At 41.6% G+C, this 55,527-nt stretch carries 72 protein-coding genes and 2 other annotated features; of the genes, 2 read left to right on the forward strand and 70 right to left on the reverse strand.

Features of this window, described 5'->3' with window-relative positions:
- Nucleotides 1-289 precede the first annotated feature (289 nt).
- Nucleotides 290-1,051 carry a polysaccharide deacetylase family sporulation protein PdaB gene (gene pdaB / locus BO219_RS13855; RefSeq protein ID WP_077429993.1) on the forward strand — a complete coding sequence of 254 codons (762 nt, stop codon included), beginning with the start codon at nucleotides 290-292 and terminating at the stop codon, nucleotides 1,049-1,051.
- A gap of 16 nt (nucleotides 1,052-1,067) precedes the next feature.
- On the opposite strand, the gene BO219_RS13860 is transcribed toward pdaB, so the two are convergent.
- Nucleotides 1,068-1,664, reverse strand: coding sequence for a KinB-signaling pathway activation protein (locus BO219_RS13860; RefSeq protein ID WP_004888716.1), 597 nt, complete (start codon nucleotides 1,662-1,664; stop codon nucleotides 1,068-1,070).
- A gap of 128 nt (nucleotides 1,665-1,792) precedes the next feature.
- Between BO219_RS13860 and gerD the strand changes: the two genes are divergently transcribed.
- Nucleotides 1,793-2,392, forward strand: a complete 600-nt coding sequence (gene gerD, locus BO219_RS13865) for a spore germination lipoprotein GerD (RefSeq protein WP_077429968.1) — start codon at nucleotides 1,793-1,795, stop codon at nucleotides 2,390-2,392.
- Nucleotides 2,393-2,408: 16 nt separating this feature from the next.
- On the opposite strand, the gene BO219_RS13870 is transcribed toward gerD, so the two are convergent.
- The 69 genes from BO219_RS13870 to BO219_RS14215 form a co-directional block, all read right to left on the reverse strand.
- Nucleotides 2,409-3,416 (reverse strand): Mrp/NBP35 family ATP-binding protein, encoded by a 1,008-nt coding sequence (locus BO219_RS13870; RefSeq protein WP_006322622.1) that lies wholly within the window; start codon nucleotides 3,414-3,416, stop codon nucleotides 2,409-2,411.
- A gap of 79 nt (nucleotides 3,417-3,495) precedes the next feature.
- A complete protein-coding gene (gene cwlD / locus BO219_RS13875; RefSeq protein WP_077429969.1) occupies nucleotides 3,496-4,194 on the reverse strand; it encodes an N-acetylmuramoyl-L-alanine amidase CwlD in 699 nt (232 codons plus the stop codon).
- A 55-nt stretch (nucleotides 4,195-4,249) separates the two neighbouring features.
- Entirely contained in the window at nucleotides 4,250-4,654 is a 405-nt protein-coding gene (locus BO219_RS13880; protein WP_006322625.1) for a DUF2521 family protein, read from the reverse strand.
- A gap of 87 nt (nucleotides 4,655-4,741) precedes the next feature.
- Nucleotides 4,742-5,134, reverse strand: coding sequence for a 30S ribosomal protein S9 (gene rpsI, locus BO219_RS13885; RefSeq protein ID WP_003397701.1), 393 nt, complete (start codon nucleotides 5,132-5,134; stop codon nucleotides 4,742-4,744).
- 22 nt (nucleotides 5,135-5,156) lie between these two features.
- Nucleotides 5,157-5,591, reverse strand: coding sequence for a 50S ribosomal protein L13 (rplM, locus tag BO219_RS13890; protein ID WP_012573869.1), 435 nt, complete (start codon nucleotides 5,589-5,591; stop codon nucleotides 5,157-5,159).
- Nucleotides 5,592-5,737: 146 nt separating this feature from the next.
- Nucleotides 5,738-6,478: a tRNA pseudouridine(38-40) synthase TruA gene (gene truA, locus BO219_RS13895; RefSeq protein ID WP_077429970.1), complete on the reverse strand. Its 741-nt coding sequence runs from the start codon at nucleotides 6,476-6,478 to the stop codon at nucleotides 5,738-5,740.
- A gap of 15 nt (nucleotides 6,479-6,493) precedes the next feature.
- Nucleotides 6,494-7,291 (reverse strand): energy-coupling factor transporter transmembrane component T family protein, encoded by a 798-nt coding sequence (locus tag BO219_RS13900; protein WP_077429971.1) that lies wholly within the window; start codon nucleotides 7,289-7,291, stop codon nucleotides 6,494-6,496.
- Nucleotides 7,288-8,157, reverse strand: a complete 870-nt coding sequence (locus BO219_RS13905) for an energy-coupling factor ABC transporter ATP-binding protein (protein WP_077429972.1) — start codon at nucleotides 8,155-8,157, stop codon at nucleotides 7,288-7,290. The genes BO219_RS13900 and BO219_RS13905 overlap by 4 nt, the downstream gene beginning before the upstream one ends.
- A complete protein-coding gene (locus tag BO219_RS13910; protein ID WP_077429973.1) occupies nucleotides 8,115-8,969 on the reverse strand; it encodes an energy-coupling factor ABC transporter ATP-binding protein in 855 nt (284 codons plus the stop codon). Before BO219_RS13910 ends, BO219_RS13905 begins: the two co-directional genes overlap by 43 nt.
- Before the next feature lie 113 nt (nucleotides 8,970-9,082).
- Nucleotides 9,083-9,445 (reverse strand): 50S ribosomal protein L17, encoded by a 363-nt coding sequence (gene rplQ / locus BO219_RS13915; protein ID WP_003397694.1) that lies wholly within the window; start codon nucleotides 9,443-9,445, stop codon nucleotides 9,083-9,085.
- Nucleotides 9,446-9,505: 60 nt separating this feature from the next.
- Nucleotides 9,506-10,450 carry a DNA-directed RNA polymerase subunit alpha gene (locus BO219_RS13920; RefSeq protein ID WP_012573864.1) on the reverse strand — a complete coding sequence of 315 codons (945 nt, stop codon included), beginning with the start codon at nucleotides 10,448-10,450 and terminating at the stop codon, nucleotides 9,506-9,508.
- Between the two features lie 168 nt (nucleotides 10,451-10,618).
- Nucleotides 10,619-11,008 carry a 30S ribosomal protein S11 gene (rpsK, locus tag BO219_RS13925; protein ID WP_003397692.1) on the reverse strand — a complete coding sequence of 130 codons (390 nt, stop codon included), beginning with the start codon at nucleotides 11,006-11,008 and terminating at the stop codon, nucleotides 10,619-10,621.
- 25 nt (nucleotides 11,009-11,033) lie between these two features.
- Nucleotides 11,034-11,399: a 30S ribosomal protein S13 gene (gene rpsM / locus BO219_RS13930; protein ID WP_003397691.1), complete on the reverse strand. Its 366-nt coding sequence runs from the start codon at nucleotides 11,397-11,399 to the stop codon at nucleotides 11,034-11,036.
- 22 nt (nucleotides 11,400-11,421) lie between these two features.
- Nucleotides 11,422-11,535, reverse strand: coding sequence for a 50S ribosomal protein L36 (gene rpmJ, locus BO219_RS13935; protein WP_000868344.1), 114 nt, complete (start codon nucleotides 11,533-11,535; stop codon nucleotides 11,422-11,424).
- A gap of 30 nt (nucleotides 11,536-11,565) precedes the next feature.
- Nucleotides 11,566-11,784 carry a translation initiation factor IF-1 gene (infA, locus tag BO219_RS13940; RefSeq protein ID WP_003247618.1) on the reverse strand — a complete coding sequence of 73 codons (219 nt, stop codon included), beginning with the start codon at nucleotides 11,782-11,784 and terminating at the stop codon, nucleotides 11,566-11,568.
- 98 nt (nucleotides 11,785-11,882) lie between these two features.
- A complete protein-coding gene (gene map, locus BO219_RS13945; protein WP_077429974.1) occupies nucleotides 11,883-12,629 on the reverse strand; it encodes a type I methionyl aminopeptidase in 747 nt (248 codons plus the stop codon).
- Nucleotides 12,629-13,279, reverse strand: coding sequence for an adenylate kinase (locus tag BO219_RS13950; RefSeq protein WP_077429975.1), 651 nt, complete (start codon nucleotides 13,277-13,279; stop codon nucleotides 12,629-12,631). Before BO219_RS13950 ends, map begins: the two co-directional genes overlap by 1 nt.
- Before the next feature lie 59 nt (nucleotides 13,280-13,338).
- Entirely contained in the window at nucleotides 13,339-14,631 is a 1,293-nt protein-coding gene (secY, locus tag BO219_RS13955; RefSeq protein WP_077429976.1) for a preprotein translocase subunit SecY, read from the reverse strand.
- Complete coding sequence (gene rplO / locus BO219_RS13960) at nucleotides 14,631-15,071, reverse strand: 50S ribosomal protein L15 (protein WP_032101416.1); 441 nt, start codon at nucleotides 15,069-15,071, stop codon at nucleotides 14,631-14,633. Before rplO ends, secY begins: the two co-directional genes overlap by 1 nt.
- Nucleotides 15,072-15,085: 14 nt before the next feature.
- Nucleotides 15,086-15,274 carry a 50S ribosomal protein L30 gene (gene rpmD / locus BO219_RS13965; protein WP_035020776.1) on the reverse strand — a complete coding sequence of 63 codons (189 nt, stop codon included), beginning with the start codon at nucleotides 15,272-15,274 and terminating at the stop codon, nucleotides 15,086-15,088.
- Nucleotides 15,275-15,288: 14 nt separating this feature from the next.
- Nucleotides 15,289-15,789, reverse strand: coding sequence for a 30S ribosomal protein S5 (rpsE, locus tag BO219_RS13970; RefSeq protein WP_004888691.1), 501 nt, complete (start codon nucleotides 15,787-15,789; stop codon nucleotides 15,289-15,291).
- A gap of 19 nt (nucleotides 15,790-15,808) precedes the next feature.
- The gene (gene rplR, locus BO219_RS13975) at nucleotides 15,809-16,171 is read right to left on the reverse strand and encodes a 50S ribosomal protein L18 (protein WP_009361496.1); all 363 of its coding nucleotides are present in this window, start codon (nucleotides 16,169-16,171) and stop codon (nucleotides 15,809-15,811) included.
- Nucleotides 16,172-16,203: 32 nt separating this feature from the next.
- Complete coding sequence (gene rplF, locus BO219_RS13980) at nucleotides 16,204-16,743, reverse strand: 50S ribosomal protein L6 (protein ID WP_006322642.1); 540 nt, start codon at nucleotides 16,741-16,743, stop codon at nucleotides 16,204-16,206.
- Between the two features lie 29 nt (nucleotides 16,744-16,772).
- Entirely contained in the window at nucleotides 16,773-17,171 is a 399-nt protein-coding gene (gene rpsH / locus BO219_RS13985) for a 30S ribosomal protein S8 (RefSeq protein ID WP_003397680.1), read from the reverse strand.
- A gap of 33 nt (nucleotides 17,172-17,204) precedes the next feature.
- Nucleotides 17,205-17,390, reverse strand: a complete 186-nt coding sequence (gene rpsN, locus BO219_RS13990; RefSeq protein ID WP_003397678.1) for a 30S ribosomal protein S14 — start codon at nucleotides 17,388-17,390, stop codon at nucleotides 17,205-17,207.
- A 34-nt stretch (nucleotides 17,391-17,424) separates the two neighbouring features.
- Nucleotides 17,425-17,964 (reverse strand): 50S ribosomal protein L5, encoded by a 540-nt coding sequence (gene rplE, locus BO219_RS13995; protein ID WP_077429977.1) that lies wholly within the window; start codon nucleotides 17,962-17,964, stop codon nucleotides 17,425-17,427.
- Between the two features lie 29 nt (nucleotides 17,965-17,993).
- Nucleotides 17,994-18,305, reverse strand: a complete 312-nt coding sequence (rplX, locus tag BO219_RS14000) for a 50S ribosomal protein L24 (protein WP_012573859.1) — start codon at nucleotides 18,303-18,305, stop codon at nucleotides 17,994-17,996.
- 36 nt (nucleotides 18,306-18,341) lie between these two features.
- Nucleotides 18,342-18,710 (reverse strand): 50S ribosomal protein L14, encoded by a 369-nt coding sequence (gene rplN, locus BO219_RS14005; RefSeq protein ID WP_003397675.1) that lies wholly within the window; start codon nucleotides 18,708-18,710, stop codon nucleotides 18,342-18,344.
- A gap of 48 nt (nucleotides 18,711-18,758) precedes the next feature.
- Nucleotides 18,759-19,022, reverse strand: coding sequence for a 30S ribosomal protein S17 (gene rpsQ / locus BO219_RS14010; RefSeq protein WP_003397674.1), 264 nt, complete (start codon nucleotides 19,020-19,022; stop codon nucleotides 18,759-18,761).
- Between the two features lie 25 nt (nucleotides 19,023-19,047).
- Nucleotides 19,048-19,248 (reverse strand): 50S ribosomal protein L29, encoded by a 201-nt coding sequence (gene rpmC, locus BO219_RS14015; protein ID WP_003397671.1) that lies wholly within the window; start codon nucleotides 19,246-19,248, stop codon nucleotides 19,048-19,050.
- Nucleotides 19,238-19,672: a 50S ribosomal protein L16 gene (gene rplP / locus BO219_RS14020; protein ID WP_003397670.1), complete on the reverse strand. Its 435-nt coding sequence runs from the start codon at nucleotides 19,670-19,672 to the stop codon at nucleotides 19,238-19,240. The genes rpmC and rplP overlap by 11 nt, the downstream gene beginning before the upstream one ends.
- 2 nt (nucleotides 19,673-19,674) lie before the next feature.
- Nucleotides 19,675-20,331: a 30S ribosomal protein S3 gene (gene rpsC, locus BO219_RS14025; RefSeq protein WP_003397666.1), complete on the reverse strand. Its 657-nt coding sequence runs from the start codon at nucleotides 20,329-20,331 to the stop codon at nucleotides 19,675-19,677.
- Between the two features lie 3 nt (nucleotides 20,332-20,334).
- Complete coding sequence (gene rplV / locus BO219_RS14030) at nucleotides 20,335-20,676, reverse strand: 50S ribosomal protein L22 (protein ID WP_006322652.1); 342 nt, start codon at nucleotides 20,674-20,676, stop codon at nucleotides 20,335-20,337.
- Nucleotides 20,677-20,696: 20 nt separating this feature from the next.
- Nucleotides 20,697-20,975, reverse strand: a complete 279-nt coding sequence (rpsS, locus tag BO219_RS14035; RefSeq protein ID WP_004888674.1) for a 30S ribosomal protein S19 — start codon at nucleotides 20,973-20,975, stop codon at nucleotides 20,697-20,699.
- A gap of 57 nt (nucleotides 20,976-21,032) precedes the next feature.
- Nucleotides 21,033-21,863, reverse strand: coding sequence for a 50S ribosomal protein L2 (gene rplB, locus BO219_RS14040; protein ID WP_003397662.1), 831 nt, complete (start codon nucleotides 21,861-21,863; stop codon nucleotides 21,033-21,035).
- 27 nt (nucleotides 21,864-21,890) lie between these two features.
- A complete protein-coding gene (gene rplW, locus BO219_RS14045) occupies nucleotides 21,891-22,178 on the reverse strand; it encodes a 50S ribosomal protein L23 (RefSeq protein ID WP_003397660.1) in 288 nt (95 codons plus the stop codon).
- Nucleotides 22,178-22,801 (reverse strand): 50S ribosomal protein L4, encoded by a 624-nt coding sequence (gene rplD, locus BO219_RS14050; RefSeq protein ID WP_006322654.1) that lies wholly within the window; start codon nucleotides 22,799-22,801, stop codon nucleotides 22,178-22,180. The genes rplW and rplD overlap by 1 nt, the downstream gene beginning before the upstream one ends.
- Before the next feature lie 27 nt (nucleotides 22,802-22,828).
- Entirely contained in the window at nucleotides 22,829-23,455 is a 627-nt protein-coding gene (gene rplC / locus BO219_RS14055; protein ID WP_077429978.1) for a 50S ribosomal protein L3, read from the reverse strand.
- A 23-nt stretch (nucleotides 23,456-23,478) separates the two neighbouring features.
- Entirely contained in the window at nucleotides 23,479-23,787 is a 309-nt protein-coding gene (rpsJ, locus tag BO219_RS14060) for a 30S ribosomal protein S10 (RefSeq protein WP_021095335.1), read from the reverse strand.
- Between the two features lie 274 nt (nucleotides 23,788-24,061).
- A complete protein-coding gene (gene tuf / locus BO219_RS14070; protein WP_004888661.1) occupies nucleotides 24,062-25,249 on the reverse strand; it encodes an elongation factor Tu in 1,188 nt (395 codons plus the stop codon).
- Nucleotides 25,250-25,370: 121 nt separating this feature from the next.
- Entirely contained in the window at nucleotides 25,371-27,449 is a 2,079-nt protein-coding gene (fusA, locus tag BO219_RS14075) for an elongation factor G (protein WP_077429980.1), read from the reverse strand.
- Between the two features lie 134 nt (nucleotides 27,450-27,583).
- Nucleotides 27,584-28,054, reverse strand: a complete 471-nt coding sequence (gene rpsG / locus BO219_RS14080; protein ID WP_004888658.1) for a 30S ribosomal protein S7 — start codon at nucleotides 28,052-28,054, stop codon at nucleotides 27,584-27,586.
- A gap of 44 nt (nucleotides 28,055-28,098) precedes the next feature.
- Nucleotides 28,099-28,521: a 30S ribosomal protein S12 gene (gene rpsL / locus BO219_RS14085; RefSeq protein ID WP_003397652.1), complete on the reverse strand. Its 423-nt coding sequence runs from the start codon at nucleotides 28,519-28,521 to the stop codon at nucleotides 28,099-28,101.
- Between the two features lie 101 nt (nucleotides 28,522-28,622).
- Nucleotides 28,623-28,871 (reverse strand): 50S ribosomal protein L7ae-like protein, encoded by a 249-nt coding sequence (locus BO219_RS14090; RefSeq protein WP_006322661.1) that lies wholly within the window; start codon nucleotides 28,869-28,871, stop codon nucleotides 28,623-28,625.
- 122 nt (nucleotides 28,872-28,993) lie between these two features.
- Complete coding sequence (gene rpoC / locus BO219_RS14095) at nucleotides 28,994-32,593, reverse strand: DNA-directed RNA polymerase subunit beta' (RefSeq protein ID WP_077429981.1); 3,600 nt, start codon at nucleotides 32,591-32,593, stop codon at nucleotides 28,994-28,996.
- Nucleotides 32,594-32,642: 49 nt separating this feature from the next.
- Nucleotides 32,643-36,203 (reverse strand): DNA-directed RNA polymerase subunit beta, encoded by a 3,561-nt coding sequence (gene rpoB / locus BO219_RS14100; RefSeq protein WP_009361485.1) that lies wholly within the window; start codon nucleotides 36,201-36,203, stop codon nucleotides 32,643-32,645.
- 205 nt (nucleotides 36,204-36,408) lie between these two features.
- Complete coding sequence (locus BO219_RS14105; protein ID WP_077429982.1) at nucleotides 36,409-37,008, reverse strand: class I SAM-dependent methyltransferase; 600 nt, start codon at nucleotides 37,006-37,008, stop codon at nucleotides 36,409-36,411.
- A gap of 87 nt (nucleotides 37,009-37,095) precedes the next feature.
- Entirely contained in the window at nucleotides 37,096-37,461 is a 366-nt protein-coding gene (gene rplL / locus BO219_RS14110; RefSeq protein ID WP_077429983.1) for a 50S ribosomal protein L7/L12, read from the reverse strand.
- A 45-nt stretch (nucleotides 37,462-37,506) separates the two neighbouring features.
- Entirely contained in the window at nucleotides 37,507-38,007 is a 501-nt protein-coding gene (gene rplJ, locus BO219_RS14115; RefSeq protein WP_004888648.1) for a 50S ribosomal protein L10, read from the reverse strand.
- A gap of 42 nt (nucleotides 38,008-38,049) precedes the next feature.
- Nucleotides 38,050-38,195: a sequence feature (ribosomal protein L10 leader region), on the reverse strand.
- 52 nt (nucleotides 38,196-38,247) lie between these two features.
- The gene (rplA, locus tag BO219_RS14120) at nucleotides 38,248-38,949 is read right to left on the reverse strand and encodes a 50S ribosomal protein L1 (protein ID WP_006322669.1); all 702 of its coding nucleotides are present in this window, start codon (nucleotides 38,947-38,949) and stop codon (nucleotides 38,248-38,250) included.
- 103 nt (nucleotides 38,950-39,052) lie between these two features.
- On the reverse strand, nucleotides 39,053-39,478 hold the full coding sequence (rplK, locus tag BO219_RS14125; RefSeq protein ID WP_003397643.1) for a 50S ribosomal protein L11: 426 nt from the start codon (nucleotides 39,476-39,478) through the stop codon (nucleotides 39,053-39,055).
- A gap of 151 nt (nucleotides 39,479-39,629) precedes the next feature.
- Nucleotides 39,630-40,163, reverse strand: a complete 534-nt coding sequence (nusG, locus tag BO219_RS14130) for a transcription termination/antitermination protein NusG (protein WP_004888641.1) — start codon at nucleotides 40,161-40,163, stop codon at nucleotides 39,630-39,632.
- A gap of 119 nt (nucleotides 40,164-40,282) precedes the next feature.
- A complete protein-coding gene (gene secE / locus BO219_RS14135) occupies nucleotides 40,283-40,465 on the reverse strand; it encodes a preprotein translocase subunit SecE (protein ID WP_006322671.1) in 183 nt (60 codons plus the stop codon).
- Nucleotides 40,466-40,497: 32 nt separating this feature from the next.
- Complete coding sequence (rpmG, locus tag BO219_RS14140; protein WP_077429984.1) at nucleotides 40,498-40,647, reverse strand: 50S ribosomal protein L33; 150 nt, start codon at nucleotides 40,645-40,647, stop codon at nucleotides 40,498-40,500.
- Between the two features lie 63 nt (nucleotides 40,648-40,710).
- The gene (gene sigH / locus BO219_RS14145; protein WP_004888635.1) at nucleotides 40,711-41,361 is read right to left on the reverse strand and encodes an RNA polymerase sporulation sigma factor SigH; all 651 of its coding nucleotides are present in this window, start codon (nucleotides 41,359-41,361) and stop codon (nucleotides 40,711-40,713) included.
- 67 nt (nucleotides 41,362-41,428) lie between these two features.
- Nucleotides 41,429-41,938, reverse strand: a complete 510-nt coding sequence (locus BO219_RS14150) for an NYN domain-containing protein (protein ID WP_004888634.1) — start codon at nucleotides 41,936-41,938, stop codon at nucleotides 41,429-41,431.
- A 1-nt stretch (nucleotide 41,939) separates the two neighbouring features.
- Nucleotides 41,940-42,677: a 23S rRNA (guanosine(2251)-2'-O)-methyltransferase RlmB gene (rlmB, locus tag BO219_RS14155; protein WP_006322676.1), complete on the reverse strand. Its 738-nt coding sequence runs from the start codon at nucleotides 42,675-42,677 to the stop codon at nucleotides 41,940-41,942.
- A 2-nt stretch (nucleotides 42,678-42,679) separates the two neighbouring features.
- Nucleotides 42,680-43,105 carry a Mini-ribonuclease 3 gene (locus tag BO219_RS14160; protein WP_077429985.1) on the reverse strand — a complete coding sequence of 142 codons (426 nt, stop codon included), beginning with the start codon at nucleotides 43,103-43,105 and terminating at the stop codon, nucleotides 42,680-42,682.
- A gap of 4 nt (nucleotides 43,106-43,109) precedes the next feature.
- A complete protein-coding gene (gene cysS / locus BO219_RS14165) occupies nucleotides 43,110-44,507 on the reverse strand; it encodes a cysteine--tRNA ligase (protein WP_077429986.1) in 1,398 nt (465 codons plus the stop codon).
- Nucleotides 44,488-45,153: a serine O-acetyltransferase gene (gene cysE / locus BO219_RS14170; RefSeq protein WP_077429987.1), complete on the reverse strand. Its 666-nt coding sequence runs from the start codon at nucleotides 45,151-45,153 to the stop codon at nucleotides 44,488-44,490. Before cysE ends, cysS begins: the two co-directional genes overlap by 20 nt.
- Before the next feature lie 53 nt (nucleotides 45,154-45,206).
- Nucleotides 45,207-45,426, reverse strand: a binding site (T-box leader).
- 42 nt (nucleotides 45,427-45,468) lie between these two features.
- On the reverse strand, nucleotides 45,469-46,929 hold the full coding sequence (gltX, locus tag BO219_RS14175) for a glutamate--tRNA ligase (RefSeq protein ID WP_077429988.1): 1,461 nt from the start codon (nucleotides 46,927-46,929) through the stop codon (nucleotides 45,469-45,471).
- A 70-nt stretch (nucleotides 46,930-46,999) separates the two neighbouring features.
- Nucleotides 47,000-47,476, reverse strand: a complete 477-nt coding sequence (ispF, locus tag BO219_RS14180; protein ID WP_077429990.1) for a 2-C-methyl-D-erythritol 2,4-cyclodiphosphate synthase — start codon at nucleotides 47,474-47,476, stop codon at nucleotides 47,000-47,002.
- Nucleotides 47,476-48,162 (reverse strand): 2-C-methyl-D-erythritol 4-phosphate cytidylyltransferase, encoded by a 687-nt coding sequence (gene ispD / locus BO219_RS14185; protein WP_077429991.1) that lies wholly within the window; start codon nucleotides 48,160-48,162, stop codon nucleotides 47,476-47,478. Before ispD ends, ispF begins: the two co-directional genes overlap by 1 nt.
- 19 nt (nucleotides 48,163-48,181) lie before the next feature.
- Nucleotides 48,182-49,270, reverse strand: a complete 1,089-nt coding sequence (locus BO219_RS14190; RefSeq protein ID WP_035020787.1) for a PIN/TRAM domain-containing protein — start codon at nucleotides 49,268-49,270, stop codon at nucleotides 48,182-48,184.
- An 89-nt stretch (nucleotides 49,271-49,359) separates the two neighbouring features.
- Entirely contained in the window at nucleotides 49,360-50,754 is a 1,395-nt protein-coding gene (radA, locus tag BO219_RS14195) for a DNA repair protein RadA (protein WP_004888620.1), read from the reverse strand.
- A gap of 58 nt (nucleotides 50,755-50,812) precedes the next feature.
- Nucleotides 50,813-53,245, reverse strand: coding sequence for an ATP-dependent protease ATP-binding subunit ClpC (gene clpC / locus BO219_RS14200; protein ID WP_041637576.1), 2,433 nt, complete (start codon nucleotides 53,243-53,245; stop codon nucleotides 50,813-50,815).
- Between the two features lie 20 nt (nucleotides 53,246-53,265).
- Nucleotides 53,266-54,330, reverse strand: coding sequence for a protein-arginine kinase McsB (locus tag BO219_RS14205; protein WP_077429992.1), 1,065 nt, complete (start codon nucleotides 54,328-54,330; stop codon nucleotides 53,266-53,268).
- Between the two features lie 4 nt (nucleotides 54,331-54,334).
- Nucleotides 54,335-54,877, reverse strand: a complete 543-nt coding sequence (locus BO219_RS14210; protein WP_035020791.1) for a protein-arginine kinase activator protein McsA — start codon at nucleotides 54,875-54,877, stop codon at nucleotides 54,335-54,337.
- Between the two features lie 14 nt (nucleotides 54,878-54,891).
- The gene (locus BO219_RS14215) at nucleotides 54,892-55,353 is read right to left on the reverse strand and encodes a CtsR family transcriptional regulator (protein WP_006322691.1); all 462 of its coding nucleotides are present in this window, start codon (nucleotides 55,351-55,353) and stop codon (nucleotides 54,892-54,894) included.
- Nucleotides 55,354-55,527: the final 174 nt, after the last annotated feature.

A 55,527-nucleotide genomic window follows, 5' to 3' on the forward strand; every position in this document is an offset into this window, starting at 1 on the left:
CAGGATCAAACTCTCCATAGAAAGTTCATATCTCTAGCTTCTTTACGCTTTTCGCTTCGTTCAGTTTTCAAGGAACATCTCTTTGTCAAACAACGACTTCAGCATTTTAACACTTTTTTCACTTATCGTCAACCACATTTTTCGTTGCTGACGACGTTTATTAATTTAACATACATTTTATTTTGTTGTCAACATTATTTTTAAAAAAAAATGTTCTCGTTTATTCGTTGATCATATCATGTTATTTCTTGCATAAGATGGTCATAAAAAGGACAAGGGGGGACAAATGTTGAAGTTTTTTTATATACTCGACGGAAAAGAAATAAAAAAATGGCTTCTCATCATATCAATTGCCTTCGTCACAGCTTCGATTTTTTACATTCAACAGCTTGCAAGTGAGTTTGTATTTTCCACTGACCCTGGGCCGAAAGCCATTTACAAAGTTGAAAATAAAAACAATGAGCTCGCATTGACATTTGATATTAGTTGGGGAGAAACAAATGCGATACCTGTTTTAAACGTGCTAAAAAAACATGGAGTGAAAGCTACATTTTTTCTATCTGCTTCTTGGGCTGAACGTCACCCACGCATCGTAAAAAAAATCGTAGATGATGGACACGAGATCGGGAGTATGGGTTATGAGTACAAAAACTATACTGAACTAGAGAGAGGGAAAATTATTCGTGACTTAGCTCAAGCTAAAAAAGTGTTTGATACGTTAGGCATTAAACATACCCCTTTCCTACGCGTGCCGACAGGAAATTTTAATAAAAACGTTTTGAAAGTTGTTCATTCTTTTGGTCATACTGTTGTTCATTGGAGTGTTGATTCAAAAGACTGGCTTAATCCTGGCGTAAATGTCATTGTTGAAAATGTGACAAAAAACGCAAAAGGCGGAGATATTGTGTTACTTCATGCATCAGACTCAGCGAAGCAAACCGCTCATGCATTAGAGCAAATTATCGTTTGGATGAAAAAAGAAGGATATAAAAGTGTGACCATATCCGATCTTGTCAATAACGCTCATATAAAAAGTAAAGAAATAAAATGAGGCAGCAAGCCTCATTTTATTTCCGCAAAAGTCGATGCAATGTAAGCAACTGATACGCATTACAAATCAATAACGGAAACAACATTAAATACAACCAATTTTCTTCGTTGATCCGCAATACCGGAAACCACTCAATCACCGTTACAACAACCATAAAAAATAACGCAGGAACAAACGCTTCTTTATTTGTCTCACGCATTTTTACATAGGCTACAACGAGTCCAAACAAAAAAATCAATAAAGCAACGAGTACATAGCTGACGATCGATTCGCCTTCTTTCGCAAACAGTTGGTAGCGAAAATAAACGAGATCAAATAAAACAAAAGCAATGAGAACAATTTGTACCGCATTCCATAGTCCGACAGATCGGAAAATTCCAAGTCCAAAACGATGAATCGTTAAGTATGCAAAAAAGCCCATTTGACTAATGACGCTAAAAATGAAACCTACACCAATAAGCCAAACGAGAACAGATAAAATTTCTTTTATCTCAAACGATGTGAAAAGATGTGCGTATTCATTCCATTTCACAACAAAGCCAACAATCCCCGTGCTTATTCCGCCGACAAACAACGTAGAAAAAAATAATTGAACCCACTTTCGACTGTTCACTTATGCAACCTCCACTTCTCAATATCCCTTTCAAAATTCTATCAACGAAATAAGAAAAATGCTAGCGAATATTTTTTCAAAGAACATTGAATATTAACAGTAAGGAAATTTGTTGAAAGGGGCCCTTGATGATGAATCGAACACTTTTGCTCCTCGTGTTTAGTTACGTATTAATGATGACAGGGTGTGCCCAGCAAGAAAAAACTCCTGCGCAACCCGATTACGACCAAACGAAAAAAATGGTCGTTGATATTTTAAAAACAGACGAAGGAAAAAAAGCAATTCAAGAAGTGATGAGTGATGAAAAAGTCAAACAACAGCTTGTTATGGATCAACAAATTGTAAAAAAAACTATCGAAGAAACATTAACCTCTGAAAAAGGAAAAGCGTTTTGGAAAAAAACTTTTGAAGACCCAAAGTTCGCGCAAAGTTTCGCGAAAAGCATGCAGGAAGAGCATGAAAAATTATTAAAAGCGTTAATGAAAGATCCTGAATATCAAGCTATGATTGTAGACATTATGCAAAACCCAGAAATGAAAAAATTAATACAAACAGAAATGAAAAACAAAGATTTTCGAGCTCACTTACAAAAAGTCATTACAGAAACATTCAACAGCCCGTTATTTAAAGCAAAAATTGAAGACATCCTCATCAAAGCAGCAGAAGAAATGCAAGGCGATAAGAAAAAATCGGATCAAGAAGGATCAAGTGAAGATCAAACAGCATGAGGGGCGACTAAGCCCCTCACCGTAATTTCGCAATAATTTTTTTAGCAATATCCATATATACTTTTCCAATTGGATGATCTTCACCATATATAGAAGGAGCAAAATCCTCGTCATTCCAATCCGGTTGCCCAAGCGGCAATTGCCCAAGTAAATCCGTCTGCAATTCTTCCGCTAATTTTTGGCCGCCCCCTTTTCCGAAAATATATTCTTTTTCACCGGTTGTTTTACTTTCAAAATAAGACATATTTTCGATAACACCAACAACTTCGTGATTCGTCCGAACGGCCATCGCCCCCGCTCTCGCTGCAACAAAAGCAGCCGTTGGGTGAGGAGTTGTTACGATGATTTCTTTCGATGTTGGGAGCATTGTATGCACATCTAACGCTACATCCCCTGTACCTGGTGGTAAATCTAATAATAAGTAGTCTAATTCTCCCCATTCCACTTCGTCAAAAAAGTTTTTTAACATTTTCCCAAGCATCGGTCCACGCCAAATAACCGGCGAGTTATCTTCTACAAAAAACCCCATCGAAATCACTTTTACACCGAAACGTTCAACGGGAATAATTTTTTCTCCACGAACAACCGGACGTTCTGTAATGCCCATCATATCCGGTACACTAAATCCATAAATATCTGCGTCAATTAACCCAACTTTTTTCCCAAGCCGAGCAAGCGAAACGGCTAAATTGACGGATACGGTTGATTTTCCTACCCCTCCTTTTCCGCTCGCAATCGCTAAATAAATCGGTTCATTTGTTGTACGTTCTTCTTCAAACGGCAATTGGGCAAAACGAAGCCCCACAGAAGACGCTCCTGCGTCTTTTAAACGTTGCACAACGGTTTGTTGCACTTGAAGTTGTTCTGCCGTTCCTGTTTTCGCTAAAGCAATTTTTACACTTACTAGCCCTTTTTCTTTATTTATTTTAACTTCTTGAATTGCACCTGTTTCTTTAAACGTTTTTTTCAAAAAAGGGTCGTAAATCGTTTCGAGTAGCTCCACAACTTGTTTTTCTGTCAACATTGCACCTCACCAATCCTTATGTATTCGATTTCACACTTTCAATATAACATAATTTTCTGGATAAAAAAATGAATCCTTCTCACTCAGAAGGATCACGTTCATTTGATACGTAACGTAAAATGCCTTTGTAAATCGAAGCCGCTAACTTTTCCTGATACGATGAAGACGCTAGTAGTTTTCGTTCTTCCTCGTTTGATAAAAAACCAATTTCAACTAAAGCCCCTGGCTTTTTAGCCATTTTTAATAAATATACCGTTTGAATGGGCTTCGCCAATCGATGTGTATTTTCCAAATTGACACGTAGCTCTTGTTGAATAAACTTAGCTAATCTTGCATTTTCCTCTAGTGAAGGATAGTAAAAAACTTGTGCGCCTCTCCACTTCGGCGAGGGGATGGCATTTAAGTGAATACTAATGAAAAAATCTGCCTCTGACTCATTAACAAACTGCACTCGCCGTTGTAAGTCTTCTATTTTTCTTCGGCTATATCCTCTTGTCTGTTCGCTAGCTAAATCATGATCTCCTTCTCTTGTCATTTGAACAAGCGCACCTTGTTGTTGCAAATAATCGCGTAATTTCAACGCCACATGTAGCGCGATTTCTTTCTCCAAAACGTCTCCTCCAACCGCTCCCCCATCAGGTCCTCCATGCCCCGGATCAAGAACAATAATTTTTCCTGATAACGGTAAGCTCCATGCTTTCCAAGAGCGATCATGAAGGACATAAAACTGTAAAAAAAGGACAAAAACAATGGAAAAAATAATAATACGTATTTTCATCCCTTCTCCTCCCCACTATTTATGTTATATGGGACAAGGGAGGAATTTAGAACAATTACTTTAAACGAAGACGTTTGCGACGCAATCCTTTTTCGACTCCTTCTTTCCACCATCCATCTATGTAACGGGCGCATACATCGTACAAGTCATCTCCGTATTGCTTCATATGCTCATACAATTCATAAATAAGTTGCGTATATTCATCAGTACAACGTCTTTTCACTGTTTCCGTTGATTCACCATAATATATAAAACGACTATAATGTACTCCGATCAAATATGCTTCAATCGCCACATCAATACATATTGTTTCAATACATTCAGAAATAACAATGTATCGCTTCCAATACGTGCGCGTACGTTCCCACAGTTCACGATAAGAAAGATCGCGCAATGCATTTCGTTCATCAATCAGTTGCTTTTCTACCTTTTTTACCGTAAACGACGTAAGTATTCCCAACTTTTTATCCCTCCTCACACATATTGTCCACGTAAGAAGGAGAGATATACAAAAAAATCTCGGCAAATAATTGCCGAGATTTTTGAATTAACGTTTTGAGAATTGTGGTGCACGACGAGCGCCTTTAAGACCGTATTTCTTACGCTCTTTCACACGAGAGTCGCGCGTTAATAATCCTGCACGCTTTAATGTTTGACGATATTCAGGGTCAACTTGCAACAACGCACGAGCGATACCGTGACGAATTGCGCCTGCTTGACCTGTAAATCCACCGCCGCTTACGTTTACTAACACATCATAGCTACCGAATGTTTCTGTTAAAACAAGCGGTTGTTTTACAACTTCAACTAACGATTCATATGGAACATAATCACGAATGTCACGACCATTTACGATAATACGTCCTTCACCTGGAACGAGACGCACACGCGCAACTGAACTTTTGCGACGGCCTGTGCCGTAGTATTGTACCTGTGCCAAAATAATGCCCTCCTTTAATCAATTATCCACGAAGTTCGTAAACTTCTGGTTTTTGTGCTTGATGCGGATGTTCACTTCCACGGTAAACGTGCAATTTTTTGAACATTTGACGACCAAGGCTACCTTTTGGAAGCATGCCACGAATTGCTCTTTCAAGCATTTGCTCTGGATAATTTGTGCGCATTTCAAGCGCTGTTCTTACTTTTAATCCGCCTGGATGTAAGCTGTGACGGTAGTATAATTTGTTTGTTAATTTTTTACCTGTTAATTCAACTTTCTCTGCGTTGATGATGATCACATGATCACCAGTGTCAACATGCGGTGTGTAAGTTGGTTTATGTTTACCGCGCAAAATTGCAGCAACTTCACTAGCAAGACGTCCTAACGTTTTGCCTTCTGCATCAACAACGTACCATTTACGTTCTACTTCATTTGGCTTCGCCATATACGTACGCATTTGTTTTCCCTCCTAAAATAAAAAATGAACAAGCGATATTTATTTCAACACGATTAATTTCCGGGGCTAATCGTGGGTTTAAAATACATACCATATGATATAATATCTCTTTCAACACCCAATGTCAAGAAAATGTTACACCTGGATTAGTTGTCATACGAAACGTGCCACAAATAAAGACCGTGACCTGGGGCTGTCTTTCCCGCAACGCTTCGATTTTTCTGTTCCAAAATTGTTTTGATCTCTTCTGCGCATCGTTCTCCGCGCCCGACTTCTAGCACTGTTCCAACGATAATGCGAACCATATTGTATAAAAAGCCATTGCCAACGAGACGGAAGATAAGCTCTTCTCCTTCCTGAACAACTTCCGCTTCATAAATTGTACGAACTTTATCGTCCACTTCTGTTTTTGCTGAACAAAAACTCGTGAAATCGTGCGTTCCGATTAAATAACGAAGGGCTTCATTCATCGCTGGGACACTAACATCATACGGATGGTGATAGACGTAATGGCGTAAAAATACGTTTTTCTCTCCTATCCAGACACGGTAACGATATTCTTTCTTTTTCACACTAAACCGCGCATGAAAAGAAGAAGGTACCTCGCTTGCTTCTTTCACAATGACGTCATCGGGAAGAAGAGCGTTTAATGCTTTTGGCCATCTTTCATCTGGGATCATAAGGGGTGTATCAAAATGAATGACTTGTCCATATGCATGGACCGTAGCGTCCGTCCGTCCTGACGCATATACGCGAACAAATTGCCCCTTATGAATGATCGAAAGCGCACGCTCAAGCTCTCCTTGTACCGTTCGCTTTTGTTGTTGAATTTGGTACCCCGCAAAATGCGTACCATCGTACGCAATAGTGCATTTGATTCTTCTCATGATGTTCGCTCCTTTTTATGAACGAAGTAACCATAGCAAAATAGCCAATAGGCCAAGCAAAAGCATAAAAGCTGTATCTATTCGTCTCCATGTTAACTCGCGCCATTTTGTTCGATTTCGGCCGCCCCGATATCCGCGTACTTCCATGGCAATAGCCAGCTCTTCTGCTCGTTTAAAGGAGCTAATGAATAGCGGAACGAGCAACGCCGTCATCGCCTTCATCCGTTCTGATAGCGGTCCGCTTGAAAAATCGACACCGCGGGCCGTTTGAGCTTTCATAATTTTTTCGGTTTCTTCCATCAATGTTGGGATAAAGCGAAGAGAAATCGACATCATTAACGCTAATTCATGCACAGGTATATTCCACTTTTTTAACGGTGAAAGCAACGACTCCATACCATCTGTCACTTCAATCGGCGTCGTCGTTAACGTCACTAGCGTTGTAACAACAATGAGAAGTAAAAAGCGCAACGAAATAAACGTCCCCTGTTGAATCGCTTTATCGTACACTTCGATCCCAAGCCATTGGAAAACGATCTCCCCTTCTTTTGTTAACAATACATGAAGAAGAAATGTGAATACGATAATCCATAAAACTGGCTTTAACCCTTTCACCATAAATGAAAATGGGATGCGTGATAAAAGCAACAACACACATGTGAAGAAGGTCAACAATCCGTATGTCCAGCCGTTGTTAGCAAGAAACACAATGAATACATATATAAACATGAACAACAATTTCGTGCGTGGATCAAGACGATGAATAAGAGAATCTCCGGGAACATATTTTCCAATAATCATACTGTTCATCATATGCGCTTCACCTTATTAAATAACGTTTGTAAGTTTGTAACGACATCTTCTATCGTCAAACATGGGGTGTGAAACTGCACACCGAATTTTTGTTCGATTGCCCGCTGAAACAAAACTGTTTCGGGGACATCTAACCCAAGGTTTATTAAATCATCGACGTGTTGGAAAATATGTTCAGGTGTTCCTCTTCGCACAATCGTTCCTTGATGCATCACGATAATGTCATCCGCATAACGTGCTGCCTCTTCCATGCTATGTGTAACAAGCACAATCGTCATTCCTTTTTGTCGTTGGAGTTGTGCAAACATATCCATCATTTCTTTTCGCCCACGAGGATCTAACCCTGCAGTAGGTTCATCTAACACGAGTACCTCTGGGCCCATTGCTAGCACACCCGCAATAGCCACCCGACGCATTTGCCCACCGCTCAAAGCAAATGGGGATTTATGTCGCACGTCTTCTGGCAATCCGACAAGCGCTAACCACTCACTAACGCGAGCTTTCGCCTCCTCTTCTGTCATTCCAAAGTTCATCGGTCCAAAACAAATATCTTTTTCTACTGTCTCTTCAAATAGTTGATGTTCAGGAAATTGAAACACAATGCCCACTTTTTTCCTTAAAGGCTTTAACTGTTTTTCTTTTTTTCCTGCTGTAATTGTACAATTACCAAGATGAACCGTCCCTTTTGTCGGTTGAAGTAAGCCATTTAAATGTTGTAAAAAGGTGGATTTTCCTGATCCGGTATGACCGATTACCGCAACATACGAGCCACTACGAATGTTAACATGAATATCGTACAGCGCCCGCTTCTCAAAAGGGGTATTTATTTGGTAGCGATGTTCGACATCGCGGAATACAATGTCCATAATTCACTCACCAACCCCTCTATTGTCAAATGATCGGTTGTAATCGGAATACGATCGTCCTTCAACCGTTGACTTAGTTGCATCGAAAACGGTAAGTCTAACCCCATTTCTTCTAACTTCGTCCCATGCGCAAAAATATGTTTAGGTGTTCCCTCTAGTGCGATCCTTCCTTTATTCATGACAATCACTCGGTCGGCTTTTGCCACTTCATTTAAGTCATGAGTAATTGAAATAACCGTCATATCGTGTTCACAACGAAGTGATTGGATCACTTGAAGCACTTCTTTTTTGCCATTCGGATCAAGCATCGATGTTGCCTCATCTAAAATAATGATATTTGGTTGAAGAGCAATGGCGCTTGCGATCGCCACACGTTGTTTTTGTCCACCTGATAGACGATGTGGTTCGTCATTCATGAAATTTTCCATACCTACTTTTTGTAACGCTTCTTTTATGCGCTTTTCCATTTCATGTTTTGGTACGCCGCGATTTTCAAGACCGAAGGCAACATCATCTTGAACAGTCGTTCCAACAAACTGGTTATCTGGATTTTGAAATACAATACCTAATCGCTCACGTACGTCCCATACCGTTTCGTCATTTAATGGAATCCCACATACGTGAATCGTGCCGCTTGTCGGTGGTAGCAATCCAATTAACAACTTTGCAAGCGTGGACTTCCCTGAGCCATTATGTCCGACAATCGTTACCCATTCGCCTTTGTGCACTTGAAACGACACGTTTTGCAGGGCATGTGTTTGTTCATTTGCATATTGAAAACTCACATGTTCTACACGTACTGCAACTTCCACGTCTCTCTCCTCATCTCTTCTGAATTTTCTTACTCTCTACTCTACTACAAAAAAGAAAACAAAAAAAGGGCATAGATCCAGTTCAAAAACTGTCTCGCCCTTGTAAAAACGTATTAAACTAGTTCAATAATAACCATTGGCGCACCGTCACCACGGCGTGGTCCAAGTTTCATAATGCGCGTATAACCACCTTGACGGTCTTGGTAACGAGGTGCGATGTCGCTAAACAATTTTTGAATCGCATCTTGACCTGTTTCTGTGTTTGCGACTTCTTTGCGTACGAATGCAGCCGCTTGACGACGTGCGTGCAAATCGCCGCGCTTTCCTAATGTAATCATTTTTTCTACAACAGACCGCAACTCTTTTGCACGAGCTTCTGTTGTTTCAATTCGCTCATTAATGATTAAGTCTGTCACTAAGTCACGAAGCAATGCTTTACGTTGAGAGCTTGTGCGTCCTAATTTTCTGTAAGACATGTGATGTCCCTCCTTTATTTCACTTTTAACATGAAAATGCCTAGTTAACCAAACGCTTAACTAGTCATCTTTACGTAAGCTTAATCCTAGCTCTTCTAACTTCGCCTTTACTTCTTCAAGCGACTTGCGGCCTAAGTTGCGCACTTTCATCATATCTTCCTCTGTTTTTTGCGCAAGCTCTTGTACTGTATTAATGCCAGCACGCTTTAAGCAGTTGTACGAACGAACAGAAAGATCAAGCTCTTCAATTGTCATCTCGAGCACTTTTTCTTTTTGATCTTCTTCTTTTTCGATCATGATTTCAGCGTGTTGCGCTTCATCTGTTAAGTTCACAAAAATGTTTAAGTGCTCTGTTAAAATTTTTGCCCCTAGTGAGATTGCTTCTTTCGGGCCGATGCTACCATCTGTCCACACGTCGATCGTTAACTTGTCGTAATTTGTCATTTGACCGACGCGCGTATTTTCGACTTGGTACGATACGCGCGATACCGGCGTATAAATGGAATCGATCGGGATAACACCTATCGGTTGATCCTCGCGCTTGTTAGCGTCAGCTGGTGTGTACCCACGTCCGCGTTTTGCTGTCATTCTCATCCGTAAACGACCGTCTTTTGCTAATGTAGCAATCTGAAGGTCTGGATTGAGAATTTCTACATCGCTATCGTGAGTAATGTCGGCAGCTGTAACGACTCCTTCACCCTGTACATCAATCTCAAGCGTCTTTTCTTCGTCCGAATAAATTTTTAGCGCTAGCTTTTTAATGTTTAAAATGATCGTTGTTACATCTTCCACGACGCCATCAATTGTTGAAAACTCGTGCAATACACCATCTATTTGAACAGATGTTACAGCGGCACCAGGGAGTGAGGATAACAGGATACGACGTAAGGAGTTACCCAAAGTTGTACCATATCCACGCTCAAGTGGTTCAACGACGAATTTGCCATATTTGGCATCCTCGCTGATTTCAACCGTTTCGATTTTCGGCTTTTCAATTTCCAGCATTCCTTTAACCCTCCTTCAAAACGTCGAAACCCCGATTAAACCGATGACAGCTCAATCGAAATTCCCCCATGAATAAGTTCCCGAATGTGCACAACAACTGTTTTTCATTTCCCTGTAAGAATGACTATATCCCATTATTGACACATACGCAAATTCTATACAGAGAAATTAAACACGACGACGTTTTGGCGGACGGCATCCGTTATGTGGAACCGGTGTAACATCTTTAATTGCTGTAATTTCTAATCCAGCCGCTTGAAGTGCACGAATCGCTGCTTCACGACCAGCACCTGGACCTTTTACGTTTACTTCAACAGTTTTCATGCCATGCTCCATTGATGCTTTTGCAGCAGCTTCTGCAGCCATTTGTGCAGCGAACGGAGTTGACTTACGAGAGCCTTTAAAGCCTAACGCACCTGCACTTGACCAAGAAATTGCATTTCCATGAACGTCTGTAATTGTGACGATTGTGTTGTTAAAAGTCGAACGGATATGAGCAATACCAGATTCAATGTTCTTTTTTACACGACGTTTACGCGTATTCGTTTTACGTGCCATTCGTTCATGAACCTCCTTTACTTAATTATTTTTTCTTGTTCGCTACTGTACGACGTGGACCTTTACGTGTACGAGCGTTGTTTTTCGTATTTTGGCCACGAACTGGCAATCCGCGACGATGACGAAGACCACGATAGCAACCGATCTCCATTAAACGTTTAATGTTTAAAGATACTTCGCGACGAAGATCTCCTTCTACTTTCAAACGATCTACGATTTCACGAATTTTCCCTAATTCTTCTTCTGTTAAGTCGCGAACGCGAGTGTCTTCAGATACGCCAGCCTCTGCTAAGATTTTTTGTGCAGTTGCTTTACCGATTCCGTAAATGTATGTTAATGAAATGACTACACGTTTGTCACGAGGAATATCTACACCTGCAATACGTGCCATGATTTGTACACCTCCTCAAGTTTTATCCTTGTTTTTGCTTATGCTTTGGATTTTCGCAAATAACCATAACTTTTCCGCGTCTGCGAATAACTTTGCATTTTTCGCAAATCGGTTTTACAGATGGTCTAACTTTCATGAGAACTTACCTCCTTGTTCGTGCGGAGTGTTATTTATATCGATACGTAATTCTTCCACGTGTTAAATCGTAAGGTGATAACTCAACTGTTACTTTATCACCCGGTAAAATGCGAATAAAATGCATGCGAATTTTACCTGAAACGTGAGCTAAAACGGTATGACCATTTTCAAGTTCCACTCGGAACATCGCATTCGGCAACGTTTCAACGACTGTACCTTCCACTTCAATTACATCGTCTTTCGCCATTGAACGGCTCTCCCTTCTTTTTTGAAATGAGTAACATGTTCAACTAACACGACCAGTTTACAGCTTACGATGCGCATCCGCAAAGAAGGTTAAAGCGTTCAAAGTGTTGTTAAAATTTCATATCCCGCCTCAGTAATCGCAATCGTATGTTCAAAATGAGCACAAAGCTTGCCATCTACTGTGACGACTGTCCAATTATCTTCTAACGTGCGAACATAACGGGTTCCTGCATTCACCATCGGCTCAATGCACAGAACCATGCCTGGCTTTAACCGCGGTCCCTTATTTGGCGGACCGTAATGTGGGATTTGCGGATCTTCATGTAAGTCTTGACCAATTCCATGTCCGACATACTCACGCACAACGGAAAAGTTATGCGCCTCAACGTATGTTTGGATCGCATGGGAAATGTTCGTTAACCGTGCGCCAGGTTTCGCTTCTTCCAATCCACGATACAATGACTGCTCTGTCACTTCTAAAAGCTTTTTCGCCTCTTCTGAAATGGCTCCGACTGGATATGTCCACGCCGAATCACCATGGTATCCATTGTACTTTGCGCCAATGTCGATGCTAATAATGTCTCCTTCGCGAAGCACACGGTCTCCCGGAACGCCATGAACGAGTTCTTCGTTTACGGACGTACAAATGCTCCCTTGGAATCCATTATATCCTTTAAACGAAGGAATTGCATCATGTTTACGAATGAACGTTTCAGCAATATGATCGAGCTCTCTTGTCGTTATGCCTGGCTCGATATATTTTTGTAATTCTTGATGAGTTAAGGCAACAATTCGGCCAGCTTCACGCATAATTTCAATTTCGCGTGGGGTTTTGCAAATGATCATTATTGTAAGCCCCCAAGTAATTCACAAATGTCAGCAAACACTTGATCGATATGTTGTTGTCCGTTAATGTTGCGCAAGTACCCTTTTGCTTCATAAAAATCGAGCAACGGCTGCGCTTGTTTCATATTAACTTCAAGACGATTTGCTACGGTCGCTTCATTATCATCTGCACGTTGATACAACTCTCCGCCACATTTATCGCAAACACCTGCTTGAGCTGGCGGATTGAATACGAGATGATATGTTGCGCCACATTCTTTACAAATGCGTCTGCCTGTTAAACGTTCCATCAAAATGCTTTTATCTACTTCAATGTTAATGACGTAATCAATCGAACGATTTAACTGTTGAAGAAGTGTTTCTAACGCTTCTGCTTGAGCGACCGTTCTTGGAAAACCGTCAAGCAAAAATCCGTTTTGGCAATCGTCCTTGCTTAATCGCTCACGAACAATGCCGATTGTCACTTCATCTGGAACAAGATCGCCACGATCCATGTACGACTTCGCCTGTAAACCGAGCTCTGTCCCTTCTTTGATCGCTGCTCGAAACATATCCCCAGTAGAAATGTGAGGAATTTTGTATTTCTCAACGATTTTTTCTGCCTGTGTCCCTTTTCCGGCACCCGGCAGTCCCATCAATACTAAATTCATCAATTTCTCCCCCTCAGCTCTGTATGAGGTAGAGGGAATAAAATTCCCAACACCTCTTTTTATTTAATAAAGCCTTTATAATGGCGCTTCACTAATTGGCTTTCTAGCTGCTTCATCGTCTCTAAAGCAACGCCGACGACGATTAGCAAGCTCGTTCCTCCAATTTGAGCAGAAGGCGGCAGTTTAGCGAACTCGATAAAGAAGACAGGAAGAACAGCGATTGCTGCTAAAAATAGAGCTCCGACGAAAGTTAATCGATACAAAACGCGTGTAATGAATTCTTGCGTGTTCTTTCCTGGACGAATGCCTGGAATATAACCACCTTGCTTTTTCAAATTGTCCGCCATTTGTTCTGGATTAACTTGAACAAACGCATAAAAATACGTAAAGGCAACAATTAAAGCGACGTATATGATCATCCCAACTGGTTGCGTGTAGTCAAAAACTTTTTTAATCCATAATGTTACATCATTCGAGCCGAAAAACGATGCAATCGTCGGTGGAGTAATAATAAACGACACCGCAAAAATAACCGGTATGACACCTGCCGGATTCACTTTTAACGGAATGTGCGTCGAATGACCACCTACTGGACTACGTCCTTCTAATCGCTTCGCATATTGAATCGGAATTTTCCGAAACGCTTGTTGAATATAAATGACGCCAACAATGACCGCTACAACTGCTAAAGCGATTAACGCTACTGTCACGATACGTAAAAACAGCTGGTCACCAGCGTTTTCAAATTGTTGAACGTAAATTTGATTGAGTGTCACCGGAATGCTAGAAACGATCCCTGCAAAAATTAATACTGATATACCGTTTCCAACACCTTTGGCTGTAATTTGCTCACCGAGCCACATTAAAAAGGCTGTTCCAGCTGTTAAAACGAGCGCAATAAGCAAATATGTCGAGATGCCTGGGTTTTTAATAAGCATACCACCAGACATATTATGAAAGCCGTACGACATAGCGAACGCTTGGATAAAACCAAGCACAATTGTAAAGTAACGAGTAAACTGAGCAAGCTTACGGCGGCCTACTTCTCCTTGTTTCGACCATTCCGTAAATTTAGGAACAACATCCATCTGTAATAACTGTACGATGATAGATGCTGTAATGTATGGCATGACGCCCATCGCAAAAATAGAAAAGTTTTGTAGAGCGCCACCACCGAAAGTGTTCAATACGCCAAAAGCATTGAACTGGTCTTGCATTTTTAGTACGTCTGCATTCACGCCCGGCACAGGAATAAACGTACCGATGCGAAATACAATGAGCATAAGAAGGGTGAATACAATTTTTCTTCTTATATCACCCACGCGCATAAAATTGGAGATTGTTCGAAACATTAAATCACCTCAGTCGTACCGCCAGCAGCTTCGATCGCTTCTTTTGCAGAAGCAGAGAATTTATGAGCTTTTACTGTTAATTTTTTTGTGAGCTCACCGTTTCCAAGAACTTTGATGCCTGCTTTCAATTTGCTTACTACGCCTGTTTCAAGCAGCAATTCTGGTGTTACTTCTGTACCGTCTTCAAAGCGATTTAATGCTTCAAGGTTAACGATCGCATATTCTTTACGATGAATGTTTGTAAAGCCGCGTTTTGGTAAACGACGGAATAAAGGCGTTTGACCACCTTCAAAGCCAATGCGTACGCCGCCACCAGAGCGCGCGTTTTGCCCTTTATGTCCTTTACCAGAAGTTTTTCCGTTACCAGAGCCGATACCACGACCAACACGGTTGCGTTCTTTACGGGAACCCGGTGCTGGTTGTAATTCATGTAGCTTCATGCCGAGGCACCTCCTTATTCTTCTAATTCTTTTACTGTTACAAGGTGAGAAACTTTATTGATCATTCCACGAATGGCTGGATTGTCGTTATGAACAACTGTTTGATGCAATTTTTTTAAACCTAATGTTTTAACCGTCACGCGTTGGTCTTGCGGACGACCGATTACACTGCGAGTGAGGGTAATTGCTAATTTTTTCGCCATCATTTTTCCCTCCCTTATCCTAACAGTTCCTCAACTGTTTTACCGCGCAATTTTGCTACCTCTTCGGCACGTTTCAATTGCTTCAAACCGTCGATTGTTGCGCGCACCATGTTAATTGGTGTGTTGGAACCGATTGACTTCGATAAAATATCGCTAATACCCGCTAACTCTAATACCGCACGCGCAGGACCACCAGCGATAACCCCAGTACCTTCAGATGCTGGTTTTAAAATGATTTCACCTGCACCGAAATGTCCGATCACTTCATGTGGAATAGTTGTACCAACGATCGGCACAGTAATTAAGTTTTTCTTCGCGTCTTCAATCGCTTTGCGAATAGCATCTGGAACTTCTTGTGCTTTTCCAGTTCCGAAACCGACATGACCGTTTTTGTCACCAACAACGACTAACGCAGCGAAACGGAAACGACGTCCACCTTTTACTACTTTAGCTACGCGGTTAACGGCAACAACGCGTTCTTCTAGTTCAAGTTTATTTGGATCAATGCGACGCATCTCTGTCCCTCCTTCTTAATTAGAATTGTAATCCAGCTTCACGAGCAGCGTCTGCAAGTGCTTTAACACGTCCATGATATAAATATCCGCCACGGTCGAATACAACCGATGTGATTCCTTTTTCAAGTGCACGTTTAGCAATTAATTCGCCCACTTTTTGAGCTGCTTCAACATTGCCTGTTGATTCTAAGTCGAATTCTTTATCTAACGTTGACGCGCTAACAAGCGTCACAGCTTTCATATCGTCAATAATTTGTGCGTAAATGTGTTTGTTTGAACGGAACACATTTAAGCGTGGACGTTCCGCAGTTCCTACTACTTTACGACGAACACGAGCGTGTCTTTTTTTGCGAACTGCATTTTTATCAAGCTTAGTGATCATTCGTGTCACTCCTTTCATTTACCTAAGCAGCATTATTTCTTACCTGTTTTACCTTCTTTACGACGTACAACTTCGCCTTCGTAGCGAATACCTTTTCCTTTATAAGGTTCTGGTGAACGAACGGCACGAATGTTTGCTGCTAATTCACCAACACGTTGTTTGTCCGCGCCTTTAACGATAATTTTTGTTTGTGAAGGAACTTCGATTTCAAGCCCTTCTTCCGGTTCGATTTCAACAGGGTGAGAGTATCCTACGCTTAATACAAGCTTTTTACCTTGTTTTGTCGCACGGTAACCGACACCGACAAGCTCAAGCGCACGCTCATAACCTTTTGAAACACCTTCAACCATGTTTGCAAGCAAGCTACGAGTCGTTCCGTGAAGCGCACGATGATGTTTCTCATCGCTTGGACGCTCAACTGTTAAAACGTTACCTTCTAATTTAATGACCATATCTGGATGGAACGTACGAGTAAGTTCACCTTTCGGACCTTTTACAGTAACTGTGTTACCGTTTAATGTAACTGTAACACCAGCTGGAATTTCCAATGGTTTTTTACCAACACGTGACATGTACTACACCTCCATTCGTTGCAAAATAATTACCAAATGTATGCTAACACTTCGCCGCCAGTACGTTTTTGACGTGCTTCTTTGTCAGTTAAAATACCTTGAGACGTTGAAAGAATCGCGATTCCTAAACCGTTCAATACGCGTGGTACTTCATCAGCTTTCGCATATACGCGCAAACCAGGTTTGCTGATGCGTTTAAGGCCTGTAATTACGCGCTCGTTATTTGGACCGTACTTCAAGAAAATTCGAAGAATACCTTGTTTGTTATCTTCAATGTATTCGACATCACGAATGAAACCTTCACGCTTTAAAATTTCAGCGATTTCTCTTTTGATTTTTGAAGCAGGAACTTCAAGTTTCTCGTGACGCACCATGTTCGCATTACGAATGCGAGTAAGCATATCTGCAATTGGATCTGTCATCACCATTATGTTTTACCTCCTTCCCAACTCATGGGTTTATTACCAGCTTGCTTTTTTCACACCAGGAATTTGACCTTTATACGCTAATTCACGGAAACAAATACGGCAAAGTTTAAATTTGCGATATACAGAGTGTGGACGTCCACAACGCTCACAACGAGTGTACGCTTGTACTTTAAACTTTGGTGTGCGTTTTTGTTTCGCGATCATTGATTTTTTAGCCACGTTTTCGCCTCCCTCTTTTTACGAATGGGAATGATTATTTTTGGAATGGCATACCGAGCAATGTAAGTAATTCACGAGCTTCTTCATCTGTTTTCGCAGTTGTAACGATAACGATGTCCATACCGCGAACTTTGTTTACTTTATCATAGTCAATTTCAGGGAAAATTAATTGCTCTTTTACACCTAATGTGTAGTTACCGCGTCCATCGAACGATTTTTTAGAAACGCCACGGAAGTCGCGAACACGCGGTAAAGAAACAGACACGAGCTTATCGAAAAACTCGTACATGCGCTCACCGCGAAGCGTTACTTTTGCACCGATTGGCATTCCTTCACGAAGACGGAAACCAGCGATTGATTTTTTCGCGCGTGTAACAACTGGCTTCTGACCAGAAATTAATGCGAGTTCTTCTACTGCATTATCTAACGCTTTTGCGTTTTGTACCGCGTCACCAACACCCATGTTGATAACAATTTTTTCGATTTTTGGAACTTGCATCACAGATTTATAGTTAAACTTGCTCATAAGAGCAGGAACAACTTCGTTTAAATACTTTTCTTTAAGGCGGTTCATTTGAGTACCTCCCTTCCTCAGTCACTTCATTATTTGTCTAAAATTTCACCAGAACGTTTCGCATAGCGAACTTTTTTACCGTCAACCACTTTGTAACCAACACGAGTTGGTAATCCTGTTTTTGGATCAAGAGGCATTACGTTTGATACGTGGATTGGCGCCTCTTGGTTGATGATGCCGCCTTGTGGATTTGCTTGAGAAGGTTTTACGTGTTTTTTCACGATGTTTACACCTTCAACAAGCACTCGGTTTTTCTTTGGAAACGCAGCAAGAATAACGCCTTGTTTGCCTTTATCTTTACCAGAGATCACTTGTACTTTATCACCTTTTTTTACATGCATCTGAATCGCACCTCCTTAAAAGGCTTTCCCTTTTCATTAAATCACTTCTGGAGCTAAAGAAACGATTTTCATAAAGTCTTTTTCACGTAGTTCGCGAGCAACTGGTCCGAAAATACGTGTACCACGTGGGCTCTTGTCATCACGAATGATTACGCAAGCATTTTCATCAAAACGGATGTAAGAACCGTCTGTACGGCGCACACCGCGTTTCGTACGAACGACAACCGCTTTAACGACTTGACCTTTTTTAACAACGCCACCTGGTGTTGCATCTTTAACTGTCGCCACAACGATGTCGCCAACGTTCGCATAACGACGACCAGAACCACCTAGCACTTTAATGACAAGCACTTCACGTGCACCAGAGTTATCAGCAACTTTCATACGAGTTTCTTGTTGAATCATTGACGAAACCTCCTTTCGGATTTGTATCCATCATCCCGAACATATTCATTAAACAATAACAGCTTTTTCGACTACTTCAACAAGACGGAAACGTTTTGTCGCAGAAAGAGGACGTGTTTCCATAATTTTTACGATGTCGCCCACTTTTGCTACGTTGTTTTCGTCATGTGCTTTATATTTTTTCGAATACTTTACGCGCTTGCCGTAAAGAGGATGCTTTTTATAAGTTTCTACAAGAACCGTAATTGTTTTATCCATTTTATCGGAAACAACACGGCCGACGAGAACTTTACGATTGTTGCGTTCACTCATTGTGCGAACCTCCCCTCGATTTCAATTATTTATTAGCAGCGATCTCTCTTTCGCGAATAACAGTTTTCATACGCGCAATCGCTTTGCGTACTTCACGAATACGAGCAGTATTCTCTAATTGACCTGTTGCCAATTGGAAGCGAAGGTTGAATAACTCTTCTTTCAACGCTTTAATTTTTTGTTCAATCTCGGCAGTGGTAAGTTCACGAATTTCTTTAGCTTTCATTTGATTCACCACCAATTTCTTCACGTTTTACGAATTTACATTTGATTGGAAGTTTGTGAGAAGCAAGACGTAATGCTTCACGAGCCACTTCTTCAGAAACTCCCGCGATTTCAAACATTACTTTACCAGGTTTAACAACAGCTACCCAACCTTCTGGAGCACCTTTACCGGAACCCATGCGCACTTCAAGTGGTTTTGCTGTGTATGGTTTTGAAGGGAAAATTTTAATCCATACTTTACCGCCACGTCTCATGTAACGAGTCATCGCACGACGAGCAGCCTCGATTTGACGGTTTGTAATCCATGCTGGCTCTAATGCTTGTAAGCCGTACTCACCAAAATGTACTTCCGTACCGCCTTTTGCACGACCTTTCATGCGACCGCGATGTTCACGACGATATTTTACGCGTTTTGGCATTAACATGATTAATTTCCTCCTTCCTCAGTTTTCTTTTTCGTAGGAAGGACTTCTCCACGATAAATCCATACTTTCACGCCGATTTTTCCGTATGTTGTATCCGCTTCTGCTGTTGCGTAGTCGATGTCAGCGCGAAGAGTATGAAGTGGAACTGTTCCTTCGCTATAATGTTCTGAGCGAGCGATATCTGCTCCACCTAAACGACCAGATACCATCGTTTTAATTCCTTTAGCACCTGCACGCATTGTGCGTTGGATCGCTTGTTTTTGCGCACGACGGAATGATACGCGGTTTTCAATTTGACGCGCGATATTTTCCGCAACAAGTTTTGCTTCTAAGTCTGGCTTTTTAATTTCAACGATGTTGATATGAACACGTTTGCCAGTTAATTCATTTAACGCTTTACGAAGCGCTTCAACTTCAGATCCACCTTTACCGATTACCATTCCTGGTTTCGCCGTATGGATTGTAATATTTACACGGTTTGCTGCACGCTCGATCTCAATGCGAGAAACAGCTGCATCGCTTAAGCGCTTTGTGAGGTATTCGCGAATTTTAAGATCTTCGTGTAAAAGGTCCGCATAATCTTTCTCAGCGTACCATCTTGACTCCCAATCACGAATAATACCAATGCGAAGACCGATTGGATTTACCTTTTGACCCACTGATTATCCCTCCTTCTTTTCTGAAACAACGATCGTGATATGGCTTGTGCGTTTGTTAATTGCGCTCGCACGACCTTGTGCACGAGGACGGAAACGTTTCAATGTTGGTCCTTCGTTCACATAAGCTTCTGTAACAACAAGTTTGTTCACGTCCATATCATAGTTATGTTCTGCGTTTGCCACTGCAGATTTTAATACTTTCTCGATAATCGGAGAAGCAGCTTTTGGCGTATGGCGAAGAATCGCAACTGCTTCACTCACTTGCTTTCCTCGAATTAAATCAATCACTAAACGAGCTTTACGAGGAGCAATTCGAACCGTTCTAGCAACAGCTTTAGCTTGCATAAATGAAGCCTCCTCTCATATTAACGTTTTGTTTTCTTGTCATCAGCAGCGTGACCTTTGTACGTGCGCGTTGGCGCGAACTCACCGAGCTTATGACCGACCATGTCCTCTGTGATGTAAACTGGAACGTGTTTACGACCATCGTAAACAGCGATTGTGTGACCGATGAATTGTGGGAAAATTGTTGAACGACGAGACCACGTTTTGATCACTTGTTTTTGTCCAGTTTCATTCAATTTCTCAATTTTTTTCATTAAATGATCATCACAAAAAGGACCTTTTTTCAAGCTGCGACCCATAAGTGAACCTCCTTTCGTGATTGCTCTACGGTTCTTTTGAACCGTAGCTCAACCCCGTTATTTTTTACGACGACGTACGATAAATTTATCAGATTTATTTTTCTTCTTACGCGTTTTGAATCCAAGTGTTGGTTTGCCCCATGGAGTCATTGGAGACTTACGTCCGATTGGTGCTTTACCTTCACCACCACCGTGTGGGTGATCGACTGGGTTCATAACAGAACCGCGAACTGTTGGACGAATGCCTAACCAACGAGCGCGTCCAGCTTTACCGATGTTCACAAGCTCATGTTGTTCGTTACCAACTTGACCGACTGTTGCGCGGCAAGTTGCTAAAATCATGCGAACTTCACCTGAAGATAAACGAACAAGTACGTACTTACCTTCTTTACCAAGCACTTGTGCAGATGTACCTGCAGCGCGCACTAATTGTCCGCCTTTACCAGGTTTTAATTCGATGTTGTGAATAACTGTACCAACTGGAATGTTTGCTAAAGGTAATGCGTTACCTACTTTAATGTCCGCATCTGGACCTGACATGATTTCCATGCCAACTTCTAAGTTTTTCGGTGCGATGATGTAACGTTTTTCACCATCGGCATAATGAATTAATGCGATATTCGCAGAACGGTTTGGATCGTATTCGATTGTAGCAACGCGTCCTGGAATGCCATCTTTATCGCGTTTAAAGTCAATAATACGATATTGACGTTTATGACCGCCACCTTGGTGACGAACTGTTAATTTACCTTGGTTGTTACGACCGCCTTTTTTCTTTAAAGGGGCAAGCAACGATTTTTCCGGCTTATCTGTTGTAAGCTCAGAGAAGTCTAAAACCGTCATACCACGACGACCGTTAGACGTTGGCTTATATTTTTTAATCGCCATGTCCATTTCCCTCCTTCACTTTTAAACTTATACTTCAAATAGTTCGATCTCTTTGCTGTCTGGCGTTAATGTAACAATCGCTTTGCGACGGCGGTTTGTTAATCCGCTGTAGCGACCAACACGTTTGAACTTTCCTTTGTAGTTCATAATGTTGACCTTCGCTACTTTCACGCCGAAAATCGCTTCGATCGCATCTTTTACTTCTGTTTTGTTCGCTTTCACATCAACTTCGAACGTATATTTTTTTTCAGTCATTAACTCTGTTGAACGTTCAGTAATGACGGGGCGCTTAATAATATCGCGAGGATCTTTCATTATGCAAGCACCTCCTCTACTTTTTCCACAGCAGCTTTCGTAATGACAAGCTTGTCGTGGTTGAGTACATCAAGAACGTTAATTCCGCTTGCTGTCACAACTGTAACTCCTGGAATGTTGCGAGCTGAAAGAATGACGTTCTCGTTTGCGTCTGCTGTTACAATTAACGCTTTGCGATCAACAGAAAGGTTGTTTAAAATCTTAACCATTTCTTTTGTTTTTGGTGCTTCAAGCGTTAAATTGTCTAATACAACAATGCTGTTTTCAAGCACTTTTGAAGATAATGCCGATTTAATCGCTAAGCGACGAACTTTTTTCGGAAGTTTGTAGCTGTAGCTGCGTGGAACCGGACCGAATACAACACCACCGCCGCGCCATTGTGGAGAACGAATCGATCCTTGGCGAGCGCGTCCAGTACCTTTTTGGCGCCATGGCTTACGACCACCGCCACTTACTTCTGCACGATTTTTTGTTTTATGAGTTCCTTGACGTAAGGAAGCACGTTGCATAATTACCGCTTCAAATAACACATGTTTGTTCGGTTCAATACCAAATACGGCATCGTTTAATTCGATTTCACCGATGTTTTCTCCGTTTTGGTTGTACAATGCTACTTTTGGCATTGGGTATTTCCTCCTTTCTTAAAGAAATTATTTCGCTTTAACCGCGCTTTTAATGATAACAAGTCCTTTGTTCGGACCTGGCACGTTTCCTTTAATTAAGATTAAGTTGCGTTCTGGATCTACTTTAACAACTTTTAAGTTTTGTACTGTCACACGCTCGCCACCCATGCGGCCTGGAAGCTCTTTTGATTTAAATACACGGTTTGGAGCGATCGCACCCATTGAACCAGGACGACGATGGTAACGAGAACCGTGAGCCATTGGTCCACGAGATTGTCCATGGCGTTTAATTACACCTTGGAAACCTTTACCCTTTGACGTACCTGTTACGTCAACGATTTCACCTTCGTTGAAAATGTCCACTTTTACTTCTTGACCTACTTCATACTCTGCAAGATTCACACCACGAATTTCACGAATGAAGCGCTTAGGTGTGGTGTTTGCCTTCGCAGCATGACCTTTTTGAGGCTTGTTCGCCAACTTCTCACGTAAATCTTCAAAACCTAATTGAATCGCTTCATAACCGTCGTTTTCAATCGTTTTCTTTTGAAGAACTACGTTTGGAGTCGCTTGAATAACTGTTACAGGAATAAGATCTCCGTTTTCAGCGAATACTTGAGTCATGCCGATTTTTCTTCCTAAGATTCCTTTCATCTTTCACACCTCCTATATCGCAATTACAACTTGATTTCAATATCGACACCAGACGGTAAGTCTAAACGCATTAAAGAATCTACTGTTTGTGGAGTCGGATTGACGATATCAATTAAGCGTTTATGTGTGCGCATTTCGAACTGCTCACGAGAGTCTTTGTATTTATGAACCGCACGTAAGATCGTGTACACCGTTTTTTCAGTTGGTAACGGAATCGGTCCAGATACAGTCGCGCCTGAACGCTTTGCAGTTTCCACAATTTTCTCAGCAGATTGATCAAGAATTCGATGATCATACGCTTTTAAACGAATACGAATTTTTTCTTTTGCCATTATTTTCCCTCCTTCTTCGCCTATTTTTAAAATAGACATTCTCCATGGAAATTTCCTTCACACTCGCCATGGCAAAGCGGCCGGGTGTGTCAGCAACCTTCCACTTCATCGCAGTCAAAGACCAACGTTTATTATTATATATAATTTTCATGCCTAATGCAAGTTTTTTATTTCTTTTCTAAACAAACTGCCTTTCCTATTATACATATTTCATTACGCAATTTCAATGGAACAAAAATAAGTGGTCTAGCAGCAAGCTAGACCACTTTATCGATTACTCGATGATTTCAGATACAGAACCTGCACCTACTGTACGTCCACCTTCGCGGATCGAGAATTTTGTACCTTCTTCGATCGCGATTGGCGCGATTAATTCTACTGTCATTTCGATGTTGTCACCAGGCATTACCATCTCAACACCTTCTGGAAGTTGGATGATACCTGTTACGTCCGTTGTACGGAAGTAGAATTGTGGACGGTAGTTAGAGAAGAATGGAGTATGACGTCCACCTTCTTCTTTTGTTAATACGTAAACTTGTGCTTTAAATTTTGTGTGTGGAGTGATTGTTCCTGGTTTTGCTAATACTTGACCGCGTTGTACTTCGTCACGAGAAACACCGCGAAGAAGCGCACCGATGTTGTCACCAGCTTCAGCTTGGTCAAGAAGCTTACGGAACATTTCAACACCTGTAACAGTTGTTGCTTTTGGCTCTTCAGAAAGACCGATGATTTCTACTTGGTCACCAACTTTTAAGATACCGCGCTCAACGCGACCAGTAGCAACTGTACCACGACCAGTGATTGAGAATACGTCCTCAACTGGCATCATGAACGGTTTATCGATTTCGCGTTGTGGAGTTGGGATGTACTCATCAACAGCGTTCATAAGCTCAATGATTTTTTCTTCCCAAGCTGGATCTCCCTCAAGTGCTTTTAACGCAGAACCTTTAATTACAGGAACTTCGTCTCCAGGGAAGTCGTATTCAGATAATAGATCGCGAACTTCCATTTCAACAAGCTCTAAAAGTTCTTCATCGTCTACCATGTCGCATTTGTTTAAGAATACAACGATGTAAGGTACACCTACTTGGCGAGAAAGAAGAATGTGCTCACGAGTTTGTGGCATTGGACCGTCAGCAGCAGATACAACAAGGATCGCGCCGTCCATTTGCGCAGCACCTGTGATCATGTTTTTCACGTAGTCAGCGTGACCTGGGCAGTCAACGTGTGCATAGTGACGGTTGTCAGTTTCGTACTCAACGTGTGCAGTTGAGATTGTAATTCCGCGCTCACGCTCTTCTGGAGCAGCGTCGATTTGGTCATATGCGCGTGCTTGTGCTTTACCTTGTTTCGCAAGAACTGTTGTGATTGCAGCTGTTAAAGTTGTTTTACCATGGTCAACGTGGCCGATTGTACCAATGTTGACGTGTGGTTTCGTACGTTCGAATTTCTCTTTAGCCATTATAATATCCTCCTTAGTGTTTTTATTTGAAGTATAGAATGCTCGGAAGTGAAAGTGCACAGGCACGTCCACTTCCAAGTCTTACATAAGTATTTATACTTGAACAATGCTAGAAAATCAATTATTCACCTTTATTTTTTTTGATGATTTCCTCAGCGATGCTCTTCGGAACTTCTTCATAATGGTCAAATACCATTGTGAACGTTCCGCGACCTTGTGTATTTGAACGCAATGAAGTTGCGTATCCAAACATTTCAGAAAGTGGAACCATCGCGCGAACAACTTGTGCGTTACCGCGAGCTTCCATACCTTCGACGCGACCGCGACGAGAAGTGATGTCACCCATGATGTCACCTAAATATTCTTCAGGGACGATGACTTCTACTTTCATGATTGGCTCAAGCAATACAGGGTCACATTTTGCCGCTGCGTTTTTCAATGCCATAGAAGCAGCGATTTTGAACGCCATTTCGCTTGAGTCAACATCGTGGTAAGAACCGTCAAACAATTTCGCTTTAATGTCAACAACTGGGTATCCAGCAAGGACACCATTTTGCATTGCATCTTCAAGACCTGCTTGAATTGCAGGGATGTATTCTCTCGGAACAACCCCACCGACAATCGCGTTTTCGAATTCGAAGCCTTTTCCTTCTTCGTTTGGCGAGAACTCGATCCAAACGTGACCGTATTGACCGCGACCACCAGACTGACGCACAAATTTACCTTCAACTTGTGCAGATTTACGGAACGTTTCGCGGTACGCAACTTGAGGAGCACCAACGTTTGCTTCTACCTTAAACTCACGACGCATGCGGTCAACGATGATGTCAAGGTGAAGCTCACCCATACCCGCGATGATTGTTTGACCTGTTTCTTGGTCTGTCCATGCACGGAATGTTGGGTCCTCTTCTTGAAGTTTTTGTAGTGCTGTGCTCATCTTATCTTGGTCAGCTTTTGACTTCGGTTCGATCGCGATTTGAATAACTGGCTCTGGGAATTGCATAGACTCCAAGATGACTGGGTCTTTTTCATCACACAACGTATCACCAGTTGTTGTATCTTTTAAACCTACAGCTGCCGCAATGTCACCTGCGTAAACTTGTGCAATTTCTTCGCGGTGGTTTGCGTGCATTTGTAGAATACGACCGATACGTTCACGCTTACGTTTTGTTGAGTTCAACACGTAAGAACCAGAGTTTAATGTACCTGAGTATACGCGGAAGAACGTCAACTTACCAACGTAAGGGTCTGTCATAATTTTGAACGCTAACGCTGCAAACGGAGCATCGTCACGCGCTTCACGAACTGTTTCTTCTTCTGTATCAGGAACAGTTCCTTTAATCGCAGGAATGTCAACTGGAGACGGTAAGTAGTCAACTACGCCGTCAAGCATTAATTGAACACCTTTGTTTTTGAATGCAGAACCGCAAAACACAGGGAAGAACTGAACTGAAATTGTCGCTTTACGAATTGCAGCTTTTAACTCTTCTTTTGTAATCTCTTCCCCTTCTAAATATTTCAACATTAATTCTTCGTCAAGCTCTGCAACAGCTTCAATTAATTTGCCGCGATATTCTTCAGCCATATCACGATAGTCTTCAGGAATTTCGATACGCTCGATGTTTTTCCCTAAATCATCATGATAGTGGTATGCGCACATTTCAACGAGGTCGATAATACCTGTGAATTGATCTTCTGCACCGATCGGCAGTTGAACAGGGTGCGCATTCGCTTGCAAGCGCTCATGAAGCGTGTTTACAGAGTATAAGAAGTCTGCGCCAATCTTGTCCATTTTGTTAACGAAAACGATACGTGGAACACCGTATGTAGTCGCTTGGCGCCATACTGTTTCTGTTTGCGGCTCTACGCCTGATTGTGCGTCTAATACCGCTACCGCACCGTCTAATACACGCAATGAACGCTCAACTTCTACTGTGAAGTCGACGTGTCCAGGTGTATCGATGATGTTAATACGATGGCCTTTCCATTGAGCTGTTGTCGCTGCGGACGTAATTGTAATTCCGCGCTCTTGTTCTTGCTCCATCCAGTCCATTTGGGAAGCACCTTCATGAGTTTCCCCAATTTTATGAATACGGCCAGTATAGAACAAGATGCGCTCTGTTGTTGTAGTCTTACCGGCGTCAATATGAGCCATGATTCCGATATTGCGAGTGTTTTCCAAGGAGAACTGTCTTGCCATATGGATTTTTTCTCCTTCCTTAAATGAAGTATCGTAATTTTATTTGCATATAGGAATATAGGCGAATGAGCGATGGGCATGCTTTTTTAGTTTCAACCGCATCGCTCTCACCTATTCTTAATTTAACGAAAAAATTACCAACGATAGTGCGCAAACGCTTTGTTTGCTTCTGCCATTTTATGTGTATCTTCGCGCTTCTTCACAGCTGCACCTGTATTGTTTGCAGCATCCATGATTTCGTTCGCTAAACGCTCTTCCATCGTTTTTTCTCCACGAAGACGAGCGTAGTTCACGAGCCAACGAAGACCTAATGTTGTACGGCGCTCTGGACGCACCTCAACAGGAACTTGATAGTTTGCACCACCAACACGGCGTGCGCGAACTTCAAGAACTGGCATAACGTTTTTCAACGCTTGCTCAAACACTTCCATTGGATCTTTACCTGTGCGCTCACGAATGATATCGAACGCTGTGTAAAGAATTTTTTGTGCTTTACCTTTTTTACCGTCAATCATAATTTTATTGATTAAACGTGTAACTAGCTTTGAATTGTAAATTGGATCTGGTAACACATCTCGTTTAGGAACCGGACCTTTACGTGGCATATTTTTTCCTCCTTTCAGTAAAAATCAACAAAAGATGTCGAATATTATTTCTTAGCTGCTTTTGGTTTTTTCGCACCGTATTTAGAACGACCTTGCATACGGTTCGCTACACCTGCTGTATCTAAAGCACCGCGGACGATGTGGTAACGTACCCCTGGTAAGTCTTTTACACGTCCACCGCGAATTAATACAACGCTGTGTTCTTGTAAGTTGTGACCGATACCTGGGATGTATGCAGTTACCTCGATACCGTTAGATAAACGTACACGGGCATATTTACGAAGCGCAGAGTTTGGCTTCTTTGGTGTCATTGTACCTACACGTGTACATACTCCACGTTTTTGCGGAGAGTAAACAGTTGTTTGAACTTTTTTGAAGCTGTTATACCCTTTATTTAACGCAGGTGATTTAGATTTCACTACCTTTTTTGTACGACCTTTACGTACAAGCTGGTTAATTGTAGGCATGGTAAATTTCCTCCCTTCACAATCAAATTCAAGCCCACACATCCAGGTGGCTCATTTTTATGCAAAAACAAAGTTTTTGTAGTAACCCACAAAAACAGTTTTTAACGAATAATCGCAACAGCTGCAGCTCCTACGTCAATCCCACATGCTTTTCCAAGCTTTTTCGTTGAATCGACTTTTACAATTGGAACGTTTCGATCGTTCGCTGCTTTTACGACTTTTTCAATTACAGCTACGTCAGCATCTTCAGCAACGACTACCTCTTTAACGTTCCCATCTTTCAGAGCTCGTACTGTTTGTTTCGTTCCTACAATAATCTGTTTCGCCTGTGCGACTTTTTCATAAGACATGTAACATATCCTCCAAAGTGACAGGTTTTCGGAACACCTTTATTATGCTATCACTTTCTGCGTGCTGTGTCAACTATTTTTTGACCTATTGCTAGCAAACGATGCTAGCAATAGGTTCATCATTATTTCGTTGTAACAGCGTCTTCATCTTTTGCTGTTTTAATTATCGGCTTTACTTTGCGGTAACGAGCCATACCTGTTCCCGCTGGAACAAGTTTACCGATAATGACGTTTTCTTTTAATCCAAGTAATTCGTCGCGTTTTCCTTTAATTGCTGCATCCGTTAAGACACGTGTCGTCTCTTGGAATGAAGCTGCAGACAAGAACGAATCTGTTTCAAGCGATGCTTTCGTAATTCCGAGTAATACTGGGCGAGCTGTCGCCGGACGTTTACCTTCCATCAACACTTTTGCGTTCGCATCTGTAAATTGATGAATATCAAGCAATGTACCAGGCAACAAGTCTGTATCGCCCGCATCAATGACGCGCACTTTACGAAGCATTTGGCGAACCATAACTTCGATATGTTTATCGCTAATTTCTACCCCTTGCATGCGGTATACTTTTTGTACTTCACGCAACAAGTATTCTTGTACAGCGTTCATATCTTTGACTCTCAACAACTCTTTCGGGTCGATTGAGCCTTCTGTTAGTTCTTGACCGCGCTCAACCTTATGTCCTTCTTGCACTTTCAAGCGCGCGCTGTAAGGAGCTGTATACGTACGTGTCTCGACTTCGCCTTGAATGACAATTTCACGTTGACGGTCACGCGTTTCGTTAATCGCCACAACAACACCATCAATTTCTGAAATGACGGCTTGACCTTTTGGATTACGCGCTTCAAATAACTCTTGTACGCGCGGTAAACCTTGGGTAATATCGTCTCCTGCCACCCCACCTGTGTGGAACGTACGCATTGTAAGCTGTGTACCCGGTTCACCGATCGATTGGGCTGCGATAATACCGACCGCTTCACCAACTTCAACTTCCGCACCTGTTGCCAAGTTGCGTCCGTAACATTTTTTACATACACCATGACGCGTGTTACATGTAAATGCCGAACGAATCCATACTTCTTCAATACCTGCTTTGACAATCGCATTCGCAATGTCTTCTGTAATCATTTCATTTTCACGCACGAGCACTTCGCCCGTTTCCGGATGTTTCACCGTCTTACGTGCGTAACGTCCAATGAGACGATCTTCGAGTTTCACAATCACTTCTGTACCGTCTTTTAACGCACGAATTAACGTACCACGATCTGTGCCGCAGTCATCTTCACGAATGATAACGTCTTGTGCCACATCAACGAGACGACGTGTTAAATAACCAGAGTCCGCTGTTTTTAACGCGGTATCCGCAAGACCTTTACGTGCACCGTGTGTTGAAATGAAGTACTCAAGTACCGTTAAACCTTCGCGGAATGAAGATTTAATCGGAAGCTCGATAATACGTCCAGCTGGGTTCGCCATTAATCCACGCATACCAGCAAGTTGCGTAAAGTTCGACGCGTTACCACGGGCTCCAGAGTCACTCATCATGAAAATTGGATTTCGTTTATCAAGCGATTCCATTAAGCGACCTTGAATTTTGTCTTTCGCCGCACTCCAAATCGAAATAACACGCTCATAACGTTCTTCATCAGTAATTAAACCGCGTCTAAATTGTTTTAATACCGTATCAACTTTTGCTTGTGCTTCTTCTAAAATTTCTTGTTTTTCAGGCAAGACAACAATGTCCGCGACACCAATTGTAATACCGGCTTTTGTTGAGTACTTAAAGCCAAGATCTTTCATGCGGTCAAGCATTTTAGATGTTTCTGTAATTTTGAAACGTTTAAATACTTCCGCGATGATGTTACCGAGAATTTTTTTCTTAAACGGTGGAACGAGTGCACGCTTACGAATCTCTTCTTTCACGTTCACACCTTTATCTAAGAAATACTTATCCGGCGTTCGTTCTTCAATGTTCTCTTGCGTCGGCTCATTAATATATGGGAATGACTTCGGCAAAATCTCATTGAAGATTAACTTTCCAACTGTCGTGATCAGCAACTTATTATTTTGCTCTTCTGTAAACGTTTCGTTTCTCAACGAACCAGCATGAACGGCGATGCGCGTATGCAAATGAACATAGCCATTATGGTAAGCTAACAACGCCTCGTCCGCATCTTTAAAGACCATTCCTTCTCCAACTGCACCTTCACGTTCCATCGTTAAGTAGTAGTTTCCTAAAACCATGTCTTGTGAAGGCGTAACGACCGGCTTTCCGTCTTTCGGGTTCAAAATGTTTTGTGCCGCAAGCATCAGTAGACGTGCTTCCGCCTGTGCTTCTGCTGAAAGTGGTACGTGCACAGCCATTTGGTCACCGTCGAAGTCGGCGTTGTATGCCGTACATACAAGTGGATGTAATCGGATCGCACGCCCTTCTACAAGCGTCGGTTCGAAAGCTTGAATACCAAGACGGTGAAGCGTTGGCGCGCGGTTTAATAACACCGGATGCTCTTTAATGACAGATTCTAAAACATCCCAAACTTCTGGGTGAACGCGCTCAATTTTTCGCTTCGCACTTTTAATGTTATGTGCTAAGCCGCGTTCTACTAATTCTTTCATAACGAACGGTTTAAATAACTCAAGCGCCATTTCTTTCGGTAATCCGCATTGATACATTTTCAAGTTCGGACCGACAACGATAACGGAACGACCAGAGTAGTCAACACGCTTACCGAGCAAGTTTTGACGGAAACGACCTTGCTTTCCTTTTAACATATGGGAAAGCGACTTCAACGGACGGTTTCCTGGGCCTGTAACCGGACGGCCACGACGACCGTTATCAATTAACGCATCAACCGCCTCTTGAAGCATCCGTTTCTCGTTTTGAACGATAATGTTCGGTGCACCAAGGTCTAATAGACGTTTTAAACGGTTGTTTCGATTAATGACACGACGATATAAATCGTTCAAGTCCGATGTCGCAAAACGACCACCGTCTAACTGTACCATCGGGCGCAATTCAGGCGGAATAACCGGTAGTACATCTAAAATCATCCAAGAAGGATCGTTACCAGAGTTACGGAACGCTTCAAGCACTTCAAGACGTTTAATCGTACGAGCACGACGTTGTCCTTGTGCTGTCTTCAATTCCTCTTTTAACGTTTCTACTTCTTTTTCAAGATCGATGTCTTGTAACAATTTTTTAATCGCTTCCGCACCCATTGAAGCTTGAAACGAATTTCCGTACTTCTCGCGATACGCGCGATATTCTTTTTCAGAAAGCAATTGCTTCTTTTCTAACGGTGTATCGCCTGGATCCGTCACAACGTAAGATGCAAAGTAAATGACTTCCTCTAGCGCGCGAGGGGACATGTCTAAGACAAGTCCCATGCGGCTAGGAATTCCTTTAAAGTACCAAATATGTGAAACAGGGGCTGCTAGTTCAATATGACCCATGCGCTCACGGCGAACTTTTGCACGTGTGACTTCGACACCGCATCGGTCACAAACGACACCTTTATAACGAACGCGCTTATATTTTCCGCAATGACATTCCCAGTCTTTCGTCGGACCGAAAATACGTTCGCAAAACAGTCCATCTTTTTCTGGTTTTAATGTTCGATAGTTAATCGTTTCCGGTTTTTTAACTTCACCATACGACCAAGAACGAATTTTCTCAGGTGAAGCGAGTCCGATCTTCATATATTCAAACTTATTCACATCTAACAAGGGGCCTACCTCCCTTTTAATATCCAGGTTTTACCCTTATGTCAACACGCTATTCTTTTACAACAACACCTTCATCTTCTTTGGCTGACTCATCTGTAGGTGGGATGATGTCAACTGGTTGAACGTCATCATCTTCCCCGAAGTTTTCCATACTAATTTCTTTTTCATCACTTGATAAAACTGTGACGTCCATACCTAAGCTTTGTAGCTCTTTAATTAACACTTTGAACGATTCAGGAACGCCTGGTTCCGGAACGTTTTCACCTTTCACAATCGCCTCGTATGTTTTCACGCGACCAACGACATCATCTGATTTGACAGTTAAAATTTCCTGCAACGTATAAGCTGCACCGTATGCTTCAAGCGCCCATACTTCCATCTCACCGAAACGCTGACCACCAAACTGTGCCTTTCCACCAAGTGGTTGTTGCGTAACAAGTGAGTACGGACCTGTCGAACGAGCATGCAATTTATCGTCAACCATGTGCGCAAGCTTAATCATGTACATAATACCGACAGAAACACGGTTGTCAAACGGTTCTCCAGTCCGTCCGTCGTATAGAACAGTTTTCGCATCGCGTGCCATTCCTGCTTCTTCTAACGTCGCCCATACATCTTCTTCACGAGCGCCGTCAAATACAGGCGAAGCGACATGAAGACCTAACTTTCTCGCTGCCATACCGAGATGCAACTCAAGCACTTGCCCGATGTTCATACGCGAAGGTACGCCTAATGGGTTTAACATGATGTCAACTGGTGTGCCATCTGGTAAAAACGGCATATCTTCTTCAGGTAAAATACGAGAAATAACCCCTTTATTTCCATGGCGTCCTGCCATTTTGTCACCTTCGGAAATTTTCCGTTTTTGTACAATGTACACACGGACAAGTTGGTTTACACCTGGCGGCAACTCATCGCCGTCTTCGCGAGTAAACACTTTGACATCAAGAACAATTCCGCCCCCACCATGTGGTACGCGTAAAGATGTATCTCGAACTTCACGTGCTTTCTCGCCAAAGATAGCATGCAATAGGCGCTCTTCTGCAGTTAACTCCGTAACACCTTTTGGAGTAACTTTACCGACAAGCAAGTCTCCATCTTTTACTTCTGCACCGATGCGGACAATACCGCGTTCATCTAAGTTACGAAGCGCATCTTCACCGACGTTTGGAATATCGCGCGTAATTTCTTCCGGACCGAGCTTTGTATCGCGCGCTTCAGATTCGTATTCCTCGATATGAATCGATGTATACACATCGTCTTTCACGAGACGCTCGCTCATAATAATCGCGTCCTCGTAGTTGTATCCATCCCATGTCATGAACGCAACAAGCACGTTGCGACCAAGTGCTAACTCGCCTTTTTCCATCGATGGACCGTCAGCTAAAATTTCACCTTTCTCTACAATGTCACCCGCTTTAACAATCGGGCGTTGATTGTAGCACGTTCCTTGGTTTGAACGAACAAACTTCAACAGACGATATTTATCTAAGTCACCTTTGACTTCTTTTCCATCGACTTCGATTAAACGGCGTACCCAAATTTCTTTCGCTTCGACTCGCTCAACAATTCCGCGATGCTTACAAATGACTGCAGCACCAGAGTCTTTCGCTGCCACATACTCCATTCCTGTACCAACGATTGGAGCTTCCGGTTGCATAAGTGGAACAGCTTGACGTTGCATGTTCGCACCCATAAGCGCACGGTTTGAGTCATCGTTTTCTAAGAATGGGATACACGCTGTAGCTACGGATACGACTTGCTTTGGCGAAACGTCTACATAATCGACACGATCACGCTTAACGACAATGTTTTCACCACGGAAACGAGCAACAACGTTTTCTTCTAAAAATGTTCCATCTTCCGCAATCGGAACGTTTGCTTGAGCCACAACGTAATTGTCTTCTTCATCCGCTGTTAAATAATCAATTTGATTCGTTACTTTTCCTGTCTCAGGATCAACACGTCGATAAGGTGTTTCAATAAAGCCAAATTTATTCACTTTTGCATATGTCGAAAGCGAGTTAATTAATCCGATGTTCGGACCTTCTGGCGTTTCGATTGGACACATGCGGCCATAATGTGAATAGTGAACGTCACGCACTTCAAAACCGGCACGCTCACGCGTTAAACCGCCCGGACCAAGCGCAGAAAGACGACGTTTATGTGTCAATTCGGCCAGTGGGTTCGTTTGATCCATGAATTGCGACAATTGTGAGCTTCCAAAAAACTCTTTAATGGCCGCAATGACTGGGCGAATATTAATGAGTTGCTGTGGTGTAATTGTGTTTGTATCTTGAATGGACATCCGTTCACGAACGACGCGCTCCATACGCGAAAGTCCGATTCGGAATTGATTTTGCAGCAACTCGCCAACAGAGCGAAGTCGGCGATTTCCTAAATGGTCGATATCGTCTGTATCACCGACGCCATGCAATAAGTTAAAGAAGTAGCTAATAGATGCAATAATATCTGCAGGTGTAATATGTTTTACTGTTTCTGGAATATATCCATTACTAATGACTGTGATGACTTTTTCGCCATCTGGATCGTTTGGAGCATAAATTTTGATTGCTTGCAAAGCGAACTCATCTTCGACAACGCCCCCAAGCGGTTGGTATTTACGCATACCGATCCCTTTTTCAAGCTCAGGTAAAATGCGGTCGAGCGTTCTCCGATCGAGAACCGTTCCTTTTTCAGCAATCACTTCACCCGTTTCCGGATGAACGAGCGTTTCTGCTAAACGTTGACCGAATAAACGGTTTTTAATATGGAGCTTTTTGTTAATTTTATAGCGACCAACGCTTGCTAAATCGTATCGTTTTGGATCAAAGAAACGAGAGATAAGCAAGCTTTTCGCATTTTCAACGGTAGGCGGCTCCCCTGGACGTAACCGTTCATAAATTTCAAGCAACGCTTTTTCTGTACTTTCTGTGTTGTCTTTTTCTAACGTATTACGAATGTACTCGTTATCACCAAGTAAATCGACAATCTCTTGGTCTGAACCAAAACCTAACGCTCGCAATAACACGGTCACAGGCAACTTACGTGTACGATCAATGCGAACGTACACAACGTCTTTTGCGTCTGTTTCATATTCAAGCCATGCACCACGGTTTGGAATAACGGTAGCTGTAAAGCCTCGCTTTCCGTTTTTATCTACTTTTCCGCTGTAATATACGCTCGGTGAACGAACAAGCTGGGAAACGATAACACGTTCAGCACCATTAATAATGAACGTGCCTGTTTCTGTCATTAACGGGAAATCTCCCATAAATACATCTTGTTCTTTTACTTCACCTGTTTCTTTATTGATTAGGCGTACTTTCACCCGAAGCGGTGCTGCGTATGTAACGTCGCGTTCTTTCGACTCTTCAACAGAGTACTTCGGTTCTCCTAAGCTGTAATCAATAAACTCTAGTGACAAATTCCCTGTAAAATCTTCGATCGGTGAAATATCTTGAAACATTTCACGCAATCCTTCGTCGAGAAACCACTGGTAAGAAGAAGTTTGAATTTCGATTAAGTTTGGTAGTTCTAACACTTCACTAATGCGCGCATAACTTCTTCGTTGGCGGTGTCGTCCGTATTGAACTAGTTGACCTGTCAACTGATTCACCCCTCAAATCAAACATTAATAACTTGTCATCAGACAAAAAAGAAATGGTTTCTTATAAGAAAACCACATGTTTGACCTATTATATATTTTATAAGTTTTTCCTTTAAAACTAAAATTATACATACATACACAGCATACGTAAACTAAAAAATACACATTTAGCATTTTATAATGGTACCATACTGAAAATGTAGCGTCAAGCTTTTTGTGCTCGAATAATAAAGTAACCTTTTTTCTTTTCCACAACATCAACTTCATCAAAAATCATCTTTAACTTTTCTAAAGCAGACGGAGCACCTTGTTTCTTTTGAATGACAACCCATAGTTGACCACCCGGAAGCAAGTAGTTCGCACTTTGCTCAAAAATGGAATGAACGACTGCTTTTCCTGCACGAATCGGCGGGTTTGTCACAATTGCAGCAAACTTCCCTTCTACTCGATCAAATAAGTTGCTTATGTAAATCTGAGCATTTTCAACATCATTTTGCTGTTTGTTTTTCTTAGCCAACTCAATCGCTCGCTCATTTACATCAATCATATGTACCATTCGATGAGGAAAATCTTTCGCCAGCGCCAAACCGATTGGCCCGTATCCACAACCAACATCAAGAATATTTCCACTCACATTTGGTTCCACGAATGTTTCAATTAGTAGCCGGGAACCGAAATCGACTTCTTTTTTTGAAAACACACCTTGATCAACGGTAAATAAAAACTGATGACCTCGTAACATATACGTCCATTGAAACGGCTTACTTTCTACCACAGGTCGCTCCGTATAGTAGTGATCACCCATCACTCTCACCTCTCTTTCCTTTATTGTAAACGAATGCACATAAAAACACAAAGAAGCTCGCCGTTTTGAGCGAGCTTCTTTACTTTATTACTTAATTTCAACTTTCGCGCCAGCTTCTTCAAGTTTCGCTTTAATTTCTTCAGCCTCTTCTTTAGAAACGCCTTCTTTAACTGGCTTTGGAGTGTTGTCTACTAAGTCTTTTGCTTCTTTTAAGCCAAGACCAGTAAGTTCGCGTACAACTTTGATAACTTTGATTTTTTGCGCGCCGCCATCTGCAAGGATAACGTCGAATTCAGTTTTTTCTTCAGCAGCACCACCAGCAGCAGCACCACCAGCAACTACTACAGGAGCAGCAGCAGTTACACCAAATTCTTCTTCGATTGCTTTTACTAAGTCGTTTAATTCTAAAACAGTCATATTTTTAACCGCTTCAATGATTTGTTCTTTAGTCATGATCGATCTTCCTCCTTAATATTTTAGTTTTAGGCAATTTGAAAATTAAGCGCCTTGTTCTTCTTTCTTCTCAGCAACTGCTTTTGTAACAAGCGCAAAGTTGCGGATTGGTGCTTGAAGAACGCTAAGCAACATAGAGAGCAAGCCTTCGCGAGATGGGAGCTCTGCAAGCGCCTTAACTTCCTCAAGTGTTGCTACGTTACCTTCGATGATACCTGCTTTAATTTTTAACGCTTCGTTCTTTTTCGCGAATTCGTTTAAAATTTTTGCAGGAGCAACGACATCATCATTGCTGAATGCAATCGCATTCGGACCTGTTAATGTTTCATCCAAACCTTCTAATCCTAACTCAGCAACAGCACGACGAGTTAATGTGTTTTTGTACACTTTGAACTCGATGCCCGCTTCGCGAAGTTGCTTACGAAGCTCTGTAACTTGAGCGACATTTAAACCACGATAATCAACGATGATCGTTGATTTGCTCGCGCGAAGCTTTTCAGCAATCTCCGCTACTAGCTGCTGCTTTTGTTCAAGTACGCTGCTCATGTCAACACCTCCTGTAGAAGTTGAGTTTCGACACCACTTATACCGTTCAATAAAAAACCTCCATGTCAACGCAGACATGGAGGCCCCCGAAAAGTGCAAGATGCACTTATTTATGAGTCTCAACACCTCGGTAGGAAATTAAGCCTATATGAGGCACCTACTGTCTACGGTACAAATGATATTCGCTTTTCAAACAATAGATAGTATACTAAAGCGTTTCTAAAAAGTCAATATCTATAATTAGTTAGCAACAGCAACTGTAGAAGGATCTACTTTTACGCCAGGTCCCATTGTTGAAGCGACTGTTACGTTTTTCACGTATGTGCCCTTCGCCGCTGCTGGCTTCACTTTTAAGATTGTCTCATAGATTGTTGCGAAGTTTTCTACTAATTTTTCAGTATCAAACGATACTTTACCGATCGGCACGTGGATGTTTCCTGCTTTGTCAACGCGGTATTCTACTTTACCAGCTTTAATTTCATTAACCGCTTTCGCCACATCAAATGTAACTGTTCCTGTTTTAGGGTTTGGCATTAAACCTTTTGGTCCTAAAATACGACCGATTTTACCTACCTCACCCATCATATCAGGAGTTGCAACGATCACATCAAACTCAAACCAACCTTGTTGAATTTTGTTGATGTAATCTGTATCACCTACGTAATCTGCACCTGCTGCTTCTGCTTCTTTCGCTTTTTCGCCTTTTGCAAGCACTAATACGCGACGTACTTTACCTGTACCGTGTGGTAATACAACCGCACCGCGAATTTGTTGATCCGCTTTCTTCGGGTCAACTCCTAAACGGAAAGCAACCTCTACTGTTGCATCAAATTTTGCAACGTTTGTCTTTTTCACTAATTCGATCGCCTCTTGCACAGCGTATGCTTTTGAGCGATCAATCAACTTCGCTGCCTCTAAGTAACGTTTTCCTCTTTTTGGCATGTTTATTTCCTCCTTTTGTGGTTTTAACGGAAAGACCTCCCACGAATAAAGGTTGCGAAAACTATATAGTTCGCTTCCGCAACCTTCTCCAGCCAGATCTTCATTAGTCTTCGATGACGATACCCATGCTGCGCGCTGTTCCTTCGATCATGCGCATAGCTGCTTCAATGCTCGCCGCGTTTAAGTCTGGCATTTTTGTTTCAGCAATCTCGCGCACTTTGTCGCGCTTTACTGTTGCCACTTTATTACGGTTTGGCTCACCAGAACCAGACTCGATACCAGCCGCTTTTTTAAGTAATACAGCAGCAGGTGGAGTTTTCGTAATAAATGTAAATGAACGGTCTTCATATACCGTAATTTCAACAGGAATAATTAAACCTGCTTGATCAGCTGTACGAGCGTTGAATTCTTTACAGAATCCCATGATGTTAACACCAGCTTGACCTAATGCTGGACCGACTGGTGGTGCTGGATTCGCTTTCCCTGCAGGAATTTGCAATTTGACAACTTTAATTACTTTTTTAGCCACGAGACACACCTCCTTAAGTCCGTGATGTGGTATTAGGGATATTCCCTCCCACTCCATATATGAAAACAATCATCGCATTCGTCTCAATGATTGAGACATACTGACCTTAAAATATTATCACTTTTCTTGCTCATTTGCAAGTTGTTTACTATTATATTTTTTCAATTTGCGAAAAGTCAAGCTCTACTGGTGTTTCACGCCCGAACATGTCAACGAGCACAGTTACTTTTTGCTTGTCCATTTCGATTTCTTGGATCGTTCCAACAAAATTCGCAAATGGACCTTCTTTAATACGAACTGCTTCATTTAATTCAAAATCAAAATCCAAATCAATTAAATCAACGCCCATTCGTTTTAAAATCGCAGAAACTTCTTCTTCAAGAAGCGGCGTCGGTTTAGATCCGGCACCAGCCGAACCAACAAATCCTGTTACCCCCGGCGTATTACGAACGACATACCAAGAGTCGTCTGTCATAATCATTTCGACAAGTACGTAACCAGGAAACACTTTCTTTTTGACGACTTTCTTTTTGCCGCCTTTTGTGTCTGTTTCTTCCTCCTCAGGCACAACGACACGAAAAATTTTATCTTGCATGCCCATCGATTCAACACGCTTTTCTAAGTTCGTTTTTACTTTATTTTCATAACCCGAGTACGTATGAATAACATACCAATTCTTTTCCATTTGATGGGACGATATCGTCCTTCCCTCCCTAAACAAATCTTTTTTAGGCAAAATAAAAACCCGTTACCGGGCTTTATTTCTTGTTTGTTATCTTTCATTATACCATGGATATACGATCACTATTCAAGTATAAAACGAACTAACTCTGAAATTCCTAAATCAACAACAGCAAAAAATACAGTAAAAAACGCCACCGTCGCCAGAACGGTAATTGTATAGTTCACTAGTTCTTTTCGTTTTGGCCAGCTGACTTTTTTCATCTCGCGAACAACTTCGCGGAAAAACTTCGTTACTCGTTGCATAGAAAACCCTCCAACATCTCGGGATCATCAACTTACTTCGTTTCACGGTGAATCGTATGCGTATGGCATGTTTTACAAAACTTTTTCATCTCTAGCCGCTCATCGTGATGAGCTATATTTTTCATCGTTGTATAGTTTCGGCTTAAACATTGACTACACGCTAAAATCACTTTTTTGCGCATACGTTTTCCTCCGATACACTGCGTCTTAAAAACTGTATCATACAATATTTTTTTATGTCAATATTATAAACGAATTCCTTGAATTTCTACATACTTTTCTAGTTTGCGTTTCACGCGCTGTAGCGCGTTATCGATGGATTTCACGTGACGATTGAGCTCTTCCGAAATTTCTTGATATGATCGACCTTCTAAATAAAGGAGAAGCACTTTTCTTTCTAAATCGCTGAGTAGCTCGGTCATCTTTTCTTCAATGTGATTGAACTCTTCTCTATTAATAATTAGTTCTTCGGGATTTGTTATTTTCGTTCCCGAAAGAACGTCCATCAATGTACGGGCAGAATCATCTTCGTAAATTGGCTTGTCCAATGAAACGTAACAATTGAGAGGAATGTGTTTTTGGCGCGTAGCCATCTTAATAGCTGTAATCATTTGGCGAGTAATGCATAACTCTGCAAACGCCTTAAATGAAGATTGCTTGTCTTCTTTGAAATCCCGGATCGCTTTATATAGCCCGATCATTCCTTCTTGCACAATATCTTCGCGATCTGCACCGACTAAAAAATATGAACGTGCTTTCGCTCGAACAAAATTTTTATACTTATGAATTAAGTAATCAAGCGCCTCACTATCACCTTGATGTACGAGTTCTACAATCATTTCATCTTCTAATTGTTCGTAACGGCTTTGTTGTTTTTTGTTTGCATTTGCGCTCACGCCGATCCCCCCGCCCTGCACATGGATAAAAGTATTATACAGTACATTTTTTTACAGGGTCAATCGTTCATTTTTCCCCTCTTCGCCATTTTTCGAAAATTTTTGCGACTTCGTCTGTGAGAGGAATTTTTGACATCGGCTTTTTTTGTTGAATGTGCTTGACGTTCGTTGAAATATTTCGCTGCACCGCATCTACTTCAATCAATAATTCTCGGGCTGATTTGCGCAACGCTCCTTGACCGAAAATTGCCCATTGTTCCGTGTAGTCTGATGTAGCGACGTATACTTTTGTCCGAACTTGCTGGAGCGATTTCGCCAATTTCTCGATATGCTCATCAGCCGTTTCGTTTTCCTTTGTAAAAATGACCTCTACTTGATGATCGACATATTTTTTTGTTGTTCCTTGTACGAGGTGTGCATCGAAAACAATAATGACTTTACAACCGGTAAATGCTTGATATTCTGCCATTTTCTCGACAAGTCGGTCGCGCGCTAACGATAAATCTGTATCGCGCAACTCGCGCAGTTCTGGCCAGGCACCGATGATGTTGTAGCCATCAACGATTAAAATATCCATTTTACTCACCTAATGGATGACGCTTTCGGTACACCTCATACATTAACAAGCTCGCCGCAACCGAGGCATTTAACGATGTGACATGTCCTATCATCGGCAAACGAACGAGCACATCGCATTTATCTCGTAATAAACGGCTTATTCCTTTCCCTTCACTACCGATAATTAAGGCTAACGGAATGACTCCATCAAGTTGACGATAATCTTGAGTTCCTTTTGCGTCCGTTCCAAAAATCCAAACGCCCCGCTCTTTTAATTCATCTACCGTTCTCGCTAAGTTTGTCACCCGCGCAACAGGTACATATTCAATCGCACCCGTTGATGCTTTCGCTACCGTTGCTGTTAAACTAACTGAGCGGCGCTTCGGGATAATGATACCGTGGGCACCTACCGCATCAGCTGTTCGCATAATCGATCCTAAATTGTGTGGATCTTCAAGCTCATCTAAAATAATAAAAAATGGTGCTTCCCCTTGCTCTTCTGCCTTTTTAAATAAATCATCTATGTCATAGTATCGGTATGCAGCAACTTGCGCAATGACCCCTTGATGATTGCCGTCACTTAATTGATCCATCTTTTTTTTAGGAACATATTGTACCGTAATACCCATCTCTTTTGCGAGCTGAATGATCGATTGCATTTGACCACGTTGTGAGCCTTCAGCAATCCATATTTTATTCATTTCTCGTCCAGATTTTAATGCTTCTAACACCGGGTTCTTACCGATAATGAGATCCATCATTACTTCCTCCTTTCCTCATCGTTTTGATGTACATGTAACGCCAACTGCATTAATTGATGAAGTCGTTCTTCATTTCCACTCAAAAAATGGTAACCGATTAATGCTTCGAGCCCTGTACTTTGACGGTACGTTTGTACATCTGTATTTTTCGGGGTACTCCCTGATTTTGCATTACGACCTCTTCGAACAATAGCCATTTCCTGCTCAGAAAGTTGGTTATGATTGAGCAACCATTGTAATACTTTCGCCTGCGCCTTCGCACAAACGTACGTTTTTGCTAAGTTGTGTAAATCGTTTGGTTTTACTTTTCCTAAGGTCAGAAGGTGATGCCGTACGAATAATTCGTATACGGCATCACCAATGTAGGCTAACGTTAAACCGTTTAACTGCTGAAAATCTTTCATTTTGCTAAACAAATGCAACATCGTTTTATCCTCTTCTCCATCTCGTCCCTTGTGGTGTATCTTCTAAAATGATGTTTTTTGCCTTTAATTCATCGCGAATGCGGTCGGCTAATGCAAAGTCGCGATTTTTCCGTGCTTCAATGCGTTGTTGGATAAGCGCTTCAATTTCCTCATCAAGCAACTCATCTTGTTGTAAAGAAAGGCCTAGCACATCAAAAAGCTGTTCAAACTGTTGTAAAAAGGCTTGAATAACTTGTTGCGATGTATGATTTTCCATTAAGTAGACATTTGCTTGTTTCGCTAGCTCAAACAAAACCGCGATCCCATTTGCGGTATTAAAATCATCATCCATTTCGCGAATAAACTCGTTTCTTAATTCCTCAATTTTTGCTAGCCATTGTTCATCATTTGTCGTTAAATTCGTGCTACTTTCTAAACGGTGTTTTAAGTTCGTATATGCAGTCTTTAAGCGCTCCAACCCGCTTCTTGCACTTTCAAGCAACGGTTGGCTATAGTTGATCGGATGGCGATAATGAACCGAAAGCATAAAGAAACGTAGCACTTGCGGATCAACTTGCTTAATAATATCGTGCACTAAAATAAAGTTCCCAAGCGATTTTGACATTTTTTCATTATCGATATTAATGTAGCCGTTATGCAACCAATATTTCGCAAAAGGCTTTCCTGTTAACGCCTCAGATTGAGCAATTTCATTTTCGTGGTGCGGGAACGTTAAATCTTGTCCCCCAGCATGAATATCAATCGTATCCCCTAAATATTTACGTGCCATCGCGGAGCATTCGATATGCCAGCCCGGACGACCTTTCCCCCATGGACTATCCCAATAAATTTCTCCTTCTTTTGCCGCTTTCCATAAAGCAAAATCAAGAGGGTCTTCTTTTTTCTCTCCTACTTCAATACGAGCACCTGATTTTAATTCGTCGACCGATTGGTGAGATAATTTTCCGTAGTCAGAGAAACGACGCGTTCGATAATATACGTCACCGTCCACTTCATACGCATACCCTTTTTCGATCAGTTGTTCAATAAATTGAATAATTGTATCAATGTTTTCGGTGACACGCGGATGGACGTCCGCTTTTTTGCAACCGAGTGCTGTAATATCTTCAAAGTACGCCTCAATAAACCGTTCTGCAATGGTCGGTACATCTTCACCTAATTCCCTTGCTGCTCGAATAAGTTTATCGTCTACATCCGTGAAATTCGAGACGTATTGCACTTCATAGCCACGAAATTGTAAGTAGCGGCGAATCGTATCGAATACGATAGCTGGGCGAGCGTTTCCAATATGAATGTAGTTGTATACTGTTGGACCACATACGTACATTTTCACTTTATTTGGCTCTAACGGGATAAACGGTTCTTTTTTTCTCGTCAACGTATTATATACTTGAATGCTCATGGTTCACCGTTCCTTTCTTTAGTTCTTCTAATTGTGTTTTTAGTTGCTCGATTTCTGCTTCTAACTCTTTAAAACGATCTGCAATCGGATCCGGTAAATCACAATGATTTAAATCTTTATTCACACGCACGCCATTTTGCACAACGACGCGACCTGGAATTCCAACGACTGTTGAGTTCGGTGGCACATCTTTCAACACGACCGATCCGGCTCCAATTTTACTGTTTTCTCCAATAGTAATGGAACCAAGCACTTTGGCGCCAGTCGCAATCAAACAATTATCTTTAATGGTCGGATGACGCTTTCCTTTTTCTTTCCCTGTTCCTCCAAGTGTGACGCCTTGATACACTGTCACGTTATCACCAATTTCGCACGTTTCTCCAATGACAACTCCCATACCATGATCGATGAAAAAGCGCCGACCGATCTTTGCGCCGGGATGAATTTCAATACCCGTAAAAAAGCGACTAATTTGCGAAATGAGGCGCGCTAAAAAATAAAATTTTCGCTTATAAAGCGCGTGGGCAATACGATGTGCCCAAATGGCATGTAAACCTGAGTACGTCAAAATAACCTCTAAATAACTTCTTGCTGCCGGATCTTGTTCAAAAATAACTTCAATATCTTCTTTTAATGTTTTAAACATATTGCTCCCCCCTTTGTTATTTTTCAAATAAAAAACGTCCCTGTGTACAATGACACAGAGACGCTTGGTTGCGCGGTTCCACTCTGTTTAGCCGAAGGCTCACTCTTGCCCTTATAACGGAAGGGAATCCGCTCCATTCTACTACAGAACGTCTCTGGTTCGAAAGGAGGCTCCGAGGTGCATTTCAAAAGAATCAAGCATAAACCACTTCCAGCCAAGGTGGTTCTCTCTGACATGCTGATTCTTTTTACTTCTCCTCATCAACGCTTTCACCAATATAGGTTACACCTATTTTATTATATAAACAAGGAAATGTTAACGGATGAATTTTACTAATCGAGACAATACCGCTTCTTTTCCGAGCAAACGAATCGCCTCTGGAAGTTCGGGACCGTGCGTTTGCCCTGTTACCGCCACACGAATCGGCATGAATAAGTTTTTCCCTTTTTGCCCCGTTTCTTTTTGTACCGCTTTAATGGCTGCTTTAATGTGGTCACTATCAAACGTTGCAAGCTGTTCCATTTGCTCGTAAAATGCTTTTAATACATTCGGCACTTGTTCGCCAGCTAAAACAGCCTTTGCCTCTTCATCATACTCGATTTCTTGTTTAAAGAACAACTCTGATAGCTCAACAATTTCAGCGCCGTAGCTCATTTGCTCTTGATATAGTGCGATTAAATCACGAGCCCACTGTTTCTGTTCATCAGTCATTTGTTCCGGCAAGCGCCCTGCGCGAATTAAATGAGGAAGCGATAGTTCCACTAACCGATCTAAATCAAGCTTTTTAATATATTGATTGTTCATCCATGTCAGCTTTTGTTTATCAAACATCGATGGCGATTTTGATAAACGGGACACATCAAACATGCGAATAAGCTCTTCTTTCGTGAAAATTTCTTCTTCTCCCTCTGGCGACCAACCTAATAGCGCAAAAAAGTTAAACATCGCTTCTGGTAAATATCCGAGTTCTTTATATTGAGAAACGAATTGAATAATTGACTCATCGCGCTTTGATAATTTTTTACGATTTTCATTTACAATTAATGTTAAATGTGCGTATTTTGGCGGCTTCCAACCGAAATATTCATACACCATTAACTGTTTCGGTGTGTTTGATAAATGTTCTTCACCGCGGAATACATGTGTAATTTTCATTAAATGATCGTCAATGACGACAGCGAAGTTGTACGTCGGGATGCCATTGGCCTTTACGATCACCCAATCGCCAATATCTTTCGATTCAAATGATACACGACCGCGCACCATATCTTCAAATTCATATACTTTTCCTTCCGGTACTTTTAAACGAATCGTATACGGTTTTCCTTCAGATTCAAGCTGTTGAACTTGCTCTGGCGTTAAATGACGGCATTTGCCACTATATTGCGGTGCCGCAATGCCCGCCGCTTTTTGTGCCTCACGCTCTTGCTCTAGCTCCTCAGGCGTACAAAAACATTTATACGCATAGCCTTTTTCTAACAATTCGTTTGTATATTGGCGATAAATATGCAGACGCTCCGTTTGACGATAAGGACCATATCCTCCGTCTTTGTCTACCGATTCATCATATTCAATACCGAGCCATTTCAAGTTTTCAAGCTGTGATTGTTCGCCACCTTCTACATTCCGCTCAATATCTGTATCTTCAATGCGAACGATGAATTTCCCATGATGGTGACGAGCAAACAAATAGTTAAACAACGCTGTGCGCGCACCACCAATATGTAAATGACCCGTCGGACTTGGCGCGTAGCGCACCCTTACTTCCTGTGTCATGTCATGACCTCCATCTACCTAATTTCTGTACCTCATTGTACCGTAAACCGCATACAAAATCCATCATTCATTATTTTTTTTGTAACAAAACAACAGCTTGTGCGGCAATTCCTTCCTCTCTCCCTGTGAAGCCAAGTTTTTCTGTTGTCGTCGCCTTGACGTTAACTTGTGAAATATCCCCTTCTAACAATTCAGCAATACGTTTTTGCATATTTGGAATATGTGGTGCCATTTTTGGTTTTTGCGCAATAATCGTACAGTCAACGTTAACAAGCGTATACCCGTGTTGACGAACAAGTTTCCATACGTGTTGTAAAAGTAGCGCAGAGTCAACGTCTTTGTATGCTTCATCTGTATCAGGGAAATGTTTTCCGATATCCCCTTCACCAATGGCTCCTAAACAAGCATCAGCAATCGCATGCAACAACACGTCCGCATCAGAATGTCCGAGCAATCCTTTCTCATACGGAATGTTGATTCCACCAATGATAAGCGGACGCCCTTCAGCAAACTGATGAACATCAAACCCTTGTCCAATTCGATACATCATCGATCCCCTCTCGCACGTAAAATCGCTTCCGCAAATAATAAATCTTCCGGTGTCGTTAGTTTAATGTTTGTATACTCACCTTCGACAATGACGACACGATGACCCATCCGCTCAACAAGACTGGCATCATCTGTTCCGATAAATCGCTCTTTTTTTGCCCGCTCATGGGCATTAAGAATTAATGACATGGAAAAAGCTTGTGGCGTTTGCACAGCCCACAAGCTCGATCGATCGACCGTTTTCTCAATATGGCCATCGACCACCTGTTTCATTGTATCTTTGACAGGAACAGCGAGCACAGCTGCTCCCGTCTCCTTTGTTGCATGCACAAGTTCGTGAATTTTCTTGATTGTTACAAACGGGCGAGCACCGTCGTGAATGAGCACAATGTGACCATCGTTGACCGCTTTTAGTCCGTTATAGACGCTCTGCTGTCTTTCTTCCCCTCCTGAAACAAGAGCATTCACTTTTTTTATTTCAAAACAACGAAGCATACGAACAAATTGGTCACGTTCTTGATCGTTAATAACTAACACAACACCTTGACAAAAATCATCTCTTTCAAATACACGTAACGTATGAATAATAACCGGTATCCCTTCAAGCTCAATAAACTGTTTGTTTATTCCTGCATTCATTCGTTTTCCTTGACCAGCTGCCGGTATAACGACATGGTAATTCATTCTCCTATCTCCTAACAGCTTATAATGCTTTTTCAAGTAGCTTTAGTTTGGCAAAAATCATTCTTCCAGCCGAAGTTTGTAACACGCTCGTTACAAGCACATCGACGCGTTTCCCAATGTACTCTTTTCCGTCCTCTACAACGATCATCGTTCCATCATCTAAATAGGCAACGCCTTGATTTTGTTCTTTTCCGTCTTTAATGACGTGAACATTCAATTCTTCCCCCGGAAGAACGATCGGTTTTACCGCGTTCGCCAAGTCGTTAATATTTAACACGGGAACATTTTGTAGTTCGCATACTTTATTTAAATTAAAGTCATTTGTCACAACAACACCTGATGTCAATTGAGCCAATTTGACGAGCTTGCTGTCAACTTCCTGGATTCCTTCAAAGTCGCCTTCGTATATTTCAACGTTAATGGCTAACTCTTTTTGGATACGGTTTAAAATATCAAGCCCTCTCCGTCCACGATTTCTTTTTAGTGCATCCGAAGAATCAGCAATATGTTGCAATTCTTCTAGGACAAAACGCGGTATAACGATCGTCCCTTCCAAAAAGCCCGTCTGGCAAATATCCGCAATACGCCCGTCAATAATGACACTCGTATCTAAAATTTTTAGCGATTTTCCTTTTTTCTCCTCTTCTTCGCCACCTTTTTTCTTGCCACTTCGGTTTGACAACGAAAATAAGCCCATTAACTCATCGCGCTTTTTAAATCCGACTTGAAATCCTAAATACCCTAACAATAGCGTAAGAAAAATAGGCAATATCGTATTAACAAGCGGAATTTGAATAGAGTTTAATGGAATAACGACTAAAAAGGCTACAATCAAGCCGAAAATCAAACCGAGACTTCCAAATAATAAATCAGTTACAGGTGCTTTGACTAACGTTTCTTCCATCCAATGAATAAGTCCAACCACATGATCGACTAACCAGAACGTGAGAAGGAATACGATGATCGCACCAACTGGGGCCGCTACATATGGGCTATTGACATAAGGAAGATCGTTTAAATGTAATAGCTTCAACAAAGTAGGAAAGAAAATAATTCCTAGCATTCCCCCAGTAATTAAAAAAGATGCCTGCACAATTCGTCTTAACACGTTTTTCACCTCCTCTATTACATTATAAACAGTTTCCAATGTTTGAAACCAATCTGAACATCATTTTTAATCATTTTTTAATGGTTTTGTTAAAATATTGGACCATTTTTCCCTTCTCCTAATGCGTAGTATAGCGCCTCTTCGACATTAGCTATTCCGATGATTTCAACACCTTTTGGAATGTTCCACCCACCGATGTTGCTTTTCGGAATAATGATGCGCTGAAAGCCAAGTTTAGCAGCTTCTTGTACACGCTGTTCAATGCGGGAGACACGACGCACTTCCCCTGTTAATCCAACTTCCCCGATTACAACGTCCGTATGATTTGTCGGTTGATCTCGAAAGCTAGATGCAATGCTTACCGCAATCGCTAAGTCAATCGCAGGTTCATCTAACTTTATGCCACCAGCCACCTTTAAATATGCATCTTGGTTTTGAAGAAGCAGACCAACTCTTTTTTCAAGCACAGCCATTAGTAAAGATACGCGATTATGGTCTATTCCTGTCGCCATTCGACGTGGCGTTCCAAAGCTAGTCGGCGATACTAACGCTTGAATTTCCACTAACACCGGTCTCGTTCCCTCCATGGAAGCGACGACCGTTGACCCAGCTGCACCTTTCGAACGCTCTTCTAAAAAAATTTCTGATGGGTTTTTGACTTCGGTAAGCCCCATTTCTTTCATTTCGAAAATACCGATTTCGTTTGTGGAACCGAATCGATTTTTCACTGCCCGTAAAATGCGATACGTATGATGACGCTCTCCCTCAAAATATAATACAGTATCAACCATATGTTCTAAAATGCGCGGTCCTGCAAGCGCTCCTTCTTTTGTAACATGCCCAACTATAAAAATCGCAATACCTTTTGTTTTAGCTAGTCTCATTAACTCTGCCGTACATTCACGAACTTGTGAAACGCTCCCTGGGGCCGATGTAATTTCTGATCGATATATCGTTTGGATGGAATCAATAACGACAAACGCTGGCTTCATCTCGTCAACCGTTTGGATAATATGTTCTAAGTTTGTTTCAGATAAAACGTATAAATGTTTAGCTGTCACATGCAACCGTTCAGCACGCAACTTCGTTTGTTTTACCGATTCTTCCCCGGAAATATATAAAACGGAGTAGTCATCGCTTGCGAGTTGAGCGCAAATTTGTAGCAACAACGTCGATTTCCCAATACCCGGATCCCCCCCAATCAAAACGAGAGAACCACGAACAATGCCGCCTCCTAACACGCGGTTAAATTCTGTAAACTTCGTATCAATTCTCGGCTCCTGCGTTGTTTCCACCGTTGTAATCGATACAGGTTTAGTTGTTCCACCTTCTGTATGCACAAATAATGCTCGGGTGTGTGGTTTTACTATTTCCGTTTCTTCAACCATCGCATTCCACGAATGGCACCCCGGACATTTCCCCATCCATTTCGCCGTTTCATATCCACAATGTTGGCAAACGAACTTTGTTTTCCGCTTAACCATAACTCCATTCCTTTCATGATGAAAAACAAGGTATGCGTGTAAGCATACCTTGTTTTCGTTATTTTACTGTCTCTTTTGTCAACACAACAAACTGTCCGTCCTTTACATCCATGACAACTTTTTGTCCGCTGCCGATTGTTCCTTTTAACAGTTCTTCAGATAAACGGTCTTCAACATGTTTTTGAATCGCGCGACGCAATGGACGTGCACCATATTCTAAATCGTAACCTTCTTCTGCTAATTTTTCAATTGCGGCATCGGTTAACTCTAAATCGATTTGTTGTTCTTGTAGGCGTTTTTTCAATTGCTCAACCATTAATGAAACAATTTCTTTCAAATGTTTCTTCTCAAGCGAATGGAACACAATAATTTCATCAATTCGGTTTAAAAATTCCGGACGAAACGCCTTTTTCAATTCGTCCATCACTTTCCCTTTCATATCTTTGTACTGTTGACTCTCGTCTTGCACATTGAAGCCAACGTATTTATTTCTCTTCAGCGCATCCGCACCAACGTTTGATGTCATAATAATGATCGTATTTCGGAAATCAACTGTCCGTCCTTTCGAATCCGTTAAACGCCCATCTTCTAATACTTGTAGTAAAATGTTAAATACGTCTGGATGAGCCTTTTCAATCTCATCTAATAAGATGACAGAATACGGCTTGCGACGAACTTTTTCCGTTAATTGTCCACCTTCTTCGTAGCCAACATATCCCGGAGGTGAACCGACAAGACGTGATGTCGAATGTTTCTCCATATATTCAGACATGTCAATTCGAATCATTGCATCTTCATCACCAAACATCGCTTCTGCAAGCGCACGGGCTAATTCTGTTTTTCCGACACCCGTCGGACCAAGGAAAATAAACGAACCGATTGGGCGTTTTGGATCTTTTAAGCCTGCACGGGCGCGACGAACTGCTTTTGCAACTGCTTTGACAGCTTCTTCTTGTCCGATCACACGGGAATGTAAAATTTCTTCTAGTTTTAACAACCGTTCTGTTTCTGTTTGAGCTAATTTGGAAACCGGGATTCCCGTCCAGCTAGATACAACAGCTGCGATGTCCTCTACAGTTACTTCGGAGTTTTCTTGACCTTGTTTCTCTTTCCATGCTCGTTTCGTTTCTTCAAGTTGTTCGCGCAATTTTTGTTCTGCATCTCGTAATGATGCTGCTTTTTCAAACTCCTGGCTTTGTACCGCTGCATCTTTTTCTTTACGAATTTCCTCAAGTTTTTGTTCAAGCTCTTTTAAATTTGGTGGTGTCGTAAACGAACGTAAACGTACTTTCGAGCAAGCTTCGTCAATTAAGTCAATTGCTTTATCTGGTAAAAATCGATCTGAAATGTAGCGATCTGAAAGCTTCACAGCTTGCTCAATTGCCTCATCTGAAATCGAAACGCGATGGTGAGCCTCATAACGATCTCGCAACCCTTTTAAAATTTGGATCGATTCTTCAACTGTCGGCTCACCAACATGAATTGGTTGAAAACGTCTTTCTAACGCCGCATCTTTTTCAATATATTTGCGATATTCATCCAATGTTGTTGCGCCAATACATTGCAACTCTCCACGTGCAAGAGACGGTTTTAAAATATTTGATGCATCAATAGCTCCCTCTGCGCCACCAGCTCCGATGAGCGTATGCAATTCGTCAATAAACAAAATGATATTTCCTGCTTGACGAATTTCATCCATCACTTTTTTCAAACGATCTTCAAATTCTCCACGATATTTTGTACCTGCCACGACCGTTCCCATGTCAAGCGTCATGACACGCTTATCACGAAGCGTCTCTGGCACTTCGTTATTGACGATTTGTTGAGCTAGTCCTTCAGCAATAGCCGTTTTTCCTACACCTGGCTCCCCGATTAAAACAGGGTTATTTTTCGTTCTACGGCTTAACACTTCAATGACGCGTTGAATTTCTTTACTTCTTCCAATGACAGGGTCTAAACCGCCTTCACGAGCGATCGCTGTTAAATCGCGGGCTAAACTATCTAATGTTGGGGTATTGGCATGCGTTGTTCCCCCATGATGTCCTGAAGCAGACTCGTTGCTTCCTAATAATTGAAGTACTTGTTGGCGAGCTTTATTTAAGCTTACCCCTAAGTTATTTAAAACGCGAGCCGCTACACCTTCTCCTTCTCGAATAAGACCAAGCAAAATATGCTCTGTACCGACGTAAGAGTGCCCAAGTTTTCTAGCTTCATCCATTGACAATTCAATTACTTTTTTGGCACGAGGCGTGTAATGAATCGTTTGTCCTACTTCGTTTCCACGTCCGATGAGCGATTCAACTTCTTTTTGAATTTTATCTGGCCCTAATCCGAGCGCCATAAGCGCTTTTGCTGCAATTCCTTCCCCTTCTCGAATAAGACCGAGCAAAATGTGCTCTGTTCCGATATTGTTATGTCCTAACCGAACCGCTTCCTCTTGCGCTAATGCTAACACTTTTTGTGCTCGTTCTGTAAAACGTCCGAACATCATTTTCATCAACCTCCTTTAATTCACTTCCATTGGTGTAATCGTTCACGAATGAGCGATGCACGACGAACATCACGTTCTTGCGGGCGTAATGCACCACCAGCATACTTTTGTAAAAAGCCGGGCTGCGTCAAAATCATTAGCTCTGTTAAAATTGTTTTTGGTACGTTCGTAATATATCCGAGATCGATGCCTAATCGTACATCAGATAAACATTGGGCAGCCTCTTTTGAACCAATGATCCGGCTGTTCGTTAGCACACCGTAAGAACGATATACCTTATCTTCTAATTGTATGTTAGAAGTTTTGACTAATGCCTCACGCGCCATTCGTTCTTGTTCAATTAGTTGACGAACAACTCCTGTTAAATCTTCAACAATATCCTCTTCACTTTTTCCAAGTGTAATTTGATTAGAAATTTGAAAAATGTTTCCTAACGCTTCACTACCTTCTCCATACGTGCCGCGAACAACTAGACCGAGCTGGTTGATCGCAGGAATCAATTGATTCATTTGCTGTGTTAACACAAGACCCGGCAAATGCATCATTACAGATGCTCGCAAACCTGTGCCGACATTCGTTGGACAGCTCGTCAAATAACCGTACTTTTCGTCGAAAGCGTAGTCAATATGTTGTTCAATCCAATCATCCAAAGCATTTGCCATTTTCAATGCTTCTTTCAGCTGAAAACCAGCAAATAGACATTGAATACGAATATGATCTTCCTCGTTGATCATAATACTTGCTTCTTCTTGTTCGGATAATAAACATGCACCAAACGTACAATCTTCAGCTAAATGAGGACTAATCAAATGTTTTTCAACTAATACACGTTTTTCAATAGATTGTAATTCATTCATTTTTAATAAGAAAAAAGGACCGATATGATCGAAACTTTTTTGTAAAAATAATCGTTCAAACAACTGAACAATTTGCATTGCTTCTTCATTTGTAAATACCGTTGGGAACGGATATTTTTTCATATTTCTCGCTAAACGAATACGGCTACTAAGTACAATATCAGAGTCTGGCCCCTCTTCATTCATCCATGGACTGAGAGCGCGTTGGAAAAACAAATGTTCATTCATATAATTAGGCGCCCCCTTCCGCATGTAATTTTGCTTCAAGTTCTCGAATTTGATCACGCACTTCAGCAGCCTTCTCAAATTGTTCTTTAGCAATAAGCTCCTGCAACATTTGTTTCAACTGCCCGATTTGCTTACGGACATACAACGTACCTCCTACTCGCTTCGGAATTTTTCCCTCATGCGCTACATGTCCTCCATGTAACTTTCGAAAAATAGGTGGTAAATGGCTACGAAACGTTTCATAACAACTCGCACAACCAAAACGACCGACTTTAACGAATTGAGCGTATGTCATTTTACAACGCTCACATTGTAATATATGTTCATTGTGAAAAGAGGGAGCTTTTGGCTCTTTTAGCGATGCATCCATATTTAATAGTCCAGCAATTAAATTATTGATTGAAAAAGCTCCTTGATGCGGGAACATAAACATTTCGCCTTTTTCGTGAGCGCATTGCTCACAAAGATGAAATTCTGTCTTCTCCCCATTAACAATTTTAGTGAAATGAAGCGTTGCTGGTCGTTGATTACACTCTTGACATATCAAAGTATTCACCCTCTCTACATATACTTTAACGATGTCAGCATCGCTTTTAATATGCGCGCACGCAACTCGTCACGATGAGGAAGGTCAAGAGATAAAACCGTGCGATCAATAATGCTTAACATCATATTCGCTTCTCGTTTTGAAATTACCTTTTCATCTAATAAGCGTTGAATAATATGTTCTCCATTTGTTTGACTAATTCTTTCTTGGACAAGTGACAATAAATGATCAATAAGCTGAGAAGTATTTTGAGTTTTCACTTTCATTATGCGAATATAGCCACCACCACCTCGTTTACTCTCGACAATGTATCCTCTTTCTAACGTAAAGCGTGTGTTAATGACATAATTTATTTGCGAAGGAACACACTGAAACTTGTCTGCAATTTCGCTTCGTTTAATCTCAACGATATCTTTTCCGCTCATATTTAATACTTGTTTTAAATATTGCTCAATGACATCAGAGATATTCCTCACATAATCCCTCCTCTGTCAGTTGACTTTGACTATATTTGACTTTAATTTTAATATATACGGATTTCTTCAAAAATGCAAGGATTCCCTTCTTTTTCTCATATATTTTACCCATTGCATTCACGATATAAAACAAAAAGACCAAGACAATTTAGTCTTGGTCTTTTTCTTGCCCGG

It is taken from the genome of Anoxybacillus kestanbolensis (assembly GCF_001996285.1).
Lineage (GTDB): Bacteria > Bacillota > Bacilli > Bacillales > Anoxybacillaceae > Anoxybacillus > Anoxybacillus kestanbolensis_A.

Bases quoted from the DNA above. Each gene is read 5' to 3' on its own strand.
- secE (WP_006322671.1), bottom strand. From the start codon at position 40,465: ATGCAACGAGTAACGAAGTTTTTCCGCGAAGTTGTTCGCGAGATGAAA.
- BO219_RS14205 (WP_077429992.1), bottom strand. From the start codon at position 54,330: ATGAATGAACATTTGTTTTTCCAACGCGCTCTCAGTCCATGGATGAAT.
- BO219_RS13905 (WP_077429972.1), bottom strand. From the start codon at position 8,157: ATGGACATTGTATTCCGCGATGTCGAACATCGCTACCAAATAAATACC.
- rpmG (WP_077429984.1), bottom strand. From the start codon at position 40,647: ATGCGCAAAAAAGTGATTTTAGCGTGTAGTCAATGTTTAAGCCGAAAC.
- rplR (WP_009361496.1), bottom strand. From the start codon at position 16,171: ATGATCACTAAGCTTGATAAAAATGCAGTTCGCAAAAAAAGACACGCT.
- map (WP_077429974.1), bottom strand. From the start codon at position 12,629: ATGATCATTTGCAAAACCCCACGCGAAATTGAAATTATGCGTGAAGCT.
- nusG (WP_004888641.1), bottom strand. From the start codon at position 40,163: ATGGAAAAGAATTGGTATGTTATTCATACGTACTCGGGTTATGAAAAT.
- rplL (WP_077429983.1), bottom strand. From the start codon at position 37,461: ATGACTAAAGAACAAATCATTGAAGCGGTTAAAAATATGACTGTTTTA.
- rpsS (WP_004888674.1), bottom strand. From the start codon at position 20,975: ATGGGTCGCAGCTTGAAAAAAGGTCCTTTTTGTGATGATCATTTAATG.
- BO219_RS14150 (WP_004888634.1), bottom strand. From the start codon at position 41,938: ATGGATATTTTAATCGTTGATGGCTACAACATCATCGGTGCCTGGCCA.
- BO219_RS13950 (WP_077429975.1), bottom strand. From the start codon at position 13,279: ATGAATTTAGTATTGATGGGACTGCCGGGTGCCGGAAAAGGGACACAG.
- rpmC (WP_003397671.1), bottom strand. From the start codon at position 19,248: ATGAAAGCTAAAGAAATTCGTGAACTTACCACTGCCGAGATTGAACAA.
- rpsL (WP_003397652.1), bottom strand. From the start codon at position 28,521: ATGCCTACAATTAACCAGCTTGTACGTAAAGGTCGTACAAAAAAGGTA.
- rplN (WP_003397675.1), bottom strand. From the start codon at position 18,710: ATGATTCAACAAGAAACTCGTATGAAAGTTGCTGATAACTCTGGTGCA.
- radA (WP_004888620.1), bottom strand. From the start codon at position 50,754: ATGGTTAAGCGGAAAACAAAGTTCGTTTGCCAACATTGTGGATATGAA.
- rplJ (WP_004888648.1), bottom strand. From the start codon at position 38,007: ATGAGCAGCGTACTTGAACAAAAGCAGCAGCTAGTAGCGGAGATTGCT.
- rplE (WP_077429977.1), bottom strand. From the start codon at position 17,964: ATGAACCGCCTTAAAGAAAAGTATTTAAACGAAGTTGTTCCTGCTCTT.
- truA (WP_077429970.1), bottom strand. From the start codon at position 6,478: ATGAGAAGAATCAAATGCACTATTGCGTACGATGGTACGCATTTTGCG.
- rpsH (WP_003397680.1), bottom strand. From the start codon at position 17,171: ATGGTGATGACAGATCCAATTGCAGATATGCTTACTCGCATTCGTAAT.
- BO219_RS14160 (WP_077429985.1), bottom strand. From the start codon at position 43,105: ATGTTGCATTTGTTTAGCAAAATGAAAGATTTTCAGCAGTTAAACGGT.
- rplP (WP_003397670.1), bottom strand. From the start codon at position 19,672: ATGTTAATGCCAAAACGCGTAAAATATCGTCGTGAACATCGCGGTCGC.
- rplC (WP_077429978.1), bottom strand. From the start codon at position 23,455: ATGAAAGGAATCTTAGGAAGAAAAATCGGCATGACTCAAGTATTCGCT.
- rpsQ (WP_003397674.1), bottom strand. From the start codon at position 19,022: ATGAGTGAACGCAACAATCGTAAAGTTCTCGTCGGCCGTGTTGTTTCC.
- rpsK (WP_003397692.1), bottom strand. From the start codon at position 11,008: ATGGCACGTAAAACGAATACGCGTAAACGTCGTGTAAAAAAGAACATT.
- fusA (WP_077429980.1), bottom strand. From the start codon at position 27,449: ATGGCAAGACAGTTCTCCTTGGAAAACACTCGCAATATCGGAATCATG.
- rpmD (WP_035020776.1), bottom strand. From the start codon at position 15,274: ATGGCGAAAAAATTAGCAATTACCCTCACTCGCAGTGTAATCGGTCGT.
- gerD (WP_077429968.1), top strand. From the start codon at position 1,793: ATGATGAATCGAACACTTTTGCTCCTCGTGTTTAGTTACGTATTAATG.
- rplO (WP_032101416.1), bottom strand. From the start codon at position 15,071: ATGAAGCTACATGAATTACAACCAGCACCGGGTTCCCGTAAAGAACGC.
- rplW (WP_003397660.1), bottom strand. From the start codon at position 22,178: ATGAAAGATCCTCGCGATATTATTAAGCGCCCCGTCATTACTGAACGT.
- rplD (WP_006322654.1), bottom strand. From the start codon at position 22,801: ATGCCAAAAGTAGCATTGTACAACCAAAACGGAGAAAACATCGGTGAA.
- secY (WP_077429976.1), bottom strand. From the start codon at position 14,631: ATGTTTCGAACAATCTCCAATTTTATGCGCGTGGGTGATATAAGAAGA.
- gltX (WP_077429988.1), bottom strand. From the start codon at position 46,929: ATGACACAGGAAGTAAGGGTGCGCTACGCGCCAAGTCCGACGGGTCAT.
- rplB (WP_003397662.1), bottom strand. From the start codon at position 21,863: ATGGCGATTAAAAAATATAAGCCAACGTCTAACGGTCGTCGTGGTATG.
- BO219_RS13900 (WP_077429971.1), bottom strand. From the start codon at position 7,291: ATGATGAACAGTATGATTATTGGAAAATATGTTCCCGGAGATTCTCTT.
- rplV (WP_006322652.1), bottom strand. From the start codon at position 20,676: ATGCAAGCTAAAGCTGTTGCTAGAACGGTTCGAATTGCTCCTCGTAAA.
- cysS (WP_077429986.1), bottom strand. From the start codon at position 44,507: ATGAGCATTCAAGTATATAATACGTTGACGAGAAAAAAAGAACCGTTT.
- BO219_RS13920 (WP_012573864.1), bottom strand. From the start codon at position 10,450: ATGCTGGAAATTGAAAAGCCGAAAATCGAAACGGTTGAAATCAGCGAG.
- rpsJ (WP_021095335.1), bottom strand. From the start codon at position 23,787: ATGGCAAAAGAAAAAATTCGTATTCGTTTAAAAGCGTATGATCATCGA.
- rplM (WP_012573869.1), bottom strand. From the start codon at position 5,591: ATGCGTACGTATATGGCGAAGCCAAATGAAGTAGAACGTAAATGGTAC.
- rpsM (WP_003397691.1), bottom strand. From the start codon at position 11,399: ATGGCACGTATTGCAGGTGTAGATATTCCTCGTGACAAACGTGTAGTC.
- rplQ (WP_003397694.1), bottom strand. From the start codon at position 9,445: ATGTCTTACAGAAAATTAGGACGCACAAGCTCTCAACGTAAAGCATTG.
- rpsG (WP_004888658.1), bottom strand. From the start codon at position 28,054: ATGCCACGTAAAGGTCCGGTTCCTAAACGAGATGTGTTACCAGATCCA.
- rplX (WP_012573859.1), bottom strand. From the start codon at position 18,305: ATGCATGTAAAAAAAGGTGATAAAGTACAAGTGATCTCTGGTAAAGAT.
- rpsE (WP_004888691.1), bottom strand. From the start codon at position 15,789: ATGCGTCGCATTGATCCAAATAAACTTGAACTAGAAGAACGCGTTGTT.
- cysE (WP_077429987.1), bottom strand. From the start codon at position 45,153: ATGTTTAAAACATTAAAAGAAGATATTGAAGTTATTTTTGAACAAGAT.
- rplF (WP_006322642.1), bottom strand. From the start codon at position 16,743: ATGTCACGTGTTGGTAAAAAACCATTGGAAATTCCAGCTGGTGTTACA.
- rplA (WP_006322669.1), bottom strand. From the start codon at position 38,949: ATGCCAAAAAGAGGAAAACGTTACTTAGAGGCAGCGAAGTTGATTGAT.
- cwlD (WP_077429969.1), bottom strand. From the start codon at position 4,194: ATGAAAATACGTATTATTATTTTTTCCATTGTTTTTGTCCTTTTTTTA.
- tuf (WP_004888661.1), bottom strand. From the start codon at position 25,249: ATGGCTAAAGAGAAATTCGAACGTACGAAACCACACGTCAACATTGGT.
- clpC (WP_041637576.1), bottom strand. From the start codon at position 53,245: ATGATGTTCGGACGTTTTACAGAACGAGCACAAAAAGTGTTAGCATTA.
- infA (WP_003247618.1), bottom strand. From the start codon at position 11,784: ATGGCGAAAGACGATGTAATTGAAGTGGAAGGTACAGTCGTTGAAACG.
- BO219_RS14090 (WP_006322661.1), bottom strand. From the start codon at position 28,871: ATGTCTTATGAAAAAGTCGCACAGGCGAAACAGATTATTGTAGGAACG.
- ispD (WP_077429991.1), bottom strand. From the start codon at position 48,162: ATGAATTACCATGTCGTTATACCGGCAGCTGGTCAAGGAAAACGAATG.
- BO219_RS14105 (WP_077429982.1), bottom strand. From the start codon at position 37,008: ATGGGTGATCACTACTATACGGAGCGACCTGTGGTAGAAAGTAAGCCG.
- ispF (WP_077429990.1), bottom strand. From the start codon at position 47,476: ATGTATCGAATTGGACAAGGGTTTGATGTTCATCAGTTTGCTGAAGGG.
- rlmB (WP_006322676.1), bottom strand. From the start codon at position 42,677: ATGGATCTCATTATCGGTAAGAACCCGGTGTTAGAAGCATTAAAATCT.
- rpmJ (WP_000868344.1), bottom strand. From the start codon at position 11,535: ATGAAAGTTAGACCATCTGTAAAACCGATTTGCGAAAAATGCAAAGTT.
- BO219_RS13870 (WP_006322622.1), bottom strand. From the start codon at position 3,416: ATGTTGACAGAAAAACAAGTTGTGGAGCTACTCGAAACGATTTACGAC.